Source organism: Paenibacillus sp. 1_12, from assembly GCF_900114475.1.
Taxonomy (GTDB): domain Bacteria; phylum Bacillota; class Bacilli; order Paenibacillales; family NBRC-103111; genus Paenibacillus_S.
The window spans coordinates 1-57671 of record NZ_FOTE01000005.1; the positions used below are offsets into that span (position 1 = coordinate 1).

Genomic DNA, 57671 nt, shown 5'->3' on the forward strand with positions numbered 1-57671 from the left:
CCAAATAAAAATGCACATATTGAATCTTTCCACGCTATTTTGGAGGCCGAATGCTATGGGAGGCATGAATTCGAAACATATCCACAGACCTATGAGATCGTCACGCAATTCATTCAAGACTACAATCAGCAGCGGATTCACGGGAGCATTTACGACTTGTCGCCCTATGAATATATCGATGCTTTAAAGAAAAACGAGGTAAAACCTAAATCTATTCAGGTATAAGACACAAAAGACTAAGCAAAACATAGCAATTTCAAGCAATTCTATGAGACCCGCTGATTAAGAGGTATAGTGTCCAGCATTAGGGTGTTGAACCGTTTCTGCATTCATCTTTCCCTTTGGGGTAAGACCCCTCGTTCTTTCATTTCCTTCAGTATATGGGGACTCAGCATGCCTAACCATATAAATGATAGTCTTCATATAGCCCTCCTTGAATTGCTTTCCTTATAGTGTTACTCTGATTTGTTATTTTTCAATAACGGCAATAGCATCGACCTGTACCATAAAGCCCATTTGATAGGCTGGTCCTATAGTTCTAGCTGGATACGGTTCAGAGAAATAATCTTTATAAATCCTATTAAACTCATCAAATCCTGCCCGTCTCCAAGAAGGACCGTCACTTTGACAACTTCCTTCAATGTAGCTCCAGCTTCTTCTAGAATTGCTTTTACGTTATCTAATGTCCTTCTCGCTTGATCTTCTAGTGTATTGCCTACCAAACTACCTGTTGCGGGATCAAATGGCCCTTGTCCAGCAACATAAACCGTATTACCAACTTTGATTGCTTGAGAATATGGCATTCCCTCTGGTTTTTGTGCTTTCTCCGTAAAAATAACTTTTTTCATGAGAATACCTCCCTAAAGTAATTCTTCATTCAAATATTTATTCTTCATTAGGATGGTCCTAACATTCGAAATGGTATTATGACGTTTCGGAAGATTCGCTATTCTATTTAGTAGAATCCATCGAAGACAAGCAATAGCCTCGAATATTTCTAGCTCATCCCGCGTGTAATGATTCTTTGTTAAATATACAGAACGGTAAGCCGAGCAATACCTTTCACTTGCATAAATCCAAATAAAGATAAATGACCATGCAGCATCGTATCTGGGGTCACCAAGTTGAGCGTTAGTCCAATCAATAACAGTATAGTTTCCATCTGAATCAAGAATATTTCCCAGGTGATAATCACCATGAATAAGACAATTTTGTTCCATCTTCGAACTTACGACGAGTTGGATTACTAATTCTTTTATATCTAAATGCCCGTCAATTCCAGGAAAAAAATAATTCACAAAATCGTATATGGGCACTGTAAGGCTGTCCAGTTCTTCGATGGGGAATTTATGGATTTCCGTTAATATATTGGCAAGTTCAGTAAGTATAGATTCATTCACTTTATTGACGGGAGTACCATCGAAACTGGTTAATAAAACTTGATTCTTATTTTCATCAAACCCCCAGCCAAATGGTTTTGAAACTGCTATTCCACTATTATACAAACCCTCTAATAGCTTGTATTGAAATGATATATTTGGCTTTGAATTCCGATTCCATACTTTTAATACAAACTTTGATTCCATCATACTGATTTTAAACACATCTGCTTCCAGTCCGGACTCCATTGGAGTCATGTTATTCGGGACATCTTGTGGTAGCAATGATCGAAAATCCCTACTGTTTTCCATCCAGATGATATTACGGAAAAGATCATTCATGTTCTCCCTGCCTTTCGCGGCTATTGGTTATACCGTTTGAGTTTGTCTATCCACGGTCACTCACTTCCACAAAGAAGCGTAGCTACGGCGGTTAGGCTGTGGAGTTTATTCTGGTTTCCTTAATTCAGTTATATAATTATAGGCATTATCTATCACTTTAAGCTCGAATAGGCTGATTAACTTATCGATAATAAAATTAATTTCATCTTCACTCTCCATAATTGCTTCAAGGTAATTCTCCTCGTAGTCATTTATAAAATCATTCTCGATTTGATACCAATCAAATCTTTCAAGTATGTACAGTTCTTTAAGATTAATAAACAGAGAGAGTAAATCTTTTATATTCCTTGCTACTATCTTATTAGGCTTCTCCGAATCCATGGGTTGAGTAAATAGAATAGATGCTTCTTCTAGATTTTCAATAGTTCCGTTAATTGTGTTAAATGAAAAATGATCACCATCCATACCTGTTGTTGCAAAAACTATTGCATCAGAAGGGGTACAATGATATCTATAGTCATCTTCCTCATCACGGTCTATTAATTTAAATCCCAAGTAATCATCAAGATTACTTTGATATTGTTCTTGTAAATTATTATCCAGAGCCTTTAATTTTTTTAGTGTCGGGGGTATCTGATAATGATTAATGATCATTCAACTATTCCTTCGTGCTTGCTTGTATTTCAAAACGATAGGTACCCATTTTCTTAGCCCCATAGGGTTAAGAATCCGTCTGCAAAGGCGAACACTTCGTTTCTCCAGAAGGGTCCGCTTTCTCCGCTCGGGCTGTGTGTTTCTTTTAATTGGTTTTTGATATCGCCGTTAACATTTCTTTAAACTTCAATACTAAATATAATTTTATCTTTGCTTAAATTCCCTAAAGCGATTTGCTTATCTAATTCCTCTTTGTCGAGAACTTGATAACCCTCATTGCTAAAAACATCGTTAAAGATTTCAGATGAACGAATTACAAAGTATGATTTATTATTTTCTCTCGATAGCAGCTTTGAACGATCAATTGCAAGTTCTCTACTCATGAAAGAACACCCTCTCCTATTTTTACTTACTCCTGTTTCATCTAGAATTTCCATTGATCTATAACAGCTCAACTTGATTTACTTAAAATTTCTACATATTCATATAAATCCCTGCAATTGTAATAAAAAGAAGCGGAATTTCTCCCGCTCCGCGTATTCATTATCGGTCTCTTAGACACTGCTCAATGATGGCCATCCGCATGTACAATCCATTTTGTGCTTGACGGAAGTAAGCAGCGCGAGGATCTGAGTCGACTTCGGCATGAATTTCTCCTGCCCTTGGCAATGGATGAAGAATGAGTGCATTATCCTTCATATGATTAAGAAGTTGGCGATCGATGATATATTTGCCTGCCGCCTTTTCGTATTCTTCCAGTGAAGGAAACCGTTCCTTTTGGATTCGTGTTTGATAAAAGACATCGACCGTCTCGGCTGCTTTCATGAGATCCGCCGTTTCTTCATAGCTGATTTCTTTTTCATCGAGAAATTGCTTAACAGACGAAGGAATAACCGCATTATCTGGAGCAATAAAAGTAATCTTCACATCTTTATAATTCGAGAGCAAGTAAGTTAGGGAGTGAACCGTACGTCCATACGTCAAATCCCCAATCATCGCAATATGTATGCCATCGATCCGTCCAAGCTCCTTTTGAATAGTGAATAAATCCAACAGCGCCTGTGTCGGATGTTCGCCAGAGCCGTCCCCTGCATTGACAATCGGCACCATCGATACCGCTGCTGCTCGTTGTGCCGCACCAACTTCTGTATGTCTCATAACTATTAAATCACAATAGCCACTTACAACACGAATGGTATCTTCCAGCGTTTCCCCTTTTATTGCTGAAGAAAATTGAGCCGCATTCTCAGTACCAATCACGCTCCCACCCAACCGGTGCATCGCGGATTCAAAGGAAAACCGGGTACGCGTACTCGCTTCAAAAAAGAGTGAACACATAATTTTACCAGCAAGAAGATTGGAGCCGCCCTGCAAAGTAATCTGCTCCATCTCTTTGGCTGAAGCAAAAAGCTCTCCTAGAGCTATTTGATCAAATTGCTTGGATCCGATGATATGAGCTAAGTTTAATATAGAAATCAATCCCTTTCCCGATAAGTGAAGTCTGCTGTGAATACATATCTGCTTACGCCTTTACCAACATTAGAATTATATCGCAATTTTCGACTGGGTGAAATGGCAGCGCTCACTAGCCTGCTGTGAGATAAATCACAGATCAATAATGCTGCAAACGTTACACTATTATAGGAAGAACTACAGCTCCATGCGAAATGAGGAATTATTATGAAAATCGGTATAGTTAAAAAAATGGTCATAGGTATTACTGCGGTCTCCATGATGACCTACGGAACAAGCGCGATATGTATATTTGTTTTAAAAGACTGGATTGCTCCGCAAATGGCAGATTGGTTATATATGTCCATTATTATGTCGATGGGCGTATTCTGGACAGGCTTTCTCGGATGGTTGGCCGCACGCTGGCTGGTCAGTCCTTTGCTTCGCCTCACTGCGGCTGTAGATGAAGCGGCAAGCGGCAATCTCAAGATTACGATTCCGATCCACCGCGGCAATGATGAGTTGAGCACGCTAAGCCTGTCTTTTAACCAAATGATTGAAAACCTGAGACAAATTATTACAGATATATCCAGCATTGCTTCATTTACGAACCTGAACGCCTCCACGTTGAGCAGTGCGCTCCAGCAGGCTGCGCTGCAGATCGAAGCGACGGCTATTACGGTCGATAGTATTTCCAAAGGAGCCGATCAGCAGGCACTGTCTGCCCACAGCACATTTACAGCTGTCGAAACGATTACCCAAGCCGCTGATCATGCTAGCAGCAAGGCTAGTGAAGCTCTGCATCTATCCCGCAGCATGGTAAAGTCCACACAGGAAAGCAGTCTTGCCATTCATTCACTTGTTCAGCAATTAACGGAGCTGAGCCATTCTAACGTAGGAACCCTGGAACGCATACATAAGCTTGACGAGAACGCTCAGGAAATTAGTCACATTTCCAAGGTAGTTGGAGAAATTGCGGATCAAACCAATTTACTTGCGCTGAATGCTTCCATTGAATCTGCGCGTGCGGGTGAGCATGGAGCCGGATTTGCAATCGTAGCAGTGGAAATCCGCAAGCTAGCGGAAAAAAGCACAGAAGCGGTACACAGCATTAACCAACGAATTGAGGAGGTCCAGTCGCAGGTCAATGAAGTCGTCTCGGATATTACCAAACAAGTGAGTACTGTCGATAAGGAAGCTGCTAAAGGGGAAGCCATTATAGGTACACTTGCTGAGATGACAGCCGCAACCGAAGTAACGGCTGAATCTGTAGAAGGTATAACTGGTGTAATCGCAGAACAGATTCGTCAAATCGGCCAAACCTTGAACCGCACACGAGAAATTGATGACATTGCCGGACTCATCTCTCAAGGAGCTAAGCAAGTAGCCGCATCTACACAAGACCAAACAGCCGTTATGCAGGAAATTGCTGCATCCTCGGAGGTATTAAGAGACCATGCAGATCAGCAGAAATTAAAAATCAGTATATTTCGGATCTAATTGTTGGCATTTCAGCTATAAATAGCTATGTAAATCCATCATATGTTCAATCCTGGCCAACACAGGTACCCCTCGCTCACGCATGATTTCCAAATCGGTCTGATAGCAGATAAATCGGATACCCGATTCGGTCGAAGCTTTACCATCAATCCATGAATCGCCCACAGATAACCATTCGTCAGGAGAAATCTGTGGAAACTGATTCAGCACATAGTGAAAGCCAGAATGCGACGGCTTGAGAGCAGTCATCTGCTCTCTCCCCACGATAAGGTCGAAGTATTCATGAATTTTTGTTTCATGAAGAGCTTCCAGCGCTGCATGGATCGAATTGTTAGTAACGACTGCCAGTGTATAGTTCTGATGAAGCCGCTTTAACAAAGATTCTACCCCAGACTCGAGTCCCGCACTCTCCATCCCCAGCAGTTCATGCTTTGCGGCAATCTCCCAAACCTTCTTTTCCTGCTCATTGGCTAGACCGGTTTGCTTGCCATACTCAATCAGCGTAGCACACGTATGCGTTGACAGCGGTAAATCAACAGGAACAATCCCTGATGTATGTAAATAATTAAAAATATCGGTTTTCATCGCACCAAAATCAATTCGGGACTGCAGCAGGGTATTATCCATATCAAAAATAATCCCTTGGACCTGTCTTTTTGGCTTGGATGCTTGTTTAGCTTTTTGAATTACGCTTTGGATATAAGGTGCTTTTGCTTTGGTATAGGAAACCCGATCCTGCGAGTATTGCTCCTGTAAAGTTCTTTTTAACTCCCCATAAACTGCCGCTTCCTCCGGATGGTCAATTAAATAATCGCGAAATAACAAATTAGCTGTCCATTGCTCGCCTCGATATAGATAGATATGTAGATGATGTGTGCCAGCACGCCACAACCCTTTTCGAAAAAAACGTCTTTCGGGAAACTCCGGATGATCTACGAACTCATACCCGATTGCAGCCAAACGTTCCCTATGAACCGGCAAAATAGTTGATAACTCCTCCACACCCACCATCATATCAATTAATGGCTTAGCCGCTAATCCAGGTACAGAGGTACTTCCAATATGCTCGATCTGGATCGCAATATCCTGAATGGCATTGAAAATCCGCTCTTTTTCAAGTCTGAACTCAAGGGTCCATTCGGGATTGTAATCGTTTATTATCACTTGCTCCATGAGAGATCGCCCCTTTTACTACGGATAGTCAATCTTTTATTACTAAAATTAGTTTGATAACTATTTAGTTTGATTACTAGATATTTTTGTGCTCAAATGTTACAATCTGATCTTAGCGCTTTTTTCTGTTCCACATTAGATATAACAATCGGAAAACGGAGGACCATTATGAACACGGAAAGTATACAGCAAGTCAAGTTTTGGCCTATTATGTTTGCCATCTTCTTTGGGTCTTTTATTACGGTTTTGAGCTCAAGTACAGTTACAATTGCCATTCCCAAGCTTGAAGAGCACTTTGCTACAAGCTTACATCTCGTCCAATGGACAATGACCGGCTTCATGCTTGCCATGGGGACGATTGCTCCAGTTGCCGGATTTCTCGGTGAGAAGTTCAGTTACAAAAGGCTTTATGTATTCGCATTAATAGGATTCACGCTGGCTTCTCTGCTGTGCGCAATGTCCTGGAACATCGAATCTTTGATTGCCTTCCGAATTTTGCAGGGTTTATTCAGCGGACTTATTATGCCGGCTACCATGACCATCATCTATCAAATCATCCCTCGCGAGAAACAAGCCATGGCGATTAGCCTCTGGGGTCTTTCGGCGATGCTTGCACCAGCAATAGGACCAACCTTGGCAGGCTTGCTGATGGTTGTCGGCGGCTGGCAGTGGCTGTTCCTGATGAATATCCCAATTGGATTGATTGCCATCGTTATGGTAGTTTGGCTCATTCCTTTTTATCGTCTAAGCGTTCCCAAAACCTTTGATTTACCCGGTCTGCTTACCGTTATGATCAGCAGCATCTCGCTGCTCGTGGCATTCAGCCAAAGCGGTGCTTGGGGATGGACAGATTGGAAAACCATGACCCTGTTTATTACAGGTGCTATCGTCCTCATTTTGTTCATTTGGAGAGAGCTTACCGTGAAGGAGCCTCTACTTAATATCCGGGTATTTGCTAATGGCAGATATACGCTCACCTTGATCATATCCAGTATCATTACAATCAGCTTATATTCGGGAACGTTTCTGACCCCGATTTTTCTGCAAAACATTCAGCATGTCACCCCGCTCGATACGGGCTTAATCCTGCTTCCCGCCTCTCTTGCTATGGCATTGGTTATGCCAATCATTGGTAGAGTTTATAGCAGCTTCGGACCACGAAACCTTATGGGAATTGGTATTGTATTAATCATTATCGGCACGTACGCTTTAAGCAAATTGACCATCGACATTCCGTATATGTACATTCTGATTTGGATGATGGTCCGTAATGTAGGAATCGCCCTAGCAGTCATGCCTGCGAGCAATGCGGGAATGGAACAAATCTCGCCTGTGCTTAGTGGACATGCCTCTTCCATCAGTAACTGGGTACGCAATTTGTTTGGGTCATTTTCGATCGCCATTTTCACATCTTTATTGGGGACCTTCGGTCTGAGTGAGTCAGAAGCAATCTTGAAGTCCGGTGTTCAGGACGCGGTACAAATTAAGCTGCTGTCCTTCACGGCGAGCGTTAACGATGTCTATCTCGTTGCCACTCTCATCGCAGTCGCAGCACTGCCGCTCGTCATGTTTATTCGTAAGCTGCAGCTGCAATCTCAATCCTCTTAATATTTTCATATGTAAAAAGATAACACAAATAAGTCCCGATGCCACTTTCTGTGGTTATCGGGACTTTTAGCACCATAGAGCCACTACAAATGACTCCACTATCGAATATTGAATTATACGACCGTATATCCTACTTCTTCAATCGCTTCTTTAATAGCTTTCACGGAAGTCTTGGCTTCGTCATACTCAATAGCAACAGCTTTACTATCCAGATTCACTTTGGCTGAAGCTCCAAGTGTCTTCACAGCCCCTTCTACCGAGTTGACACAATGTCCACAGGACATGCCTTCGACGTTTAAAGTGACATTTTGCATACGATTACCTCCATTCAAATGTCTTTCAATTATTTGTCATGCTTTATTTAAAATAACATACCCCTATAGGGTATGTAAAGTTGGTTTGAAATATGTATTATCAACTCTTTTCCAAACGACAATAAGCAAGGGGATTCCAAGTCCAGAGCCCACCCATGTGGAATCTAGCATTTGGTCCCCTTGCTTCATAAATAGTAGATTCAAGTCCCACTATACAGCTCCAGAACTGAATGAGGTCCATATACCCTTGAAGAAAGACTACAATATGATTTCAATACGCTTCTTGTACTGCATTAGCTTGGATAACGCTTTTCACTGGTAGATGTATTTTTCGTTTTTTCCTTATTCTTTTCATCCTCATGTTGAATTTTTAATTCCTCGATCGGAACGGGATCTACGGTCTGCTCGCTTTCATAAAGATCAAGCAGGCTTTCTTTTTCAGTTGGAGACCCTTCCGGGTTATCGCGTAAATTTGTTTTCTCGAGTGCCTGTGACCTTTTTTGTATGTCGGCCATTATCTCCACCTCCTGTGAGGTCCAGCTAGTAATCTTTTACAAAAAAACTGCTCCCACCAACATCGTGTCGACATTGGCAGGATACAGTACTTATCTAAACAATATGAAGTCTTGTTTCAATAGACTAATCGACACGTTCCACATGACCGCGGTTACGGCGAACCAAATTGCGGATCTCTTCATAGTCTTCCTCCAGCACCTTAGCCGATAAAGCATAGTGCAGATCGCGGTGTCCGTCCAAATCGAGGTCATCATCATCTGCATCACCAATCACAGCTGCTGGAGCAATGCCTCCTGCTCCGACGACCCCTGTTCCGTTAGCTTGCGCACCGGCCCCGGTATCTGCAATCGGTATAATAATTCTTCTGTTGCCAGCATAACCGTCATCCAGCTTGCCTACCTCCAATGCTTCCGTATCGTAGGTTTGCAATAGGGTTCTTACGTGCTCGGCTTCATTTTCCGTTTGAAAATAGGCTTGAATGTGTTTGGACATTGTAATCACTCCTTATATTGGGTATGTATGTGTTCACTTCTTAAGTATTGTTTACCCTATATAGCTATGAATTACGCAGATTGTTCAAAAAAAGCTTTTCTGATTACAGCTTAAACCGATAGCCGGCTCCCCATACGGTCTCAATATATTGAGGATTGGACGGGTCCAGCTCCACCTTCTCCCTCACCTTGCGGATATGTACCGTGACGGTAGCGATGTCTCCCATGGAATCCATTCCCCACAGCTGCTCAAAGAGCTGGTCTTTACTGAACACCCGATTCGGATTAGCGGCGAGATAAGTCAACAAGTCAAATTCCTTGGTTGTAAATACAACCTCCTGATCATTCACTGTCACACGGCGCGATGATTTATCGATGACCAGTCCACGAATCCTGATTTCCTGATTACTCGTTTCCCTACGGCCCATCAGCCGTTCATAACGATTTAAATGTGCCTTTACCCGGGCAACCAGCTCGCTCGGACTAAAGGGCTTGATGATGTAGTCATCAGCACCAAGTCCAAGTCCGCGAATTTTATCGATATCCTCTTTTTTCGCGGATACCATCAGAATGGGGGTGTCCTGAACACTTCGGATTTTGCGACAAATTTCAAAGCCGTCAATCTTGGGCAGCATGATATCAAGAATAATCAGATCATAAGACTCTTCCAGAGCCCGCTGCAGGCCCGTATCACCGCGGTTTTCCATGTCTACTTTAAACCCGTCGATCTCCAGATAGTCACGCTCCAGCTCAGCAATGCTCAGCTCATCTTCAATAATCAGTATCTTTTTCATCCGTTTCCCTCCGTACCTTTAGAAATGCTATTGTCTTTGTCAGCTTGGGCAATGTAACAATAATTCGTGTTCCCACGCCTTCCTCGCTCTCGGCTCTAATTGTTCCGCCATGCTCCCATATGATTTGCTTGGCGATGGCTAGACCAAGTCCACTGCCCCCTGCAGCCGTACTGCGCGAAAGGTCCGCTCTGTAAAACCGTTCAAAGACAAACGGCAGTGCCTCAGATGAAATGCCCTGTCCGTTATCGGCAATCTCCAGTACGATATCCTCCTTTTGTTCAACGAGATGTACCTCAATTCTCGTCTGTTCCTTATCACCATACTTAACAGCGTTATCCCATATATTCGTAAGCACACGCTTAAGCTTTTCGCGATCCGCCTTCACTTTACCAATATGATCGGCATGAACAACGTTCAGCATCAGCGAGACTCCCTTTTTTTCCATATCAAATTGAGCTTCACCGATCAGATCCTCCAGATAAGGAACCAGCTCGACCTCTTCAAAGTCAAACGGCAGCTTACCCAAATCAAGCTTTGAGAATAAAAACAGCTCATCAATCATCCGGTCCATATCTACCGTTTTGGTATAAATCGTTTGTAAATACTTTTCAAGCTTATCCGCGCCTGCGACACCATCCAGTATCCCTTCAACATAACCTTTAATCGAGGTGACAGGTGTTTTCAAATCATGAGATATATTTGAGAGCAGCTCTTTCCGGTTATCCTCGTACTGCAGCTGCAGTTCTACCGCATCCTTCAATCTGCGTCTCATTTGCTCGAAGGCATCACTCAGCTCGCCAATTTCATCACGCGAATGGGCATGAACCACATCATCAAGATTTCCTTCACCAATCTGCTCGGCAGCAAGCTTCAAAGAACGAAGCGGACGAATGATGCTGCGAGATACGAAATAAGTCAGAAGTCCGTTCGTTAGTACAAGGATCAAAAACAGCGCCAATAAAAGTGCAAAGGCATAACGGATCGCATATTTTTCAAAAAAATTAATATCCGTAATTATAAAAGCGCTGCCCTGACTTTGGTCCTTGAATGTAAAATCCAACTGCTTGTAAAAAAACAAACGATCGCGCGCGTTCAACATATTTTCGCGATTTTCATTCAGATCGTGATTTCCGTAGGCAGGCAGTATCTGAAGCGCCGGAGAATCATTCAATCGGGGGGAAACTACGGCAAGCTGTTTATCCTTTCGGATCACCAGCCCCATATTAAAACGTGTCAACTGCGCCTCCAGCTCATTAATCACATTTTGATCAAGCAATGACTCCGGGTCTCTTGAGGAACGCAATTGAATGTCGCTATAAACCGCAGCCTGCTGCTCCATGATCTGCTTGAATGGATTGTGACGCTTCATATCAATCTGATAAACCGATTTGAAATCACCTATAAACATCAAACCGATAATCAATGCAGCTAAAGCGAATAGAACCACAGGCACAACCAGCATCGCAATATATGAAAGCAGCAGACGAACCTTAATCGACATCTTGCATATCCCCTATAATTGTCTTTTGTCGAACATAACAAATGCAGCCGTAAAACACAAGATGCAGCAAGCTAGTAAATACGTTGACGCGTTGACCAGCTTACCTGCTGATACCCCATTGTTAATCCAAAGCTGGTGCCAATCTGTATAAAAGGTCGGTGAATAGGCAGCAAGCTGCGGATACAAAATCCCTAACCCTTTAAGTGCGACATACAGTACTACACAAATGGCCAAAGCACCGCTAGCACTACGGAAAAACTGCGCCAATAAAGCTGCCGCTATCGCCAGAGCTGTCATTGGGAACCAGGCAGCCATATAAGACACAATGGCTTGCATAACCGACTCCCCCATGCCAGAACGAGCCTGCAGCACAAGTCCTGCCAACAGAGAAACGATCAGAGCGGCTGCCAATATGATCAGTGCAAACAACGCCAGCACCGTAATTTTCGAGCTAAATACTTGAAACCTTGAAATCGGACGCATTAATGTTATTTTCAGTGTACGGTCCTGAACCTCTCCTGCGAACATATCGGCAGCGGCCATGAATATCAAGAGCGGAAGAAGAAAATTCGTATATACGCCCAGCATGAGCTGAGGAAAGTCTCCTGACGAGATCGCGGCAATACCTATACCGGATTGCAGCTGTGACAGCAGAATACTGGCAGCAATCGGCAGCAGCAGCAGCAATGCTGGAAGCAGGATCATCTTCTTTCTTGCAGCCAGCTTGCTGATTTCGTTTTGTACACCTGCCCAATAGCTATGCATGCACTGCTTTCCCCCTTTCCTCCCGAACCGACGATATAAACAGCTGCTCAAGTGAAGTTATCTGGACTCCGTCGACAAGCTCTGACAGCTGCCCTTCACGCACCAACCTGCCCTCAACCAAAATACCGATGCGGCTGCACATCAGCTCCATCTCCTGAATCATGTGACTGGAAAGGAAAAAGGTCATCCCATGCTCACGAGCTAGACTAACCATCAGCTCGCGCATCTCAACCATTCCCTCAATATCCAGTCCGTTAGTCGGTTCATCCAGGATCAGCAGCTCTGGCTTCGACAACAGGGCAGCCGCGATGCCAAGTCTCTGCTTCATACCGAGCGAATAATCGGCTACTTTCTCATTTTTATATTTCTGCAAACCAACGAGCTCCAGCACCTCATCAATCCGACTCTTCGCAAGCTCAGGGTAAAAACGCGAGGCTAGAACCAGGTTTGCGTAGCCAGTCATGTATTCGAAAGCTTCCGCTGTTTCAATTAATGCGCCGGTCTTTTGCATCGCTTGTGCAAAATGGGTGGACACATCGTACCCGAACAATCGCGCGCTGCCGCGGTCTGCCCGACTGAGCCCAACCAATATTTTCATCACCGTGGTCTTGCCCGCGCCATTAGGTCCAAAGAAACCATACACATCGCCTTTATTGACTTCAAGTGTAATATTCTCTACACCCCGACCGTTCTTAAACGTTTTACTGATTCCATTCAATTGCATAATCGGCTCTAACATCCGGGTCCCCCCTTTCTGAGAGTTTATATCTTACTGTATATGCTGCACAAACCAGGATACGGACGCAGCTACAATCGTCCGTATCCCATAGAACCAAACTGTAATCTTTATTTACAGCAGTTATTTTTGATACTGAAGCTTAGCGATTATGCTTCATTTCGCCCCATTGTTTTGCATCTATCGTTTCCACCTGCTTGCCAGTCAAATCGACCGAATCCGGGGTAGTTGCATTTACGCCAGACAAGCCCAGATCGATACTAATCACTAAGATATGTGCAGTACCGCTCGCATCCTTGCCTTCTATCGTCAGGTTCGCTTTTTGATTCGTGATATAGCTGTTCCCGTCGACAGAGGCCTGCAAATCAACCTTCGTAATCGCAACATCCTGGGACAGCTGCGGAAGTGATTGCTTCAAAGCGCTAAAATCCGTGCCGAAAGGTGTTTTGAAAGACTTGTCAGCTGTAAACTGACTGCTATCATGCGAGGCTTGTTTAACCAAAAACGATCCAATTGCATTTACAGCTGTTGGGATCTGATTGCCCGCCAGTGATAAACGAATCTCTTTCGCGCCATTGGCCGCGGGGTTCTCGGTCACATACTGCTGCAGATTCCCAACAAGCGCATCAATTAAATTTTCTGCTTCTTTATTGAAACGGTCTGCCTGTTCTTGACCACTGCTCTCCTTCTGTGATTTTCCTGCTTTATTTGGATGCTCCGTTCCCGATTTGCCTTCCATTACTTTATAAGTATCACTATTCCCCGTTTTCATAACGGTTTTGCCATCGGTGTTGTACACTTTAAGCGTCTGCTCTGTGCCTCCACCTTTGATCGTCATATCTGCGCTAACAGCATGACTGTCCTTGCTCTTTTTGACCGTTCCGTTGACGCCAATCAGGTTTTTTCCGTTATCCTGTACCGTAACCGTGATCGCTTGAGTCACGCTTTTGGCAGCAACGGTTGTTTTGATCGCGGTTTTATAAGAGTCATAACCCGATGAAGCGGCCATCCCTGCATAAGCAGATGTAAAAAGCAGGATCGATCCTACTGTGACGCCAGTTCCAATTAAAGCTAATTTCTTATTCATTCATAACTTCCTCTCCAAAATGGTTTTGTGTACAGCACTTACCTTACAATTTCATTGTAGCCTGCGAATCGTAACTGCCTCTAAACCACTCCTTAAGCCCAGCTAAAACAATCCTTAAAATTTTCTAAACAATCCCATCTGATACACAAAAAGCACCCCGATCCAAGGATCAAGGTGCTTTCCATATGAAGCATTTAGCATGTTCTTAACTATTTTTTGCCCAGATCAAATTCCATAAGGTCTCTTGCCATCGTAATTTTACCCGGATAAATCTCTCTAACACCCTTTATGTAAGCTTCTTCCGCCTCTTCGGTTTCCATGGGTGCAGGGATATGATGCGTCAGTACCAGATGCTTTACCCCAGCTTTACGAGCGATTTCCGCTGCTTCGAGTGTCGTTGTGTGGTATTTGGCAGGATTCGATAGTCCGACTGCTTGCTCAGGAAATTGGGTGATCAGTGCATCCAGCCATTCTTTGTTGTAAGATTCGTGGATTAACAGATCGATGCCTTCGCTATACTTAACCATATTATCGACAGGAATCGTATCACCGGAAATAACAAGTGATTGTCCGTTATATTCAAATTTGTAAGCAAGTGCCGGATATACGGGCTTATGATCAACTTCAAAGGCCGTAATCTTGATCCCTTCATTGTCATACACTACGCCTTCATTGCTAAGCACATACTCAATATTGGCACCCACATCTGTGGATTTGTTATAATTCACCCGTAAATTAACATCAAAATCGAACGATTCCCTCATTTTTCCGATAATTTCTTGGGTAGTCGTTGGACCATATACAGTCATAGGTACTTTACGTCCCTCAAATACTTGATCAGGAATCACATGTGTCCTCCAGCTGCTAATAAATACATCAAAAAAACCGGAATTATGATCGCTGTGATGATGCGTAAATAGAACATCTGATATACGCTGTGGCATTACCCCTGCCTTAATCATCTGATCAACAACACCGCCACCGCAATCAACCAAAAAGGTTTTGCTGCCCGCAAATACAACAGCTGCCGATTTTGACCTTCCGTAGAAGCTGCGCGGTGTGCCTGTACCTAATAATATCACCTTTAAATGCTCATGAAAATCTGGAACCAGCTTTCCCTGCGGCTGTATAAACATATCCAAATGCACCCCGATAATTAGAATTTTAAGCTCATGACTTGGTTCAAAGCTGCAAATACATTTCATACTCATTCAGTGTAAGGAGGATATGGCTGGTTTGTCAAACAAAAACCTTGTTAAGAAACGTATTTTACGCATCTGTACACGACCCACGGCAATAATCAAAGCCTTAAATGATCGTCTGCTTAGTCTTCTCCTGAAAATCATTTTTCACAAACCCATCAATCCATCATAAATCTCTTTTGGGCGCATATACTTATTTTATGCCAGTCAGCTGAGCAAGCTATATGTGAAAGGAATGGGATGTACAGATGTGGGAAAGCGTGTTAAAGAAACAGAAATGGGAGCTTCAAGTTAATTCGGAGCGTAAATCAATCGCATTTAATATTTCCAAAAACGAAGCCGATGAAAATGTCACGGTCCGTTTGGATCAATCCGAGCTCTTTGAGCTGATGCATACCTTTTTATCCATTAACCGATCCTTTAATCAGGAGTCGATGTATTTTGAAGAGATGGATCGTGAAGAATCCGCCTCATAATAAAAAGATTCATAACCAGACATAAGAAACCTATTTGACGAAATACATCCGTGTCTATGCCGTTGTATTCCTAGCAGATAGGAATATTCAGCACCACTGAAAACTTATCTTATACTTCTGATAATATCGTAAGAAACGGCTGAAGCTATCAGTCGTTTTTTGTGTTTATTGTGCCTTTTATCATTGGTGAAACTGTTTCTTTAAAGAAGGTATGGAGTATTTGAAAGAATATTCTGCAAACTCTTGACTACGAACAAATGTTTGGTATAATGGTGTTAAGAACATTCGTTCGTAATCCGAAAGGGGTGTCGAATATGCAAGCTACTAACGCCAGATTTATTGAACGTGATTATTACAAACAATTGATTGAAACCAATAGTGAGCAGTTGACAGACCATCAAATTGAGAAGATTCTCCATACAACAGATAACTATTGGCTTGATCTGACCTTCAAATTTTTTGAAGATGGGTCATTAGTTATTATCGATAATCATACTGAGCAAACTTTTCCGCTTAAAGAACTGAAAGGGGCTGCATTTGACTTTTACGTCAAGCAACGTATTATGATGATCCGAGCCAATTTGGAGGCCAAAGTTTTGCAGAGTGCCTGAGCCAACTATACACAACAAAGAGTAAGATCCCTTAATGAGATCTCACTCTTTGTTTGCTTGGCAGTGTGTGATTCATTACCGTTATTCCACTTGCTCGTATTGCTTTTGAGGAAGCTCGGTCATCTTCGCCAATAAATATTTGGCTACACCGTTTTCCGAATTTGCTTCAATAATCTCATCAGCTATCGCCTGCAGCTCAAGCTTGGCATTACTTACCGCGAGCTTCTTCCCTGCTGCTTCCAGCAAGCTAATATCATTCAAATTATCCCCAATAGCAATAACTTGCTCCGTCTGACATCCGACACTTTTGGCCCACATACGCAAACCGTTTCCTTTATTCGCATCCACATGACTGAATTCCAGAAAATAATGATCAATAATGTAAGTATCCGCCATAAAGTGTACTTGTATCACTTCACTATAAGCCTCACGTACCGCTTCCATCAAGGGCACCAGCTCATCATACTTACCAATATAGGTAAGCAGCAAGGTTTGTATATGATCCGGGCAGCGCAGCTCTGGAATTTCTCTGAACCTCGCATCATTAGGCCTGCTTGAGACGAATTGCTTGTAGCCAACCCCTGCTAATGATTCATGCAGTACGCGCTCAGAGCCATCCTCATCCAACCCGAATAATAGCGGACATTGTCCATGGACTTTACCGAACTGAATCAATTCATTCGTTAAATTCACATTCATAAAGACGCCATCCAACACCTTGTCTTCAACAGGATCGAACAGTAATGCCCCGTTATACAAAACCATTGGGTACTTCCAGGGAATCTTACCTACAACTGCTTGTGAACTTGTGTAGCTTCTAGCGGTTGCGTAACTGATGATATGTCCTTGATCCAAGGCTTCCGTTAATACTTCTAAGGTATAGGAAGAAAGGCTCGCATCTGGCTGCAGCAGCGTTCCATCCAAATCCGTTAATGCATATATCGGCTTCATCCGAGGTCCAGTCCCCTTTCGTGTACAAAAACCAACGCTCTGGGCGTTGGTTTTTAAGGTTATTTCACTAGTTGGTTATAAAGGGAAGCGTACTGCTGTGCGGATTTACGCCAGCTGAAATCTTTCTTTTTAATATTCGCCAAAATTTTATTCCATTCCTGGGTATCGCTATAAAGAGATACAGCTCTATTCACCGTATACAGCAGGTCATGTGCATTATAATGCGTGAAGCTAAATCCAGTGCCTGTACCCGTCACCTCATCATAAGGGGTTACAGTATCCTTTAACCCGCCAGTTTCGCGAACAATGGGTACAGAACGGTAACGCATTGCGATCAATTGACCAATACCGCAAGGTTCAAATTGCGAAGGCATCAGGAACAGATCCGAGCTCGCATAAATTTGCCGCGCCGTTGGTTCGTTAAACGTAATATGCGTAGATAGCTTGTCGGGATATCGGTCAGCAGCCCAACGAAATAATTGCTCGTAGCGGTGCTCACCCGTACCCAGTACGACCCACTGTGCATTAAGAGCCATCAATTGTTCGATCACATGCTCGACAAGCGATAGACCTTTTTGTTCGACTAGACGAGTTACGATCCCGATCAGCGGAATATCTTTATTTACAGGAAGACCGAGCTTTTCTTGCAGCTTCATCTTGTTTTGTTGCTTTTTCACAAGCGAATCCCGATAATTCACTTCCAGATGTGGGTCTGTCATCGGGTCCATTTCTTCATAATCGATCCCGTTCACAATTCCGTACAACCGATGACTTTGGCTGCGTAAGAGTCCATCCAAATATTCTCCGAAATATGGAGTTTGAATTTCCTCTGCATACGTAGGGCTTACCGTAGTAATCATATCCGAATACAGCAGGCCACCTTTCAAGAAGCTGGCTCCACCATGCAATTCGAGTGCAAATCCGCCAAAGTGCTCTGGACCCAAGGTAAAGTAATCCATAAACTGCTCCTTACCAAACACCCCCTGATATTTCAGGTTATGCACCGTAAGGATTGTTTTGATATGGGCATAAGCCGGTTGGTAGCTGAAATGGGCTCGATACAGCACCGGAATCATCCCGGTCTGCCAATCATGACAATGAATCACATCCGGCATGAAATCAAGATGCTGTAAGGAATCCATCACAGCTCGGCAAAAGTAAGCAAACCGCTCTGCATCATCATTATACCCGTAACAACCGCTTCTCAAAAAATAATTTTCATGATCGACAAAATAAAAAGTGATGCCTTCATGCTCAAGCTTCAAAATACCACAGTAGAGCTCTCTCCAACCCATCCGTAGTGTAAAGGTGGCGACGGTTTCCATTTTTTGCGTAAATTGTGCCGGTATGTCTCCATACTTAGGCAGCATCACTCTGACATCCAGTCCCTGCTTGACCAATTCCTTCGGTAACGAACCGATGACATCAGCCAAACCACCTGTCTTGGCAAAAGGTACAGCTTCCGATGCGGCAAATAACACTTTCATGGACAAACTACCACTCCTTTATATGTATCCGATCTCTATTTAATTTTTCTCTATATAACTTCTTAAATAACCTTCGTTTTTGAAGCGATAAATGGCGCTTGCTTATCACCAGTAAGGACACGACCTCTGCTAATAAATACGTCCTTATCCAATATCGCATTTTCAATGATCACATTTTCCTCGATCTCGCAATTTTGCAGGATAATGCTATTTTTTACATAAGCGCCCTTGCGAATCTTGACACCGCGGAACAGAATACTATTTTCCACCTTGCCCTCAATAATGCAGCCATTCGCAATTAACGCATTGCGGGCCAGAGAATGCTCGGCGTACTTAGCTGGAGGTTCATCCTTAACCTTGGTGTAAATCAGATTCTTTTGAAAGAACAGCTCACGCCATACTTTAGGGTTCAGCAGCTGCATGCTGTGCTTATAGTAGCTTTGGATCGTATTTACGATACCCGCATGACCTTCATGTAGATAACCATAAACGCCCAGTTTATCGATGTTTTTCATAATTCCGTCACGTACCAAATGATCATAACCTTGTGCCAGGCACGATTCGACCATATCCAGCAGCAATTCCTTGCTCATGATATAGATTTCCATAGATATGTTATCGGTACGCAGGCGGCCGTTCTGATCTTCCATGACCGTGACTTGGCCGTCTTCTTTCACTGCCATGCGGCGGAACTTGGCGAATTCTTCGTCATCCGCATGCTTGTAAACTACGGTAATATCAGCATTTTTCTCCAAGTGATAGTCGAGTACTTCATTCAAATCAATATTGCATACGATATGACTGCGGGAAATAACTACATATTCTTCGCGTGCCCGATAAAAGTAATCGCGGTGGCTGTAAAATTGGAATAAATCACCACGAGACATCCCCGTCGTTTCCTGCAAGATTGCGGGTAGTATGAACAAGCCTCCGCGTTTGCGATCCAAATCCCATTCTTTTCCAGATCCAAGGTGATCCATTAGGGAGCGGTACTTATGCTGGGTAAAAACGGCAACATTTTCCAATCCGGAATTGATCATATTCGATAATGTAAAATCAATCAGCCGATACCTGGAGCCAAACGGCACCGAGGCTACGTTACGAGAGTAGGTAAGTTCTTCCAGACCATCCGGTTCATTGACCAGATTGATGACGCCCATCATTCGCTTCATATTAACTCACCCTTTCACGTTGATCTTGGATGGTAAACTGATCACTTCATTGCCGCCAATCAAAGTAATATCCTGATGATCCCCAGGCTCACCTATGGTGCAACCATCTTCAACAACTGTGCCGTCCCCGATGATCGCTTTATATATTTTTACATTATTACCGATACGTACATTTGGCATAATGACAGAGTCTTTAATTAAGCTGTTTTCGCCTACCTCAACGCCGTAAAATAAAACAGAATGATCAATTTCACCAAATACGGCGCAGCCTTCATTTACAAGTGAACGGCGAATTTGCGCAGTTGGCGCCAAATATTGACCAGGCTGGCATGGATTAACGGAATAAATTCGCCACTCTTTATCATTCAAATTAAATTCAGGTACAGTTTCCAACAAATCCATATTGGCTTCCCACAAGCTATCGATGGTACCGACATCTTTCCAGTAGCCTTCAAACGGATAAGCCATCAGTTTTTTCTGCTCGCTAAGCATCAAAGGAATAATATCCTTGCCAAAATCCTTGCTGGATTCCGAATTCTCTTCATCCTTGTACAAAAATTCCTTCAACACTTTCCAATTGAAAATATAAATTCCCATCGAAGCCAGATTGCTCTTAGGCTCTTTGGGTTTTTCAGCAAATTCCGTAATCCGGTTCTCGTCGTCCGTACTCATGAGACCAAAACGGCTCGCTTCCTCCCATTTGACTTCGATAACAGCGATGGTTGCATCGGCTTCCGTTTTTTTATGGAAATCCAACATCACATCATAATCCATCTTGTAAATATGGTCACCTGAAATCACAAGCACATATTCCGGATCATACTGATCAATGTAGGACACATTGCGGAATATTGCATCAGCCGTTCCTTTGTACCAATCTCCACCTTTTTGCTCCATAAACGGCTGCAGTACGGTTACACCGCCATGCTTACGGTCCAAGTCCCAAGGAGTTCCGATCCCGATATACGTATTTAAAACCAAAGGCTGATACTGTGTGAGCACGCCTACTGTATCAATTCCAGAATTGGTGCAATTACTGAGCGTGAAATCAATAATACGATACTTTCCACCAAAATGAACAGCTGGTTTAGCAAGCTTGCTGGTCAAAACACCCAGCCTCTTCCCTTCGCCACCTGCGAGCAGCATGGCCACACATTCCTTTTTACGCATCGGCACGAACCCCTTTCTTTTTTCCAGAAATAGCTTTGCGATGGATCTTGACAGGCTTCAGAATAACGACCGCAAGTGGCGGAACGGTTAACTGTAAACTGTAGGGTTGGTGATGCCAAGATACGGATTCTGTCTTGATCTTAGTATTCAATCGCCCGGAACCGCCATATGCAGGCAGATCACTATTGAAAAACTCTATATAATCAGCTAAAAGCGGAACCCCAATACGATATTTTTCATGAACAACAGGAGTGAAATTACAAATGATGATCAAAAAGTTATCCGGGTCGCTTGATTTTCTCATGAACGTGGTAATGCTTTGCTTGCTGTCATGAGGATCAATCCAGGAAAAGCCCTCGGACTGGTGGTCCAGTTCCCATAACGATTGTTCCTTGAGATACAGGTGGTTTAAATCATGTACATAATGCTTCATCGAACGGTGGCTATCGTAATCGAGCATCTCCCAGTCAAGATCCTCCAGGTCCTTCCATTCATCAAACTGCCCGAATTCACTACCCATGAACAGCAGCTTTTTGCCGGGATGCACCATCATATAACCGAGCAGCAGGCGCAGGTTAGCGAACTTTTGCCAATAATCGCCCGGCATTTTGTTCAATAGCGACTTTTTGCCGTGAACGACCTCGTCATGTGACAAAGGAAGCACGTAATTTTCGTTGTACGTATACATGAAAGAAAAGGTTAGCTGGTTATGGCTGCCACGGCGGAAATAAGGATCTATTTCCATATATTTCAGCATATCATTCATCCAGCCCATATTCCATTTGTAATTGAAGCCTAAGCCTCCATCATGTACAGGCGAAGTAACCTTCGGCCAATTACTGGAGTCCTCCGCCATCATTAAGGAGTGCGGATAATGAGCGAAAACCGTCGTATTCAGCTTCTTTAGAAACTGTACAGCCTCGGAGTTCTCGTCCCCACCTCGCTCATTTGTGATCCGCTGCTCAGGCGGCCTCCCCAGATTCAGAGACAACAGGCTAGCAACCGCATCAACCCGCAGCCCGTCGATATGGTATTTATCCATCCAGAACAGTGCATTGGAGATCAGAAAGCTGATTACCTCCGGCTTCGTAAAATCAAACATCAGTGTGCCCCATTGCGGCTTTTCGGCTTTCTTGGGATCATTGTATTCATAGAGCGGCTGACCATCAAACTGCCTTAGACCATGTTCATCCTTGACAAAGTGTCCCGGGACCCAATCCATAATGACCCCAATCCCTTTGCTGTGGCAGCGATCAACGAAATACATGAAATCCTTTGGAGTTCCGAACCGGCTTGTCACCGAATAATATCCTGTTGCCTGATAACCCCACGAACGATCATAAGGATGCTCCGCAAGCGGTAGTAATTCAAGATGGGTATAACCCATTTCAGCCACATAGTCGACCATTTCATCAGCAAGCTCACGATAGGTGTAATATTCACCTCCAGGCTTCTTTTTCCAGGTGCCCATATGAACTTCATAAATGTTGATCGGTTGGTTATAAACAGATTCATGTTGTTTTCGCTTTTGCCAAGCTTCATCCTGCCATTCATAACCATCCAGTGCATAGACACGAGATGCGGTTCCTGGCTTTAATTCGGAATAAAACGCATAAGGATCAGCTTTGAGGAGCGTTACCCCCTGTTCAGTGACGATCTCGTACTTGTAATATTCACCCTCCTGTACATCCGGAACAAATAAGTTCCATATACCCCAGGTACTGACTTTACGCATGTTGTGCTCGGCGCCATTCCAATTGTTAAAATCTCCAATTACCCTGATTTCCTTAGCATGCGGTGCCCAAACTGCAAAACGGACGCCTGCGACTCCCTCATTCTTGATCAAGTGTGCTCCCAGCATCCTATAGCTTTGATACAGGCTGCCCTCATGGAACAAAAATAGGTCGTCAGGACCGGGGATTAAGCTCGTCATTAGTCATCCATCCCCTTTTTTCATTAATTCCGTCCATATATAGACAAATACTACATCCGAGTCCAAATTCCTCTCTCCACATTCCAAATTCTTAGTAAAATGTGAAATTGTCATCTCGTTTATAGCTTCACTTCCTTTTACCCAAAAAAGCAGGATTTTGACGATTAAAGTGGAATATATTCTAGCTACACTTAGAAAGGTGGAAAATAAGAATGAATGATAAGGTTAAAGGGCTTGTACTCGGCTTATCGCTCGGCGTTATGCTGACAGGATCGATCGCCTACGCCAGCGGGACACAAATAGAAGTATATTTTAAAAACATCAAATATATGTTTGATGGACATGGGAAATCCCCAACAGCCGAGCAGGGTGAAAGTTTTATTTATAATGGGACCACCTATGTGCCGCTGCGTTTTGTCAGTGAAGCATTAGGTAAAGAAGTACAATATGACGGTGACACCGAAACGATTTGGGTTGGCAAAAAAGTCGATTTGAACGCCATTGTCGCAACCTATCAAGGGGGAGAAGTTACTTCGGGCGCACTTGAAACCTATTTAACCTTCCAACGTTTACTTAACCCTGAAAATGCTAAGTATGATAAAGATGAGGGCTACAGAACCTACAATCTTAAGAGATTGATCGGTCAACAAATTTTGCTGAGCCGTGCAAGTGAAGAGAGCAAGAAAGCGATAGCAGAAACCGTGGATGCGCAAGTGATTGAGCTCAACGAATTTCTTCGTTCCACTGGTCAAGACCTGTCCAAAAACAGTTTGACTGCAGCCGATGTGCGCAGCTACGTAGAACTGATCATTGGTTCCCATTCCGCGTTGGAATCTCAAGCTACCGAAGAGCGCGTTAAAGGTTTGTATGATCAACAGGTGAGCAGCAACAATGAAAGTCTGTTAAAAGCATCGGTACGTCACATTTTGATTAGCAATACGGATGCGAAAGGCAATTCTCGCAGCAAGGAAGTCATCGATCAGAAAGTCAAGGAAGTTCAGGATAAACTGAACAGTGGTGAAGATTTTGCGACACTCGCCAAACAGTACTCAGAAGATCCTGGATCTAAAGATAACGGCGGGCTATATGCTGATGCAGCGGTTTCTAATTGGGTTGATGGTTTTAAGCAAGCTGTCATTTCACTGGACCTAAATAAGAATAGTGAACCGATTGAGACTGAATTCGGCTACCATTTTGTACGGGTTGAATCCCGCAGTACTATCTCCTACGAGGAAGCAAAGGAGCAGTTTAAACAGCAGCTTCTTACGGACCTCAATAAAAAATTCAACGAAACGGAATTACCAAGCTTAATTAAGTCCATCTCATTACCGAAATCATAATCACCGAAGGAAGGTACATCCATGTTTGCAACACATGATTGGAAAGACTACGAATTAATCGATACAGGCGACGGTGAAAAGCTCGAACGTTGGGGAAGCATCATTTTACGCCGTCCCGATCCACAAATTATTTGGCCGCTCGGCAAAGAAACAGCTCCCTGGAAAACAGCGGATGCTCATTACCATCGCAGTACAAGCGGTGGCGGCCAATGGGAGCAGCGTACTCAATTACCTGAGCGCTGGACAATCGCATACGACAAATTACAATTTCATATCAAACCGACCAGCTTTAAACATACAGGACTGTTTCCTGAGCAGGCCGCCAATTGGAAATGGATGATTGACAAGATACAGGGTGCCGGACGGAAGATCAAGGTATTAAACCTGTTTGCCTACACAGGCGGAGCCTCGGTAGCTTGTGCTTATGCAGGTGCGGAAGTATGTCACGTCGATGCCTCTAAAGGTGTTGTCCAATGGGCCAAGGAGAACGTACAGCTCTCTGGACTTAGTGATCGCCCTGTCCGTTTCATCACCGATGACGTATTTAAATTCGTGCAGCGCGAGCAGCGGCGCGGCAGTCAATATGATGCCATCATCATGGACCCGCCATCCTATGGACGCGGACCGAACGGCGAGACCTGGAAGCTGGAAACGGATCTGTTTCCTTTTGTTGAGTCTTGTATGGGCATTATGTCCAACAGACCTCTATTTATGCTGATCAATTCCTACACAACCGGAATTTCAGCTACGGTGCTTAAAAATATTCTCGCTTTATCCATGGGAAAAGCACACGGCGGAACGATCACATGTGGTGAAATCGGACTTCCGATTACAGCGTCCAAGCTTATGCTGCCATGCGGTATATTGGGACGTTGGGAGGCATAGCCTTTGTCTAGCAAAGCTCTATCATCGATTCCCGTTTTATACGAGGATAATCATGTTATTGTCGTAATCAAGCCTGTTAATGTACCAACTCAAGAGGATGATTCCCATGATCCGGATTTGTTAACCCTCATCAAGCAGGATCTGAAACACCGTCATCAGAAACCAGGGAATGTCTACCTTGGTCTGGTGCATCGGTTGGATCGCCCAGTAGGCGGCGTTATGGTATTTGCCAAAACGTCCAAAGCTGCCTCAAGACTGTCAGATGCGGTAAGGACAAGAGCCATCCGCAAACGGTATATAGCTGTTATTCACGGCAAACCCAAGCAGGAGCAAGCAACATTGCGTAACTATTTATTAAAAAACACCAAAACCAACATGGTTTCAGTTGTATCCTCCAGTGTGGCAGGAGCTAAAGAAGCGATTCTCGATTATCAGGTTATAGGTCATCGGGAAGGTCATACACTAGTCAGTGTGGAGCTGCATACGGGTAGGCCGCATCAAATCCGTGTCCAGTTTGCAGCCATTGGCTGCCCGCTTATCGGTGATCAGCGCTATGGGGCTCATCTGACAAAGCCTGGGCAGCAAATCGCGCTGTGGTCGACGGAGCTTGGATTTGAGCACCCGACGACCAAAGAAGCCTTGAGCTTTAGCTCAAAACCTCCACAAGCTGCTTTTCCGTGGTCTTTGTTCGAATTATAGGTAAGAGTCAAATACATCTAAATACATCCAACATTACCGTACTATCACTTTAGCCTTCGTGCATAAGAGATAACTATGTAATTTAAAACCCCTTCAGTAACTCTCAATGAGTAAGGCTGGAGGGGTTTTGAATTTTATCGTATTGTAAAAAACACGAAAAACTTGCCGGTTCTTGTGATAGGGTTCACCTCGCTGTCTGAAACGGCAAGATTTTTCTTTTTAATATAAGCACGAAAAATTCAGCAGTTATTTATACTGCCCAATAGACATGTTGATTTTATAATGGCCATAGACAAGGATCTCATCCAAGAGTTTGTTAAGTTGGTTATGATCAGCCACTTGGACTTTTAAAATAAAGCACGGCTCTCCGCTAACACGGTGGGCCTCCTTGATTTCATCGCGTTCCTGAATAAATTCTTGGAACTTCTTATGCCTAAAGTCCTTCATCATAACGATTATAAAAATACAGTAGATGTTCCCCAGCAATTTTTCGTTTAACCGGACTGTATACCCCTCTATAACTCCTATTTCCTCTAAACGTTGAATTCGATTAGCTACAGCCACCCCAGACATGTGGACTACTTCCCCAATTTGTTTCCATTGAATTCTTGAGTTATTTTGTAAACACCTTATTATTTCCATATCGATGTGATCAATCAATCTAGAGCACCCTTTCATCGCTAAAGTAATATGGAGAGAACTCTTTCATGGATGTATGTAAGAACAAGGGTGTATAGGTTAGAATCATTTTAAGGGATCCCTGATATACAATTATTACCTATACATGGAGGTTATACAAGTGAAAACAAGATACCTGATTTTATTTTCTATAATGTTCATTGCTCTGGTTGGTTGTGGAAACAATTCAACGAGTCCGATCAATCAAACGTCCACAGCGACAAATGCCTCTGCACATGAACCGCACACCGCACAGCCGGAAAAAGTTGCTCCAGCCAGTCCCATCCCCAATAAAGAAACCAAATATTCGCTTAATGCTTCCACCTATAAAGAAAACGACAACTATTACCTGAAAGTTAATACAAATTTGAAGCTTTCTAGCGAACATTATGAAGGGGCTCCGGTAGATGGAGAAGGACATATCCACTTTTTTCTAAATGGTAAGTTGGTAGGCCCCATAAAGGATACATCTCCTTATCCTCTTCAAAATTTGAAGGAAGGTACGAACACAATAAAGCTCGTATTAGCTGAAAACAACCATTCTGAAAGATTTGGTGTTTCGAAAGAACTAAGTGTTGAGAAGGCTAAATAACCTATAGGACGGGTCACTGAAATTCACTTACAAAGTGTAAAAAAGACTATTGAGATCAATCAATAGTCTTTTCTTTCACAGCCCCAAATACTTAGTAATTGTTCTGCTGCATTAAAACCGCATTTATACCTAACAAGGTGAAATTAAGGCAGAAGAGGCGGGAAAAGAGATTGTTTCGCAATTTGGTTTTCTTGAAAAAAGAAGGATATCCCGTTTAGTAAAGCTATATCGTAATCTGATGGGTATGCGGGAGCATCACAAATTCACACTAGTTAAGCTTGTGTATGTATACAAACGCAACTATTCTCGAAGAATCGTATCCTTGTCGGAAAAGGTATATTACGGCGTGAAGAGGATGTATTCTATTTTACGCTGGAGGAACTTAGCGCATTGTTGGAGAACCGTTATTCAGCCCGTGAATACGGAATTACAGCTGTTGTTGGAATTGAAAAAGCTACGGAAATTATTAAAGACGGCGCTTATATCCGGGGGGAGGCAACCAATGGACTCTTGCAAATACGAGACGGTGATTCATGTGAGTCACACAGCTCCTTTTGGGGCTTTCTTCTTGCTATTGCTACCAACACGTTGATGCAAAACCTTGGTCGCCACCCTATTACCCCAGATTGTTGGCAATCTGGGGGGGAGTGCTTTTGAAATAACATCTGTATCACGGCGTTGATCGCGTCGCTTCCATTTCATTTCCACTTATTTTCCAAGCTTTTTCGCCCCGATCATGATCCCTGTATCTCCGGGGTCTTTCAAACCAATATCCGAAATGGCGCAGTAATTAGACGATTCCCGTTTTATCTTTTCAACAATAACAGAGGCACTCCCGGCTCCAATTGTTTCATTCGTCACCACCAGCGGATAATCAAATGAAACTTGGACTTTATCCGGTGACACTTCCTTGGTATGCAATTGTTCGACTTTTCCCATATGAGGGCTGGAGCCACCAGTTACCCAGAAATTGTCTTCGAATTTCTGCTTGGTCTCTTGGCGGAGATCGGGCGATAAGACAGCGTACTGCATGGCACCGCTTCTCTTTTGCACACCTCGGATCCATGTCTGAACCGCTTCTTCCGGAAACTCAGCTTCCAGTGCATTCTCCAGACTGTTCACTTGCATAGACAAATTGGACGATTCGGGCATAGTCACATAGATAATGTTGTCCTTATAAGTCACTTTTCCACGGAACTGTTCTACTATGGACCTCAAGGATACCATCGCTGTCCCTTCGTCCATATTCAGCTTAAAGGCGCTATCGGCAAATTCTACATTATTGATAAAAATCCGTGGACCAGTTGCTGCAGCTAAAACAGATCCCGATAAAATCACCAACCCGGCACATGCAGTAATCAAAACCTTCCAGTTCTTTTTCATCGAAGGCCACCTCCCAATCTTTTCATCATACCCATACATGGTTGCTTACCATGTATGGATAATAAAAAACAATTATGTTTAATGTATCGTTTACCCCTCGTGAATTTCGTATCGTATTATCAATTCTAAACCAAAAAGGAGCTAAAAATCGTTAGATTCAGCTCAGGTGTAGGTTCTTCAGTTGTTGACAGCAAAAATTTAGCCGTCATTTATGATACGGTTAACCGTATCACCCTAGCGGCGAAAGGGTATTACAAATAATGCCTCATTTTTATTTGAGAGTGCATTGTTTCCTTATCAAAGTGAGTATTAATTCAAGTAATCCAAAAGTCTTTTCAATTCGGGTCAAGCTTCAAAACATTCATAATAACCGTTGATGCCTCCGCACAAATGAATAGTTCCATTTTACAGAAAAACAGGATACCTTTTCACCAAATAAAAGTTAGGTATCCTGGTTCTAATCAAATTAAGTTAAGTTTATTTAAGTTCCTGTAGGAGACTCTGTCCATATTGTGGAATTGTTACATTAAAGTTATCTGCAACCGTTGCTCCAATATCCGAAAATGTCTTACTTACGGGTAGCTCACTTTGTCCAGTGAAACTCTTACTGTAGATGAGTAAAGGAACATATTCACGGGTATGATCTGTACCAGCATGAATGGGATCATTACCATGGTCTGCCGTAATCATGAGAAGATCATCTTCACTCAGCTCCGCAAGAACTTCATTTAATCGATTATCAAATTCTTCTAGCGCCTTCCCATACCCGATCGGATCTCTACGATGTCCATAAAGTGCATCAAAATCAACAAGATTCAAGAAACTAAGTCCTGTAAAATCAGTATGAATTGTCTCCATGAGTTTATCCATGCCATCCATGTTAGACACTGTGCGCAAAGACTTGGTAACACCCTCGCCATCATATATATCTGAGATCTTGCCAATCGCTAGTACATCAAACCCAGCATCCTCCAGCTCATTCATCACGGTTCTTCCATAAGGCTTCAAGGCATAATCATGACGGTTCGATGTTCTCTCGAAATTTCCAGACTGTCCGAGAAATGGTCTCGCAATCACTCTTCCTAGCATATATTCGTCACGTAAAGTAATTTCTCTAGCAATTTCACAGATTTGATACAGCTCTTTCAAAGGAACAACCTCTTCATGAGCCGCAATCTGAATCACTGAATCTGCTGAAGTATAGACAATGAGTGCACCAGTGTTCATATGCTCTTGTCCAAGTTCATCAAGAATAGCTGTACCACTAGCTGGCTTATTCCCAATAACCTTTCGACCCGTTCTTTGCTCTAATTCGTTAATTAACTCATATGGAAATCCATCAGGGAACACTTTGAAAGGAACATCGATTCGTAGGCCCATAATCTCCCAGTGCCCGGTCATCGTATCCTTCCCATTCGAAGCCTCTTGCATTTTGGTGAAATAAGCTAAATGTTGCTCTACTCTGGGTACCCCTGGTATTTGATCAATATGGCTTAACCCTAGCTTAGACAAAACAGGAACATGCAGCCCGTTCATTCTTTCCGCAATATGCCGTAATGTATGTGATCCTGCATCACCAAACTTTTTCGCATCTGGAGCTTCGCCAATGCCTACAGAATCCATAACGATAATAAAAATCCGCTTAAATCGAGGATTTTGTTTCATGTTGATACTCCTTCTATGCTAGTTGTACTCAAAAGAGAAGTGGTTCAACTAAAATATGATACCGATAATTATGGAAGATAATACGCTTACAAGTGTGGCGCCAAATAACAGCTTTAATCCAAAGCGAGCAACAATATTCCCTTGTTTTTCATTCAATCCTTTTACTGCACCCACGATTGTACCAATGGACCCAAAGTTAGCAAATGAGATTAGAAAAACAGAGACAATAGCTGTAGTACGCCCACTTAAACCGCCTTGAATTTTAACAAAGTCAAGCATAGCAACAAATTCATTCGCAACAAGCTTTGTCGCCATAATACTGCCCGCAGTAACAGCTTCATTCCATGGTACACCGATAATAAAGGCAATTGGTGCAAAAACAAACCCTAAAACTCCTTGAAACGAGATACCGAATATGCCGCTGAAGACCCCGTTAATTAAAGCAATTATCCCAACAAACCCAACTAACATTACCCCAACTACTATGGCTACTTTAAAGCCATCCATAATATATTCGCCCAGCATTTCAAAAAACGTTTGTTTTTCCTCTTCCTGAACATCAATAATATCTTCTTCTGTTGTAACTTCATACGGATTAATGATGGATGCAACGATAAATCCGCCAAATAAGTTTAATATTAATGCAGCCACTACATACCTAGGTTCTAGCATCGTCATATATGAACCAACAATTGACATGGATACCGTCGACATTGCAGACGCACATAATGTAAACAGGCGATGCTTTGGCAATAATCCAAGTTGGTTTTTCACAGAAATAAATACTTCATTTTGTCCTACAATTGCGGCTGCAACTGCATTATAAGATTCCAATTTCCCCATGCCATTTACTTTACTTAGTACCAGACCAATATACTTTATAATGAACGGCAATATTTTGTAATGTTGCAAAATCCCTATCAATGCTGACATAAAAACTATTGGCATTAAAACATAAAGGAAAAAGCTATGGGCTCCTTCATTTGCAATCCCACCAAAAACAAAGTTAGTACCTTCATTGGCATATTGAAGTAATTTCGAAAAACTATTGGCAAAACCTTTAATTAAAAATTCGCCTATGCTCGTTTTTAGTATTAGCAAGCCTAAAACAATCTGAATAGCAATCATTACAATGATTGGACGATATTTGATCTTCTTCTTGTTGTTACTCGCAAGCCATGCAAGTAATAGAACAATAATAAGACCGGCAACAGAAATTAAATAATGCATCAATATCCCTCCAAATTATCGGTTCATTTTCTTGAAATCCTCATATCGAAATCCATCTTTCCACATTAATCCTTGTTCCAAAATAATAGCCAACAGACTTCCGCAAATTAACCCATTATTTATAATGGCTATCACGATCGGAGATAAATTTATCGTGGATGATGAAGGGATAAACATTAGGCCCACACCAACTAAAAGGGAAACTCCACTAACGATATAAGTTCGCTCTTCATGAATAACCCTCTTCAATTCCTTCAGAGATAATCCAACCATCTTCACAAAAATGACGAATGTAACGGCATAGCCTATAGGAGCTGGAATACCTGATATTACGTTCATCATTGGCGGAAACAAAGAAATAGAGATCACTAAGCTGCATCCAATTAAAAACGATTTGCGTTCCCTCATCCCTGTTTGTTCCACATATCCCGCCGCTCCTGAAATAGGCACTGCGCCAATCCCCCCTAAACAGCCACTAATTAAATGCGTAAGCCCAGAAATAAACCCAGCACGCAAATAACGGTTATTATCCATTTGCTTTTGTTTCATAACGGTCTCCATCAGCCGAATGGATGCAAGCGCATTGGTTATTAATAACAGTGTTAGTAAAAAAGCAGTAGTGATTGTCCCACCGTCAAAGCTTGGCCTTCCAAAAGGGAATAATTCCGGCAGCTTAAATAGAGTATCCGCCTGTGAAATCACCGGCATATTGCCGCAAATGATAAATAATAAATAACCTATCCATATACTAATTATTACTGAAAATTGGCGCAGTAAAACAAAGCGGCTGCTCCCTAACCAAAAGGTAATGCAAATCACAATCACGCTGAGCAAGAACACTTTAACATCTAACAAAGTGTGGCTTGATGTAATCCCCATCATCCCTTTCATAAAAGTACCGCTTAATTGAAAGATCAATAAGAGCAAATATATAAAAGTGACAGTTGGTGTAAATAGACGGGCGATTTTATCCATTAGCTTAAATGTTGAAATGAGGATAAATAAAACACCACTAATGATCATTCCTCCACTTAAAGCCTGTAGAGCAGCACTGTGAGAAGAATATAATACCCCCACTAAACTTGCGTATATGGTAAAAATGCTCCACCATAACCCTGCCGGACCTTCATGAATAGGGAATTTATGACCGATCAAGCCTTGTAAAAATCCAGCTATCCCTAAAGTAATCATTGTGCTCTGGATGAGTCCAGAAGTCTCAATGGGTGTTAAGTTGTATAAATCTGCGATAGCAATTGGCGTAGCAATTGCACCTGCGATCATAAAAATCATCCACTGCAATCCGGACAGTATTACCTTCATTTCTTTTCCTCTCTCTTTTCTTACACCAGTACTCTTAGTAATAAATTAGCCATCAATGACTGTGTTAAGAGCTATTTCGACCATTTCATAAAAAGATTGTTCACTTTCTTGATGAGTTAAATGTTCCTGTCTTAACAATTGACTGCCCACTGTCAAAATCGATAGTGCTTTCACACCATATTTAGCGGCTAAAGTATATAGGGCTGTGCTTTCCATTTCTACCGCTAATACTCCAAAATCCATAAACTTGTGAAGCCGATCTAAGGTTTCGCGGTAGAATTCATCAGAATTATAGATGTTGCCAACAAAGACATTTGCATTTCCACCTTGTGCTTGTTGATACGCTTTCATTAACATTGAAAAATCTGCCGTAGGTGCATAATTACAGCCATGGAAGATCTTCTCCGTCATATTACTATCTGAAGATACGGCTTGGGCTAATATAATATCACGGATATTAATTTCTTCCTGCATTGCGCCGCATGTACCTATGCGAATCAATTTCTTAACGTTATAATCGACGATCAATTCCGTCGCATAGATACTCATCGATGGGTTTCCCATCCCTGTCCCCTGAACCGACACCGGCATGCCCTTGTATAATCCAGTGTACCCATACATGCCTCTTACTTCGTTATAACAAATAGCCTTATCTAAAAAGTATTCTGCTACAAATTTTGCACGCAAAGGATCTCCTGGAAGCAAAACGCGGTCCGCTATTTCTCCTTTTTTTGCGCCTAAATGCCTACTCATATTTCTTCCTCCAACCTTTAATCTTAAACTCAGGCTTACCTAAATCGCTTCCACTTGCCGTAAAGAAAATCAGTTCCGGAACTACCTTGAGCATAAGATTTTTCATTGTAAAAAACTAGACCAAAATCTTACGCAGGGTACGGAAAATAATTGGTCAAATTACAAAAGCAATTCTTTACGAATGTTGTCTAAATCCCTTTTTGATGGGATCGTAGAGATAATAACAACAGGCACTGTCTTTAATGCAACCGGGATATTACTAATGACAAAATCAATATGATGTTGCTGCATCATTTCGTCAGTTAGCCCTTTCATTATGGAAGTATTAAGGATCAACTGATCCCCAATTTCCTTCTTTATCAAATCCGCTATGTAATGACGAATTGAAAATTCTTCCCCAATCACTAAGAAAGCCCGCTTCCATTTATAACGTAAACTTGAACGAACCATTAAGGTTAGCTTTGTTAAATGAAAGTCATTATACAAGACGGAAGGGTAAGCTTTATTCCACGTTTGCATGCAGGTTTGCAATTCTTGATAAATCTGCTGGCATTCCTGTTGAACATATGTCGTTAAATTACTTTTGGAAATCATCATCCATTCAGGAATTGCATTATCGATTAATAACTTGTCAAAGAATCCGTATACCTCCAATATAAGTCGTTTTTCCATATCCAAGTTGGGGTATACCTGTGCCAATAATGTTAGCAGCAGATTACCCATTTGATATTCTTCTTTATCTTTATGTAATTCGACTTCTTTAATTGGCGTTATTTCTGAGCCTTCATAATAATGATATTGGCTGAGACTAACCAGGGATTGCATAAAGAATAGTTCACTTTCGGGAAATGCAAGGGAGAGCTTTTCTTCAAGACTTTTCGCAAGGGTTTTCACTGGCAAATTAAACATCCCCTTTTCCCAGAGGTAACTATTTCCGTCGATTTTCACGCATTTCCCTTTAGCTACTCTTTCTATAACAATGGCCAACAAAAAGGATAATTTCCTTTTGGAATTGATAAAATAAACAATGTTCTTCTCATTCTCTATAGTTGTGATTAAATGATTTATATAAGCAAAATCGACTTTCTCAAAGGGCCATCCTGTAAACTCATACGCATCACAATATAACTTCCAATAAAAATATCGAATGTTCATTTCGTTCCCTTTGATCATAGGTGTCGAATGCGTAATGCCTAGCTTATATGCTTTTAGATCATTATTATTTAATTGCACAATCAGTTTCTTCAAAGATGAGGTACTCATAAACATGGCTGCGGCAAGCTCCTCCACGGATAGTCGGCCAACATTCGTAAACAATATATTCATCAGCCGATAAAAGATGGTCTGTCTGAACATAGAAGAAATCACTTCACTAATCGTCTCACTTCGCCCATCACGTCGAAGAACGATTCCCTTCCCTCTAGAAACTTCAATAGTTACAGTAGGGGGTAATTGCTTGCTGATTTCCTCAACCATCTTGCGGATTGTTTTATCTGAGATACCTAAACTTTTTTCAACTTCGGCTAAGATAAACCATCTTTGTTCTGCATCAAGCAGCGTTAATAGTTGGCTAGTTAATTTAAATCCCTTATCCATTTCCCCACCCTATTTCAATTTAATTTTGATGTTTATAGTATGTTCAATTTACCGTGATTCGAACAAGCCTCGAACGCAACCTGCTTTTAGTCCAGACAGGAAAAAGGCTTGCAGCCCGTTACATAAACTGCAAACCTTCTTGTATTCATTAACGCATATTATTGTTCTGCTCCCAATCCAACACCCTTGCCTTTCGTAGTCGTCGAATTCGTTCGCCTACCTTCAACAAACATCTTCTGACTCAAGCCCATAGCTCTAACTAAGGCTACTCCCTTCACTCAAAGCATTTCAGCAGCGCCAAGGCCTCTTCATGCTCAGGTTCCAGAACCAGCGCCGCGCGTAGGTATTCCAATGCTGCCTCTTCATGCCCAAGCTCGTAGTTGCATATAGCCAGACAGTATAAGACAGTCGATACAGGCTCTTCATCGTCTGTATATACAGATGTTTCCAGGAATAACTTCGCGTCCTCGTACATGTCCATCTCGAACAGCAGCAACCCAGCGTCCAGTGCTAAATCGTAGTGCTGCTCCATCGCATAGTACGATGACCACATGATGTGTATGCCTCTTTGGATATCCAGAATTTCTTCATCGCTTGCCTCCGGCAGCAGGATCGAAATGTATTTCGTACCCTGGATGAAAAATTCCGCATCATACCCGCCCAAACGCCAAAAGGCCAAAATTTGCTGCAGTCCCATCGTGTCGAATTGCAGATCTACCCATTCCTTCATACTAAAGAATTCATCCGGTCCAAATCGTTCGATAAACCGCCGATAGGCCAGCCGGGTGTTGGCATAGTTCATCGGCGTTTCCAACATGAATATACAGCCGACATTTATATTTTTATAATGATGTGTAGTGGTGAAGAGCGGGAGTGCACCTCTTTGCTCAAACACATGTTGAATCGCATGATAATTTGCCGTTAAAGAGAAGCTTCCGTGATGAATTAACTGTGGCGGCTCCGCAATCTTCCAGTTCTCCAGCCGGTGGTCGCCTTTATCCGCTGTGATCAGCAGGAAGCCTGCCTGTGACAACTGACTAAGCCGCTCCAAGCATGTCAATCCGACCACTGGAAACAGAATATGTGAATCCTCAAGCTCCTGCAGATAAAGCGTGATCACATCGCGATACAGGTATGTTGCTTCTTCGTATTCAGGCGCTCGCCGATGCTCGTAATTCAACGTCATTTTTCCTAGTGCTTCTGACGGCTTAAGTAAATTGAAATTCTCCGGAAACTCGATGAGTACATCGCATTCAAAAATCTTACCATCACCCACATAGATCAGCTCTTGCGGAATACTATCAAAAAAATAATTAGCGACGATCAGCAGCGGTTGCTTCAGATCACCCGGCCGGATGGTTGTATGAGATACAACCAAATTTAGCTCCGTGTCATGCACGGCATCAAACCCAGCAAAATCCAGCAGTCCCTGCCGAATGAATGATTGCAGATCAGGATGATTTTTCCAAGCGAGGACATTTTTCAACGCCAAGTCTGTCATAACATAGCGAAAAGGGGGCAGCACAATGCTTACATAATCTCTCAGTTCGCATAGTTTTTGCAATACATGAAATGCGAGACGCCCCGCTCCCGCTCCAAGCTCAAGGATCGTAACAGGTTCATGAATATTACCCATACCAGATCGGTCTTGAAGAAATCCGAAAATCATTTCCGCATAGGCAGTGGCAATCATAGGGTTGCTCGTTATATATTGCGGAACCTGGTCATTATTCCAAGCCTTCATTCCTTCTTCTTCATAATAAGCCCGCTGCAAATCCCAGATAGGTGCTTCGCTGAAACGGAATCTCTGTTGTCTATTCTCTGCCATTCACTAAAAACCTGCTTTCTTTATATCACTAGGACCCTTATTAACATGCTACGGAGTACGCTTCAAATGCCAGCCAATGAATGTTTATTGAATCGTACCATATAAGTGGCAAGTACCCAATGTCATTCCATATCTGTACGGAGAGATTAATCGATCAATTGCGCTTTTGCTTACTTTAATATTCTCCTTTAATCACAAAAAACGAACCCCTAATGGTTCCCGCTAGTTTAGACTACTGCCGGGCAGACTTAAGCTTCTCTTCTAATTCCTGTGGGATCTCCATCCCCTCAGAAAGCTTAGATCCAACGGCCCGCTTCTTCGGGTCGGCGCCCGTATTCGTGACCTGAGAAAAGAAAGAGGATTAAAACAAGAGTCTCTTGGAGAAAGATCCTCAACAGATTGCTATGGCCAAAAATGTGTTGAGAAAGATTTTTAATAATAAGTGAACCACTGACCACGGCAAGAGCTATCAAGAAATCAATGCAGTAAAAAGACACTGAGATTCTATCCATCAGTGTCTTTGTTATTGATACTTTTCCACCAACATCATGTTTCATCGTTGAACTCGGACTAATTCACTTTAGCAATATTCGCTGTAACTGACTTCACTTTATAGTTGGATGGTCCCGGAGTAGCCGTAATTCCCAGTACAATAAATTGATTCTTGTAATCATTTCATCAAGAGGGTTGTAATTTAAAGCAACTTAATCAGCTTTTCTAGCTCATCAACCAAAACTTTTGCAAGTTCAAAATCAGTATCTTTTAATGCCAATTCTATTTTCATTTCAACTGATTTTTTATTTTGTTCAGTTTCTAAATAGTCTCTATCAAAATGACTAGCATAAATCATCTGTCTAAATTTTCGCATACTCATTTTTCTAATCGTCTTATCGTCAATGATTAATACATAATCCATACCATTGACAACAGAATAGAAATCATGAGAAATCATGAGAATCGCACCTTTATAGTCTTCAATGGCTTTCTCCAGTGCTATTTGTGTATAAGTGTCTAAATGGCTTGTCGGTTCATCAAGAAGCAATACGTTTGCTTTACTGGCAGAAACTTTAGCCAATTGAAGCACATTTTTTTCTCCACCAGATAAAGATTCTATCTTTTGATTAACGATTTCTCCTTCAAAGCCATAGTTTGAAATATACGCTTTAATCTCATCATAAGTTTTAAACCCAGCATCGATGAATTCTTCTAGTATTGTATTAGAATCCTTTAGCATTTCGCCTTGAATCTGAGATAAATATGCCATTTTAACATCAGCATTTATTTCAATTGAATCATGATTATTTTTAAAGATATCTCGGAGTAAAGTCGTTTTCCCGGTACCATTTGAACCAATAATGGCTACTTTATCAGTAGATTTTATCTCAAAGTTAACATTGTCTAAAAGCAACTCATCAAAGGCAACACTATAATTATTAACATTTACAACAATGGTGTCTTCAATTTCATTATCAATACCAAAGTTAATATTCGGTTGCTTAATATCAACAAATGGCGCTTTAATTCTACGCGCTTCCAATCTTTCTTGAAACTTAACTCTAGCTTTTAATGCTTTCCCTCTAGATGCTTCTGAATTATAAGTTGCGATAGCTCTAAGATTAGTGATTATGTTCTCATTTCTCTCAATTTCTTCATCATCAGCGATTGTGAGTTCTTGTAACTCAATTTTAGTCTGAAGTAATGAGAAGTTATAATCAATATATCGCCCATCAAACTCTTGGATCTCCGTGTTTTCAAGGTGTATAATTTTGTTGAAACAATGATTCAATAGATATCGGTTGTGCGTAACAACTAGCAGTATTCCTTTGTGAGAATTAATAAGATTTTTAAGCGCATTTAGGTTTTCAAAGTCTAAAAATACATCTGGTTCGTCCATAATCATTAAGTCTGGACTACTAAGCATTTCCTTCATCACTTGAATAAGTTTGAATTCCCCACCACTCAGGTCAGATACCCTAAGATTTTTTAGCTTCATGAGGTTTGCTAGATTTAGTTTCTTATTAATGTTGCTTTCAAAATCAGCCCCACCGATTGAATCAAATGTGTCTAAAGCTAATTGATACTTTTCTAATAACACATCCATATCCGATGATGTTTCCATTTCAGTACAAATAGATGTTATTTCATTTTGTATCTTAATAAATTCTTCCCCTATATATTCAAAAACTGTTGTTTCTTTAGTTTTGTCTAGTTGTGAGAATTGACTTACATGCCCAATTTTGCAAGTCGGGTCTATTTCTAACATGCCCTCGAACATATATCTTTCTGGATCCATCAGTATATCTATCAATGTACTTTTCCCACTGCCACTTGTTCCTATAAAAGCGCAATGTTGTGCCTCTTCAAACGTAAATGAAATGTTTTTATATAGTTCTTTTTGCGGAAATGAGAAGGATAATTTATCAATTTTTATCATAGTATTACCTTTCTTTATAACTAAAATAGTAACTATTATTAGATGTATTGCAAAACATAGATTTTGAGTTTACCGTTGTTAGAGTAACACTGTTTACAACCAACTTCAATCCCTTTGTATCCCATCCCTTGGGGGGGTCAAAGTTCCATGCTACCTCCTCAACTGTCCTCATAAAAGCGCCGGAATGAACTCGACTTTGATCTCTGCCGGTTGTAAATGTACCTTATTCATCTTATCTCGCTCCTTGATCAAATAATGATAAGGCGAGAATACCTCCTGACGAATAGCCAACGGAATAGGTCGGGGAGCTTTTTGGTAGGCTGCAGGGGTGAGCTGAAAAGCCTTGTTGAATGCTCGTGTAAACGCCTCTTGTGTGATGAGAATCCATACTTTACGGCAACATCCAGAACCCGCTGATCCGTGTCGCAGAGCTCGAAGGCGGCACGGCTGATCCTTCGAGTCCAGATGTAATCCCGCAATGTCATCCCTCTTAATTGATTGAACTGTCTGGAACAATAATAGGGTGAATAGCCTATTTGTTCCATTTAATTCTATTTGTACACAGAAGTCCCCCTCCTTACCTTTTGATCATCTCACCGGCGATTTTTGCATACTTGATTCGAGTTGTACAATAAAACTTGCCGTTACTTGTGATAGGGTTCTCCGCACTGCTCGTAACGGCAAGTTTTAAGGCCATCCTCGCAGGATGGCCTTTCTTTTAGATGTAAAATCTTAATGTATTGAAATATCCGTTCCATAAAGGTGAAGACGGAGTCGTTTTGCAATGGACAGCGAAGAATAATTATCCCATGATGTACTATACAAAGGGATCCTCTGAGACCGTCGTATCGCTTGGGCCCATAAGGACGTTACGCGCATCGCAAAACCTTTTCCTCGATAATCTTTCAATGTCTTGACTCCGGCTTCTGCAGCCTTATTGCTACTTCTTGCGCTAAAACAGACAGATACAGCCATTTTGTTTTCCGTCACCATAAAACAAGGTTCTCGAAACTTCAGTTCCGATAATAGAGTAGGAAACCCTGGTTCCAAGTAGTATTTATTATCTTCAGTAACCAAGGTGGCGCCTGTGTAATCCTTTACGGTTTCATGAAATGTAAAAGCCGGGCCCATCCATAAGCCTCTAATTTCTCTGTCCTTCTCCAACGTACGAATAACATTAGCAAGTTGCTCGGTTGAATCACCCTGATCCATGAATTGCAGAATGTCATGGACTAAACGATTTGGTACGTCGCTGCGGAATCTTACAATACGGCCAGCAACGGTTTGTCCCCAAAAAAATCGAGGAGCAGGCTGGTTCGTTGGCTCATTAATCGTTGTGATACGTCCAGCATGATCATGAATATAGAGAACTCCTGCTTGAATGCTCATTAGTTCTAAATGGTTGTACAAAGGTTTACCTCCTCTATTGTTTAACACTCACCCTTTCCCTGTACAACTTAATTATCATCAAAAATCACTCGCTCTCACCATAATCTGTATCCAAGATACCATCTTTCCCAAGCAGTTTAAATGGTCTTCTTTACGTTTCAACAAAAAAACTTACCGTTATTTGTGATAGGGTTCAGAGGTACTTCGCTTAATTCTACCGTTTGTCTATGGACCGAAGCTTCTCGTCTTCAGTGAACCAAAGCTTGTAGCTAAGCAGACCCAGCATCATACTGGATAAGGCGGCAGAGGCTGCCAAAATAAACACAATCAGAATCTGATACCGAACGGCTTCAACAGGATCGGCTCCGGCAACAATCATCCCTGTCATCATACCCGGAAGCTGTACGAGCCCGATTGTCTTCATCCCATCAATTGTCGGTATCATGCTTGATTTGACTGATCGCTTCAGTGATACCTGGATCGCCTGTCTCACAGTTGCTCCAAGCGATAATAGAGCCTCAATCTCTCCTTTGGATGCTTGTACATTCATCTGCATTTGATTTAAAAACAATCCGGAAACTACCATCGAACTGCCAATAATCATGCCGCTGAGAGGTATTATATACTGTGCACTCGGTTCGATAATACGCAGCGTCAGCAGTAAACCCATGGTAACGGCCTCTGTTGCGCCAATGGACATAGCTACGCGCCAGAACACACCTGTCAGGCCTTTTCCCCGTTTGGCTGAATTGGCAGCAGCAACTATAATCATAATCGCTATAATCAGCACTAGAAGCGCTGGATGATTCGTATTAAACACGAACTGCAGCACATACCCGACCACTAGCAGCTGTACAGCCGAACGAATTGTACCAATCCATATCTCTTTTTCCAAACCCAGCTTCTGACGCATCGAAATGAATATTGTAATAAATATGAATGCTAGTGTAAAGCCTAACGCAGTTGTACTCATCGACGCTCCTCAATTCCTTCAGATACCTGAGATACCTGCACAAACTTACGTGCAGACTCCGTCTCTGGACGTTCGAAAAAAGCGCTTGTCGGACTATTTTCACACAATCTGTTTTCAGCCATAAACCAAACTTGGCTGCTGGTGTGGCGCGCCTGATCTAGATCATGAGTAACCCATATGAAGGTAGACCCATCACGACGGTGCCAATCCAATAGAAGCTCTTCAACCGCTTGCTTACTTCTTACGTCAAGTGAAGCCGTAATCTCATCTACCAAAAATATTTCCGGACGCAGCAGCATCGAACGAACCAAAGCCAACCTCTGCTTCTCCCCACCAGATAAATCCTCTGCACGTTTGCTCCAGTCCAAATTGTCTAGTTGTACCGCTTCCAGCAGCCTCAAGGCCAAAATTCGATCAAAGGATTGCTTCTGCAGCCTGCTAACCGTTCGCAAATTTTCTTCTACACTCCCAGGCAGCATAACGGCCTGCTGTGCGACATAACTCACCTTATTTCGCCACATATTCGGCTGCCATTCATTCGACAACTTGCCTCGATAGCAAACGGTACCTTTATCTGCAGTATCCAGCATGCCAATGATCCGCAGTAACGTGCTTTTTCCTTGACCCGAAGCTCCCAGCACCGATATGATCGCAGGCTCGTCGATCTGAGCAGTGAAGTCGTCAAATAGGACTCGCTGTTCTTTTTGTTGGATGTGTTTTCTTAATTGATAAATTTGGAGTATTGACATATTTACCATCCTTTTTTTACCCTCCCAAACCCTCCCTATAGGGAGGGCCCCAAAGGGCGCTGCCCTCTGGACTCCCTTGCTGTAGGCGTAACTTTGGTGTTCTCGGGGCGCTTATCGTCCCTGCGGGACACGCTTGGTTTCAGTGCTGCTGTTTCGTTTGCGGACTACTGGGTTCTCGGGCCGCTTATCGTCCCTGCGGGACACGCTCGACTTTGAGTGTTCGTGCTGATATGATGCAGAGTTCACTGTTCTCGGGGCGCTTTGGCCCCTGCGGGACAAGCTCGACTTTGGGTGCTGATCCGGACTTTAGTACTCTTGCTGACATGGCGCAGACTGCACTGTTCTCGGGGCGCTTTGGCCCTTGCGGGACAAGCTTGACTTTGGGTGCTGATCCGGGCTTTAGTACTGGTGCTGATATGGCGCAGACTGCACTGTTCTCGGGTCGCTTTGGCCCCTGCGGGACAAGCTTGACTTTTGGTGCTGGTATGGACTTTAATAATGGTGCTGATGTTGGATTGATAGTGTACTGTCCTCAGACATACAAATTATTGGAATAAAAAGCTGAATCTACGGTGTGCTTAAGCAGCATCGATATCGTCACTGGGCCAACCCCGGCTGGAACAGGGGTGATTGCACTGACCTGCGGGAAGCAGGCTTCATAATCAACGTCGCCTATATTGCCGGGATTGTAGCCGGCATCCAAGATGATAGCGCCAGGTTTGATCCAACCGCCTTGAATAAATTTGGGTTTGCCAACGGCGGCCACAACAATATCGGCTAAACGAACGATCTCGGGAAGATCGCGTGTTTTGGAATGGCAAATCGTTACGGTCGCGTTACGGTTTAACAGCATTTGGGAAACAGGCTTGCCCAGAATCGGGCTGCGACCTATAACGACTGCGTGTTTGCCTTCAAGTGGTAAATGGTATGCATCCAGAATAGCAAGGATTGCGGCAGGTGTGCAAGAAGGAAATCGGCCGTAATCAAAGGCAGTCTGAGCGAATCCGATTGCTGTCACACCGTCGACATCTTTATCGATACTGATCGCTTCGAAGGCTGCGCGTTCATCGATGTGGAATGGCACAGGGTGCTGCAATAAAATACCATGGACTCCAGGGTCGTTATTTAGTGCAATAATCGTTTCAATCAAGCTGTCCGTAGTTGTCGATTCGTCGAGATAAATACGACGTGAATCAATCCCCAGCTTTTTACATGCACTGCCTTTCATTCGCACATATGTTTCCGACGCAGGATCACTGCCTACCAGAATCGTTGCCAGACAAGGTACAATGGACCTCACTGCCAAATACTCGACCCGTTCCTTTAATTGCTCCTTAATGGTCATGGATACCTGATTGCCATCCAAAATAAGTGTCTTCTCCTGCATATTCCTTCATCCTTTCGCTGATGCATTGTATTAACGCAAAAAGGCAAGGAGAATGAACTCCTTACCTTTGCCCAGGCGTACGGCGAATTGCTCTATGTGCTTCCCCATGGTTGCCCATGCTCCGCCAGTCACACATAGCTTGGTGAAGACGACTATACCGCTATTAATCAGAAAAATCAACTATTATTTGCAGCCGCACTACTTAACTCTGTCTCCCGTGCACGCAGCCGCAATGCATCTTGCTCAATCTGTTCTTTAGTCAGAGGTGTTACAAAGGATAAGGTTTTAGTTGCGGCCAGATTGATTTGCTCAATAGCCTCATTAGTTTTTCCAAGCTGCCTTAAGGTTTGAGCATAGTAATAATAAGGCTCGGCATATTTAGGTGCCTTCAGCATCAATTTCTGATAAGTTTCCTCTGCCAGTACCCACTGTCCCAATTCATAATAATTCAGGGCGATATTGTCCTGAATCGTAAGATCATCCGCATTGTACGTGCTAGCTTCGAGATTAAACGTCAAAGCCTCCTCCAGATCACCGTGAAGAATTTTAAAATAACCAAGGTTGCCATAAACGAGCGTATTTTTATATTCTTTCAGCACGTCTGTGAGCAATGCTATTGCTTCATCCCGCTTGCCCTGAAGCCAATAAGCTGTAGCCAAATTGCTCTGGGCCTGTACGAGTGTATCCCGGCTCTTAGTTGCTTTCAGGAGCGGCTTAAAAACCTGTTCAGCTTGCTTTGGATCTCCCGAACGCATGAGCAGATACCCATAGCCAATTCGATGCTTATCTGGACATGGCTTACTGTTAGATGCTTTTTTATACCAATCAAGCGCTTGTGGGGTTTCCCCTTTGGCAAATGCCCTGCTGCCGCGCAGCGCATAAAGATTTGCACGGGACGTGTAAACAGTAAATACGAAAATAGCAGCAATAAGGCCAAATCCGATCCAAATACTGATATTAAATGCAATGATCACAATAATAATTATACCCACGATTACAAGAAGCGGTTTGATGAGAGCTTTCATGAGGTTCCTCCACAGCCATTAAAGTTCAATATTCATGCAGCCAGTTACTCACAGACCATCCACTTCGTATATGACTCCACACAGCTAAGCATTAACCACCTAACATCTTACTCTAAGTTAAGCGTTTGCCACTTTGCCAAGCAAATAAACAAGCAGCTGCTGATTATGAGAGGAAATACGGCTCAAGTACTGCTGTAGAAAGCGCTCTCGTATTTCTGTGCCCCTCAAGCATTCTGCCCTGCCTTTATCTGTTACTTCCACCCAAACGATACGACGGTCCTTCTCGTCACGGGAACGAGTAAGCAGCTCAGCTTTTTCCATTCTATCAAGTAAAGTAGTTATCGCAGCAGGTGTGGTTGCTAGAAATTCGATAAAATCCGAGGGCTTCATCCGATCACGACCAATGAGCAGCTCGAGTACGGTCAACTGGCCCTCCGTTAAGGTTGGAGATAATTGAAGTTCCATATGTGTGCGCAAATCCTTAGACAGTTTCCACCACAGCTTAGCAAACTCCTGAGTTACCACTTTGCCTCATCACTCCTGTTTACCCATACTTTTCCTTTAGTATATCATCCGCCCGTTCTCTTTAAAAGATTAACGACATAAATACTTTGAGACATTAATCGATAAAAAAAAGGAACATTAGACGCCTTTCAACATATAGTGCAGCATAGGCATTCGACTATCGGCAGAGCTTGTCAAATCATAAGAAGGAGTGATCAGGTTATGGAATCTTGGAAGCAGCGCATCGGTCAGCTCGCAATTCAAAGAGGCATATTGAACGACCCACAGTGGCTCGAACGTCTGGATGATTCGATGCCGGTGTGGGCCGTATTGGAGCTGATGCTGCAACTTTCGGAAAAACTGGAACCAGAAACCAATAGCTATGATTAATCTGTTTTTAACATATCTGTAATTAAATCTGTTTTGGTTACGCCAATGACTTGACGGCCTGTAGACTTGCGCTGTTCAATCGGTGTTTTCTCCGAAGAAAAGGAGAGACGACTTCCGCTCTGCAAAATTGCGGTCAGTAATAGTTCTTCTTTTACGACGAATGCTTTAACAAGACTTGCTCCATTCGGCTTGATTCTGGGGCCTTCCCTGAACTCGAATGTAAATATTCCCTTGCCTCCACGTCCTTGAATCGGATAATCGAGAATGAGTGAGCGTTTGGCAAATCCCAGATCAGTAACAACGAGCAGCTCGCCTTCCTCACCTTTGATCCACTCTGCACTCACAACTTCATCGTCATCCTTCATCTGGATACCACGAACTCCGCCAGCTGCCCGACCCATTGCGTTGACTTCATCTTCTTTGAAGCGTATCGCCATTCCCTGCTTTGTGACGAGCATAATATCCTCATCATTCCGGCTCAGTCTCACACTGATAATCGCGTCCTGCTCGGCAACCTTACAGGCCACGATACCAATAGAACGGCTTGTCGCGTATTCTTTTAGCTCTGTACGTTTGACTTGGCCCCGCCGCGTGACGAATACGAATGACTTACCTGGCTCGTTAAAATCCTTAACCGGAATTACGCTGATAATACGGTCATCCTTCGGAACAGGAATAATATTGACAATTGCGGTTCCATTCTCTTTCCATTTGTACTCGGGAACTTGGTGAACCGGCAGCAGATAATACTGCCCCTTTTGAGTGAAAATGAGCAGGTTCTGAAGGGTGTTGACCTCCAGTAAATAGCGAAGGTAATCACCTTCTTTAAGTCCTGTCTTTTCAATTTCCCCTCCGGAACGGGTGAAGGAAAGCTTGCTTGTCCGTTTGATATATCCCTCATTGGATAAGCTTACATAAACGTCCTCAGCGGTAACCATGACCTCCAGATTAACCTTAAGTTCTTCCACTTCATCTTGAATATCCGAACGGCGATCAATTCCGTATTTGGTACGAATTTCAGTCATTTCCGTCTTAATAACAGCGAGCAGCTTCTTCTCGCTGCCTAGAATGGAGCGTAAATTAGCTATCGATTTCTGTAATTCCTTCAATTCTTTCTCGATGGAATTAATTTCCAAATTGGTCAATCGATACAGCTGCAAGATCAAAATCGCATCTGCCTGCCGCTCGGTAAAGCCGAATTGTGACACGAGGTTATTTTGAGCATCCTGACGATTTTTGGAAGCTTTAATCGTTGCGATGACCTCATCCAAAATGTTAAGCGCCTTGGCAAGCCCTTCCAGCACATGTGCGCGATCCTCAGCCTTTTCCAAGTCAAAACGGGTACGGAACGTAACGACTTCCTTTTGATGCTCAATATAAGCCTTCAAAATTTCGATGACGCTCAGCTGCTTCGGTGTCTTATTGACAATGGCAACCATATTGAAATTATAGACGACCTGCAGATCGGTTTTTTTCAATAAATAAGCAAGAATCCCTTGAGCATCGGCTTCTTTTTTCAATTCAACGACGATACGCATCCCGTTACGTCCACTTTCGTCACGAACAATTGAGATTCCCTCAATTTTTTTCTCCAGCCGGATGTTCTCCATAGCTGTGACCAAACGCGACTTCACGACCTGATACGGTATTTCTGTGATCACAATTTGCTGAAGTCCGCCGCGCAGCTGCTCAATTTCAGTGCGCGAACGCACATAAATACGTCCTTTGCCAGTCCGGAAAGCATCACGAATTCCGTCTGAGCCCATAATGATGCCACCAGTCGGAAAATCAGGGCCTTTCATAATCTTCATCAATGCTTCCAGCTCGATAGTTGGATCATCAATTAGGGCTATACAGGCATCCACTACCTCGCGTAGATTGTGGGGTGGAATTTCCGTAGCAAATCCGGATGAAATTCCGCTGACACCATTCACCAATAAATTTGGATAACGGGACGGCAAAACCACCGGTTCTTTGGTTGTATTATCAAAATTATCTTTAAACAGCACTGTGCGTTTCTCGATATCCCGCAGCAGCTCCATCGCGATTTCCGATAGTCGGGCTTCCGTATAACGCATAGCCGCGGGTGGATCATCATCCACAGACCCCCAGTTGCCATGACCGTCAATCAGCATATGCCCCATCTTCCATGGCTGTGCCATCCGCACCATTCCGTCATAAATCGAGGAATCACCATGCGGGTGATAATTACCCATCACGTCGCCAACGGTTTTAGCTGATTTGCGGTACATTTTGTCTGGTGAGTTGCCAGCATCGTACATGGCGTACAGAATACGCCGCTGTACAGGCTTCAATCCGTCCCGAACATCGGGAATCGCGCGGTCTTGAATAATATATTTGGAGTAACGACCAAACCGGTCGCCCACCACTTCCTCTAAAAATGCCGGTAAAAAATTTTCAGGTATCGTCACTATTTATCTACTCCTCGAACTCGGTAAAGTCGACATTCTCGATAATCCAACGCTTACGCGGGTCTACTTTATCTCCCATCAGCGTAGATACACGCCTTTCGGCTTTGGCCGCATCCTCTATCTGTACCTGCAAAAGAATTCTTGTTGCCGGGTCCATCGTGGTTTCCCACAGCTGATTCGGATTCATCTCGCCTAAGCCTTTGTAACGCTGAAGCTCTATTCCTTTTCCCAGCGTTTTGTTAAGCTTGCTCAACTGGTCGTCTGTCCATGCATAGTGAACCGTACTGTTTTTGCCTGATTTTTTGGTCACCTTATATAAGGGCGGTTGAGCGATGTATACTCTGCCGGTGTCAATTAAAGGCTTCATATACCGATAAAAGAAGGTAAGCAAGAGTACCTGAATATGTGCTCCGTCTGTATCCGCATCCGTCATTATAATGATTTTGCCGTAATTGCTTTCGCTAGCATCGAATTCGGGACCAACCCCCGCACCAATGGCAGCAATCACTGCCTTGTACTCATCGTTCTTCATAATATCGGGCAGCTTGGCTTTCTCAGGATTCATCGGCTTGCCCTTCAGTGGCAGAATGGCCTGGTGCTTGGAATCCCGGCCTTGCTTGGCCGAACCTCCCGCGGAATCTCCTTCCACGATAAACAATTCGTTACGGGCATAATCCTTTGATTGCGCAGGAGTCAGCTTACCGCCGAGATTCGAGCTCTCACTCTTGCCCTTCTTGCCGCTGCGTATTTCCTCACGTGCCTTACGTGCAGCTTCGCGCGCCTTGGCCGATTGCACAGCCTTTTTCATGATCATCTGTGCCGACTGAGGATTTTCCTCCAGGAACACAGCCATTTTGTCGGAAACGATAGAATCGACTACGCCGCGAGCAGATGCACTGCCCAATTGATCCTTGGTTTGCCCGACGAATTCAACCTCGCCCATCTTGATGTTAATGACAGCCATCATGCCTTCACGCAAATCCTGGCCGTCCAGATTCTTATCTTTTTCCCTCAAAATCCCTGTTTTACGAGCATAGTCGTTCATGACACGGGTATAAGCGGTCTTAAACCCTGTTTCGTGAGTACCGCCGCCGCGTGTTGGAATAGAGTTAACAAAGGATACCAAAGTCTCTGTGTATCCATCGTTATACTGAAGAGCGATCTCCGCCTCGATATCTTCTTTTTCCCCGGTAAAATGGATCACGTCGTGCAGTACCGTCTTCTCCTCGTTCAAAAAAACGACAAACTGACTGGCACCACCTTCATACTGAAAGGTTTCCTGCTTATCGGTGCGCTCATCCTTGATCGTCACTTGAAGTCCCGAGTTTAGAAAAGCAATCTCCTGCAGCCGCTCGTACAACGTATCATACGTAACCGCAATTCCGCTCTGGAACACTCTTTTATCCGGTTTGAAGGTAACCTTTGTACCGGTTTGTCTCGTATTGCCCAGCACTTCCAGACCACCTACGGGCTCACCTACATGTTCAATACCCGAGTCATCGACCCAATATTCGAACCGCTGCTTATGAGTTTTACCATCACGGTAAATCGTGACCTCCAGCCATTCGGACAGCGCATTGGTTACCGAAGCACCAACTCCGTGCAGCCCTCCTGACTTCTTATATCCAGATCCGCCAAACTTTCCGCCGGCATGCAGAATCGTAAATACGACCTGCGGGGTCGGAATCCCTGTTTTGTGCATACCTGTCGGTATTCCCCGTCCATTATCCTGAACGGTAATCGATTGGTCTTTGTGAATAGTCACATCAATCTTCGAACAATATTTGGCCAAATGCTCATCAACGGCATTATCGACAATCTCCCATACCAAATGATGCAGTCCGGAAGAGCTTGTGCTTCCTATATACATACCCGGCCTTTTACGGACCGCTACAAGTCCTTCCAACACCTGTATATCATCAGCGTCGTATTCCGCCCGCGTGGTTGTTGTATTGGCTAACAAATCCAGTTGCTCCGCCATCGCAGTCTCTCCTTATCCCTAAAGCCCCAGTTTTATCGCAGGTTTGGAAAAAATTATGTTTTGCTCCTGTGACGTCTGGTTTCTATTGTGCATTATATCATCTTGCGTTGTTAGTTCAATACATCTTTTTTCGTGAAGACAATAAAGGAGGCAATTACCGAGGCAAGGCCCCAAACCGTCAGCACGGCTAATGAGAAGGGTAAATCCATCCCTTTAATAGGCGGCATACTGCCGGTCAAATAATCCGTCAGACGCAGATTCACCATAAACAAATATTTCGCTGTTTCCCAGGAAGATACCATATTGGTCAAAATCGTACCCGAAATCAGTACTGCCAGCATCAAGCCCATGCCTGCCGCTGTGCTGCGGATCAGGACTGAAACCATCAATGACATAACCGCTACAATGAGTGCTGCGTACCAGACCAAACCAAATTCCATGATCAGGTAAAGCCATTGATCGACGGGACGGACAAAGGTAGTATCGACCTCAGAGCCGATAATCGTAAATCCGAAAAATACAGGCATGTCCCAGCCGCCATAACCAAACACTACCCCTGAAATCAGATAACAGAGCAGCCCCGTACTTATAACGACGAGCGACGTAAACAAAATCAGACTGAGCAGCTTGCTCATTAATATTTTCCAGCGCTGCACAGGTCTTGTCAGCAGCAGCTTGATGGTTCCTGTCGAATGCTCCGATGATACTAGATCCGATGCGATGACCATGATCATTAAGGGAATAAATAAGCCTACTGCATTTTTGATGAATTCTCTTGTAAAGGTTACCCCGTTCGGCTCCGCGGGATTCACATCTTTATCCAAGTAGTACTGAGCCAGCTTGACTTCAACGCGGCGGAACTGCTTCCATTCCTCAGGAACACGAGCGCTTCCGATGCTGCGGGTAAAATCAACGATTTTTTGCCGCTGCTCTGCCCGCCAGTCATTTGTGCCGAATTGCTTTAGATTATTCTCTGCTACCTTCATCTGCGCATACGTAAACATTGGAATAAGGGCAGCAAGAATGAGTAGAACGACCAGCAAGCGGCGTTTTTTAATGATCTTGATGCATTCGTTTTTTATGAGTGGATATAAGCTAACCAATACGCTCACCCTCCGTCAGACTTAAGAATAAATCTTCCAGCGTAGGGCTTTTCGTCTCCACACCGTACAGCAAAACGCCAGATTCCGCAAGTTTTCGAGTCAATAACGGTATAGCTTCAGGCCGAAGCTGAGTAATAATACTGGCTGCCAGAGGGCTCTGGTCCTTATGATCTTGAACAGCTTCATGATATTCAATAATCAATACCTCCTGCTCTGCCTCCAGTAGATCCAAAGCCTGTTTAAGTGGGGTAACTCTCCAAATCACTCGGCTTGCGGATTCATCAATTAAGGAATCGACCTCGCCGACCTTAATGACCTCGCCATGACTAATAATGGCTACACGATCACACATTTGTTGAATTTCACTGAGCAAATGGCTCGATACGAATAGGCTTAAGCCTGTTTTTGCCAGCTGTTGAATAAATTCACGCATCTCTTTAATACCTTGTGGGTCCAGACCATTCGTAGGCTCATCCAAAATCAACAGCTTGGGACTATTCAACAGAGCTTGCGCAATGCCGAGCCGCTGCCGCATACCGAGTGAATAAGTACGAACCTTATCGCGGATACGCACGTCCATCCCGACGATATCCACGACTTCCTGGATACGCTTTTCACCGACATCAGGCAGCATGCGGGCAAAATTCTCTAAATTCTCCCATCCGCTTAAATATGAATACAGCTCCGGATTTTCGACGATACAGCCTACATATTGCAGCGCCTTATTATGCTCTTTATGAACATCATATCCGCAAATTGTAATAGAGCCTTCCGATGGTTTAATCAAATCCACAAGCATCCGAATGGTTGTCGTTTTTCCGGAGCCGTTCGGCCCAAGAAATCCGAATATTTCACCAGCATATACCTCGAAGGATATCCCTTTAATAATTTCTTTGCGTTTGATGGATTTCTTCACATTTTTGACGGACAGCACAACTTCCCGTTGATTCACCATAGTTTCACCTCTCTCTTGTGAGACGCTATTTAACAATTTGCACAATACGTTCCGCTATACGTTCATAACCATCCTGATTCGGATGAAAATGGTCCGTATATAAATACTTGCCTAAATTAAGCTCAAATAAATCAGATGTTGGAACAACGACAATATTCGGGTAGCGATGAGCAATTTCAAAAGCGGCAGTATTCCATTTCTGCACGGTAAGGATACCTTCCCGTTTCGGGTCCATATCCAGAAAAGGATGATACAAACCCACATAAGCAATTATAGCTGTCGGATTCTGCTTGGCGACCCGATCCAGAATTTGCTCCAACCTTTGTAAAGCTTCCGGCATCCGTTCTTCCGCACCCTTGGGATTAAAGCCTTCGTCCCCTGTTGTACTCAATACTCCTTGTCCACCCTCGAACAAATCATTACCGCCAATGGTCAGCAGGATCAGATCCGCTTGTGAAAGCGAGGCTCCGATATCTTTTTTGGCATCCATATCCTTCAGCACATCATAAGTCCGAAAACCAGGAATCGCAAAGTTATTTAATATGTATACAGGCTTACCGAGCTGTTGTTCCAGCTTTTCCTTCGTTTGTCCAACATATCCACGCCCCGATAAATCACCAGTTCCCGCGGTCAATGAATCTCCAAGAGCCACGATTTGAATCTTATCCTTGGACGCAAACGGCGATTCTTTGGGCTTCACAACTTCTCCTGGGATCGTAAGATTGTTATTGGCAGCGAGCTTCGGATACATAATCTGATTAATGGCATATACGAATCCAAACACACAAATAAGCGTTGACAAGAACGCTGCCAACCCAACCGTACGCCATAAAAAACGTGTAGAAAACAAACGACCTCTCCCCCTCCCGATATTCGACAACCATATAAAGACTCCATTTTAGAGTAGCGGTTCACGAGACAATTTGCAAATCCATGTCAAATAGACCGGAACCCTGGGTCTTCGGCCTGCTTCCAATGTGAAATTTCAACTTGCGTGTGGTTTCATTTATTTAGCTCGCTTTTCCCAAATATTTCATTGGGTTTTCCTGAACCTCACCCTTGCGGATTTCAAAATGCAAATGAACGCCTGTCGCATTCCCAGTGCTGCCCATAATCCCGATCTTATCCCCTTTTTCTATGCGATCATCCACAGCTACGGAAATTTTGCTCAAATGCCCGTAAAGCGTGCTATAGCCGTTGTGATGGTCAATGATGATGCAGTTGCCGTAACCTGTTTTCCAGCCTGCGAAAATAACTACTCCATGATCGGAAGCGACGATGCCTGATTGCTCCGACACCATATCCATTCCTGGATGAAAGCTTCCCCAGCGGCTCCCGTAATCGCTTGTCAGCTTAGCCCTATAGACGGGCCACGCGAACTGCCCTGTACCCATACCTGCGACAATCATGGTACCTTTTTTCACTATTGCCTTTGTAGCCGAACGAATTAACTTTTGTTCAACTTCCGTTTCCTCTATAAATTCACCGTCAATTCGGGTTGTGTTCATTGCGACCTGCAGCAAGCCTGGGATTCCAGCCGATAAGATTTCTTGAATACCTGCCTTTAGTGAGTTATCTTCGATATATTCCGTAGTGAATGGCACCTCTACTTCGTTGATCCGCTGCTCAACCGTTTTGAGCGTCAGCATGGGCTGTGAGACAGACAAATCCAACTTTTCCCCGATACGAATTAAATCGTTGCGAATTTGGGGATTGTTGTTATAGATGACTTGTTTATCGATTTTGAATTTATAGGCAAGACATGAAATACAATCACCACGTACAACGGTATAAATGAAAGGCTTAACGCCTCCCGTTGCGATTTTATCCAATAATACCTCATTATCCTCAATATCCTCTGGTTCAATATCTACCTTTACAAGCTCAATGTGCTGTACAAATTCGGCATACTGAATGAACCCCGGCTGCTCCGTGGTCTGATCCTTGCCAATGGATGCCGTTAAAATACGAACCTTCGATTTACTGGACGCTGAGCCCGAATTAGTTACATCAGAATTGGGAGCGCTCACAGGCGCAAGCCGGATCTGTTTATATTGATCTAACAGAGCGGAAGCCGCTTCCTCGTCTTTCACAATACCGAGCAGACTGCCATCAATCTTAATTTGCACGCCTCGTTTACTTGCAGCCAATTGCCGTTCCTGCTCGTAAATCTCGAGCTGCTCAGCCTCAGCATTAATAAAATCGTCTATGGAATGCTGATCCATGCTGTACAACTCCTCGTTGCGAGGTACGGACCCTTGCCTGTTAGGGTGTGGATGCAGTAAGCATCCGGCAAGCAATATGACCATGCCAATCACTGCACAACCTACCAATAGCCACCTGCATTTACTAAACTTTGTTGTGTAATCCACTTGTACCTCCCGTTAATTCGGTGTAATGGTGGAGAGTAAACAACCTGTTCTAGTCTATTCAGCTAGCAATCTAGTTAGCACAACAAAAAAGACGCCCATTGCTGAGCGCCTTCTTTAATTTCGTTGAACATCCTTTATTAATGCTCTGCCCAGCTGTCCAGGTACAGTTTTTGCTCGTCAGTTAATGTATCTATCGTAACATTCATCGATGCCAGTTTATAACGCGCTACCTGTTCATCCAGCTCATAAGGCACGTTGACAACCTTTTTGCCAATGGAATTGTAGTTGTCATTTACATATTTTAAAGACATCGCCTGCAGTGCAAACGTCATATCCATAATTTCTGCAGGATGACCGTCTCCTGCCGCTAAATTGACCAAACGTCCTTCTGCGATCAAATAGAATTTACGTCCGTCTTTCAACTTGTATTCTTCAATGTTGCGTCGAACCGTACGTTTGGACTCGGACAATTCGTCCAGCTCAGGCTTGTTGACTTCAATGTCAAAATGGCCTGCATTAGAAAGAATAGCACCGTCCTTCATTACCTTGTAGTGCTCGCCGCGGATAACATCACGATTACCTGTAACAGTGACGAAGAAATCGCCGACTTTGGCTGCTTCAACCATCGACATGACAGCAAAACCGTCCATGTAGGCTTCAACCGCACGAATGCCATCAATTTCAGTGACAACCACATTAGCGCCCAATCCTTTGGCACGCATAGCAACGCCTTTACCGCACCAGCCGTAGCCGACAACGACAACCGTTTTACCGGCAACAACCAGATTGGTTGTACGATTAATGCCATCCCATACCGATTGACCTGTTCCATAACGGTTATCAAACAAATATTTGCAATAAGCATCATTAACCGCAATCATCGGGAATTGCAGCTTATCTTCTTTTTCCATTGCTTTCAAACGCAAAATACCGGTAGTGGTTTCCTCCGCTCCACCACGTACGTTTTTCAGCAGATCTTTACGCTCTGAATGCAGCATCGATACCAGATCTCCACCATCATCGATAATGAGGTCTGGTTCGGTTTCCAACGTCTTGATCAACAACTCTCTGTATTCCTTAGGATCTGGATTGTACTTGGCAAATACCGTAATACCGTCCTCAACCAAAGCTGCGCATACATCATCTTGTGTGGATAACGGATTACTTCCGCAAATTGCAACTTCAGCTCCGCCTGCCTTAACGACCTTGGCCAAATAAGCAGTTTTAGCTTCTAAATGCAAGGAAATGGCTACTTTAAGACCTTTAAACGGCTGTTCCTTCTCAAATTGCTCTCTGATCCGGTTCAAAACCGGCATATGAGCATTAACCCACTCGATTTTTAAATGTCCTTCCGGCGCTAAAGCCAGGTCTTTAATAATACTGCGTTCCTTCGTATTCATTGATGTTCCTCCTTCAAATTATGGGGGTTAAAAGTACTTTTACATATAAAGAATCTTGTGCTTGCCATCAGGCTTTAAATCACTGTCTACAAGTTCGTACAGCCAAGAGTCACCGTATTTATTAAGATACGAAAAAATATTATACACCCGCTCCTGTGGTTTTCCCATCGGGACGACTGACAAACCGATTCGCTGGAAGTGTCGTAGCGAAGCATCGAACTGTGCACGGGCTCCATCACTCGCTTTTTGCTCCAAAAAGTGGATTTGTTCGATAATTTTGCCCATGTTGGTTTCTCCCAGCTTACCAATCCCTGGGTTAATCCCTGCAATCAATTCAACCAGAGGTTGGTAACCCTCAACAAATTGGGCTCGCACCTCTGCAAAACGCTCCTCAAGCTTGAGCGTATCCTGAGAACGCAGCCACTCCTCCTGCTTATCCTCCAGACGGTATAACACATCTTCCAGTGAAAGACCAAATTTGTGCATATTCTTCTGCACGGTTCCTTCGAGAATGGTGAATTCCAACCTTGGAATGACAATCGGCATTTGGTATCCGATCTGATGAAATGCCTTACGCGTAATCGCCCAATAGGCTATTTCACCTGGACCCAATACTGTACCCAGAACAGGGAACAAATATTCCTGCATCAGCGGTCTGGTCATGACATTGTTGCTGAATCGCTCTGGTGTCGATTCCGCCCAATCCAGCAGCTGCTCACGGGTATACATGCGTTCCTTCTTACGATCGGTATAAGGACCATCGGGTCCAGCCGCATATAATAAGATCCGCTCATCATCATCCAACACGAATAAGTTGGCACTGCGTTCATTCAATTCTACCTGGGATGAATAACTAAGCGCCTGTACCTGATCTCGACCCGCCAGTACGGCAGCATTCACGGCTTCATGCTCACGAATCAGCTTGGCAAACATAGGTGATTCCAGCCGTCTAAGCTTGGGATCATCGGAGTTAACCAATACTAAACCTTGTGCACCAAACAGCTTGGCGATAATTCGTCCAAAAAAATCAACTAGGGTATGGGACTCAGCCGCTGCGGCACGAAGCAAATCCATCCACCCCGGTTTAAACTCGGTCGGTATCAGGGATGCATCCAATAGCTCCAGCGCTGTGACCCACTGCTCCTGTGAAATCGTCAGGCTGCTAACTGTACTACGCTTACCGCTCGGATGCTCAATCTTAATCTTGCTGACCTGCATATCCTGAGATAAGTAATACATATGGTTCACTTCGTCAAAATCATGATCCTCGCCCGCAATCCAAAAAACAGGAATA

General features: G+C 43.3%; 54 protein-coding genes, 3 pseudogenes and 1 riboswitch (1 of these 58 running past the window's edge). Of the genes and pseudogenes, 11 read left to right on the plus strand and 46 right to left on the minus strand.

Annotated elements, in window-relative coordinates:
- The coding region (locus BM210_RS12580; protein ID WP_143101044.1) for an integrase core domain-containing protein at positions 1 to 225 on the plus strand (225 nt) is incomplete at its 5' end.
- Positions 226 to 315: 90 nt separating this feature from the next.
- Here the strand turns inward: BM210_RS12580 and BM210_RS35655 are convergent.
- The 6 genes and pseudogenes from BM210_RS35655 to pyrB form a co-directional block, all read right to left on the minus strand.
- Positions 316 to 423: pseudogene (locus BM210_RS35655) on the minus strand (histidine phosphatase family protein); the annotation flags it as partial.
- Positions 424 to 530: 107 nt separating this feature from the next.
- Positions 531 to 848 carry a Rid family hydrolase gene (locus BM210_RS12585; protein WP_218184926.1) on the minus strand — a complete coding sequence of 106 codons (318 nt, stop codon included), beginning with the start codon at positions 846 to 848 and terminating at the stop codon, positions 531 to 533.
- A 12-nt stretch (positions 849 to 860) separates the two neighbouring features.
- Entirely contained in the window at positions 861 to 1721 is an 861-nt protein-coding gene (locus BM210_RS12590) for an aminoglycoside phosphotransferase family protein (RefSeq protein WP_091168523.1), read from the minus strand.
- Between the two features lie 105 nt (positions 1722 to 1826).
- A complete protein-coding gene (locus BM210_RS12595; protein WP_091168525.1) occupies positions 1827 to 2375 on the minus strand; it encodes a hypothetical protein in 549 nt (182 codons plus the stop codon).
- 179 nt (positions 2376 to 2554) lie between these two features.
- Complete coding sequence (locus BM210_RS12600; protein ID WP_091168527.1) at positions 2555 to 2758, minus strand: hypothetical protein; 204 nt, start codon at positions 2756 to 2758, stop codon at positions 2555 to 2557.
- 160 nt (positions 2759 to 2918) lie between these two features.
- Entirely contained in the window at positions 2919 to 3854 is a 936-nt protein-coding gene (gene pyrB / locus BM210_RS12605) for an aspartate carbamoyltransferase (RefSeq protein ID WP_256223558.1), read from the minus strand.
- Between the two features lie 201 nt (positions 3855 to 4055).
- Between pyrB and BM210_RS12610 the strand changes: the two genes are divergently transcribed.
- Positions 4056 to 5327 carry a methyl-accepting chemotaxis protein gene (locus BM210_RS12610; RefSeq protein WP_091168530.1) on the plus strand — a complete coding sequence of 424 codons (1272 nt, stop codon included), beginning with the start codon at positions 4056 to 4058 and terminating at the stop codon, positions 5325 to 5327.
- 15 nt (positions 5328 to 5342) lie between these two features.
- On the opposite strand, the gene BM210_RS36220 is transcribed toward BM210_RS12610, so the two are convergent.
- Positions 5343 to 6500, minus strand: a complete 1158-nt coding sequence (locus tag BM210_RS36220) for an HAD-IA family hydrolase (protein ID WP_091168533.1) — start codon at positions 6498 to 6500, stop codon at positions 5343 to 5345.
- A 168-nt stretch (positions 6501 to 6668) separates the two neighbouring features.
- On the opposite strand from BM210_RS36220, the gene BM210_RS12620 reads away from it, so the two are divergent.
- A complete protein-coding gene (locus tag BM210_RS12620; RefSeq protein WP_091168536.1) occupies positions 6669 to 8108 on the plus strand; it encodes a DHA2 family efflux MFS transporter permease subunit in 1440 nt (479 codons plus the stop codon).
- 113 nt (positions 8109 to 8221) lie between these two features.
- Here BM210_RS12620 and BM210_RS12625 read toward each other — a convergent pair whose 3' ends face one another.
- The 9 genes from BM210_RS12625 to BM210_RS12665 form a co-directional block, all read right to left on the minus strand.
- Positions 8222 to 8422, minus strand: a complete 201-nt coding sequence (locus BM210_RS12625; RefSeq protein ID WP_091168538.1) for a copper ion binding protein — start codon at positions 8420 to 8422, stop codon at positions 8222 to 8224.
- Positions 8423 to 8715: 293 nt separating this feature from the next.
- Complete coding sequence (locus BM210_RS12630; RefSeq protein ID WP_091168541.1) at positions 8716 to 8937, minus strand: hypothetical protein; 222 nt, start codon at positions 8935 to 8937, stop codon at positions 8716 to 8718.
- Between the two features lie 124 nt (positions 8938 to 9061).
- Positions 9062 to 9430: a hypothetical protein gene (locus BM210_RS12635; RefSeq protein ID WP_091168543.1), complete on the minus strand. Its 369-nt coding sequence runs from the start codon at positions 9428 to 9430 to the stop codon at positions 9062 to 9064.
- 103 nt (positions 9431 to 9533) lie between these two features.
- The gene (locus BM210_RS12640; protein ID WP_091168546.1) at positions 9534 to 10223 is read right to left on the minus strand and encodes a response regulator transcription factor; all 690 of its coding nucleotides are present in this window, start codon (positions 10221 to 10223) and stop codon (positions 9534 to 9536) included.
- Positions 10201 to 11724, minus strand: a complete 1524-nt coding sequence (locus tag BM210_RS12645; protein ID WP_091168548.1) for a sensor histidine kinase — start codon at positions 11722 to 11724, stop codon at positions 10201 to 10203. Before BM210_RS12645 ends, BM210_RS12640 begins: the two co-directional genes overlap by 23 nt.
- A gap of 12 nt (positions 11725 to 11736) precedes the next feature.
- The gene (locus BM210_RS12650) at positions 11737 to 12489 is read right to left on the minus strand and encodes an ABC transporter permease (protein WP_091168550.1); all 753 of its coding nucleotides are present in this window, start codon (positions 12487 to 12489) and stop codon (positions 11737 to 11739) included.
- Positions 12482 to 13228: an ABC transporter ATP-binding protein gene (locus BM210_RS12655; RefSeq protein ID WP_091168553.1), complete on the minus strand. Its 747-nt coding sequence runs from the start codon at positions 13226 to 13228 to the stop codon at positions 12482 to 12484. The genes BM210_RS12650 and BM210_RS12655 overlap by 8 nt, the downstream gene beginning before the upstream one ends.
- Positions 13229 to 13367: 139 nt before the next feature.
- Positions 13368 to 14312, minus strand: coding sequence for a hypothetical protein (locus tag BM210_RS12660; RefSeq protein WP_091168555.1), 945 nt, complete (start codon positions 14310 to 14312; stop codon positions 13368 to 13370).
- Between the two features lie 209 nt (positions 14313 to 14521).
- Positions 14522 to 15448 (minus strand): MBL fold metallo-hydrolase, encoded by a 927-nt coding sequence (locus tag BM210_RS12665; RefSeq protein ID WP_091168557.1) that lies wholly within the window; start codon positions 15446 to 15448, stop codon positions 14522 to 14524.
- Positions 15449 to 15762: 314 nt separating this feature from the next.
- Here BM210_RS12665 and BM210_RS12670 point away from each other — a divergent pair, with 314 nt between their 5' ends.
- Both BM210_RS12670 and BM210_RS12675 read left to right on the plus strand, forming a co-directional pair.
- Positions 15763 to 15990, plus strand: a complete 228-nt coding sequence (locus BM210_RS12670) for a hypothetical protein (protein ID WP_091168559.1) — start codon at positions 15763 to 15765, stop codon at positions 15988 to 15990.
- Between the two features lie 314 nt (positions 15991 to 16304).
- Positions 16305 to 16601: a hypothetical protein gene (locus BM210_RS12675; protein ID WP_091168561.1), complete on the plus strand. Its 297-nt coding sequence runs from the start codon at positions 16305 to 16307 to the stop codon at positions 16599 to 16601.
- 81 nt (positions 16602 to 16682) lie between these two features.
- On the opposite strand, the gene BM210_RS12680 is transcribed toward BM210_RS12675, so the two are convergent.
- From BM210_RS12680 to glgB, 5 genes are all read right to left on the minus strand, one after another.
- Positions 16683 to 17552 carry an HAD hydrolase family protein gene (locus tag BM210_RS12680; RefSeq protein ID WP_091168563.1) on the minus strand — a complete coding sequence of 290 codons (870 nt, stop codon included), beginning with the start codon at positions 17550 to 17552 and terminating at the stop codon, positions 16683 to 16685.
- 59 nt (positions 17553 to 17611) lie between these two features.
- Entirely contained in the window at positions 17612 to 19039 is a 1428-nt protein-coding gene (gene glgA, locus BM210_RS12685) for a glycogen synthase GlgA (RefSeq protein ID WP_091168566.1), read from the minus strand.
- 62 nt (positions 19040 to 19101) lie between these two features.
- A complete protein-coding gene (glgD, locus tag BM210_RS12690; protein ID WP_091169355.1) occupies positions 19102 to 20202 on the minus strand; it encodes a glucose-1-phosphate adenylyltransferase subunit GlgD in 1101 nt (366 codons plus the stop codon).
- A gap of 15 nt (positions 20203 to 20217) precedes the next feature.
- Complete coding sequence (locus BM210_RS12695; protein ID WP_091168569.1) at positions 20218 to 21381, minus strand: glucose-1-phosphate adenylyltransferase; 1164 nt, start codon at positions 21379 to 21381, stop codon at positions 20218 to 20220.
- Positions 21374 to 23314 carry a 1,4-alpha-glucan branching protein GlgB gene (gene glgB / locus BM210_RS12700; protein ID WP_091168572.1) on the minus strand — a complete coding sequence of 647 codons (1941 nt, stop codon included), beginning with the start codon at positions 23312 to 23314 and terminating at the stop codon, positions 21374 to 21376. The genes BM210_RS12695 and glgB overlap by 8 nt, the downstream gene beginning before the upstream one ends.
- 212 nt (positions 23315 to 23526) lie before the next feature.
- Here glgB and BM210_RS12705 point away from each other — a divergent pair, with 212 nt between their 5' ends.
- The 3 genes from BM210_RS12705 to BM210_RS12715 are packed head-to-tail and all read left to right on the plus strand — an operon-like array spanning position 23527 to position 26238.
- Positions 23527 to 24654, plus strand: coding sequence for a peptidylprolyl isomerase (locus tag BM210_RS12705; RefSeq protein ID WP_091168575.1), 1128 nt, complete (start codon positions 23527 to 23529; stop codon positions 24652 to 24654).
- Positions 24655 to 24675: 21 nt separating this feature from the next.
- A complete protein-coding gene (locus BM210_RS12710; RefSeq protein ID WP_091168576.1) occupies positions 24676 to 25539 on the plus strand; it encodes a class I SAM-dependent methyltransferase in 864 nt (287 codons plus the stop codon).
- Between the two features lie 3 nt (positions 25540 to 25542).
- Entirely contained in the window at positions 25543 to 26238 is a 696-nt protein-coding gene (locus BM210_RS12715) for an RluA family pseudouridine synthase (RefSeq protein WP_091168577.1), read from the plus strand.
- Positions 26239 to 26484: 246 nt separating this feature from the next.
- Here the strand turns inward: BM210_RS12715 and BM210_RS12720 are convergent, their stop codons facing one another.
- Positions 26485 to 26916 (minus strand): Lrp/AsnC family transcriptional regulator, encoded by a 432-nt coding sequence (locus BM210_RS12720; RefSeq protein WP_256223559.1) that lies wholly within the window; start codon positions 26914 to 26916, stop codon positions 26485 to 26487.
- Between the two features lie 121 nt (positions 26917 to 27037).
- Here BM210_RS12720 and BM210_RS12725 point away from each other — a divergent pair, with 121 nt between their 5' ends.
- A complete protein-coding gene (locus tag BM210_RS12725) occupies positions 27038 to 27508 on the plus strand; it encodes a hypothetical protein (RefSeq protein WP_091168581.1) in 471 nt (156 codons plus the stop codon).
- Between the two features lie 390 nt (positions 27509 to 27898).
- Positions 27899 to 28165 carry a hypothetical protein gene (locus BM210_RS35660; protein WP_256223562.1) on the plus strand — a complete coding sequence of 89 codons (267 nt, stop codon included), beginning with the start codon at positions 27899 to 27901 and terminating at the stop codon, positions 28163 to 28165.
- A 51-nt stretch (positions 28166 to 28216) separates the two neighbouring features.
- Here the strand turns inward: BM210_RS35660 and BM210_RS12735 are convergent, their stop codons facing one another.
- The 16 genes and pseudogenes from BM210_RS12735 to BM210_RS12815 form a co-directional block, all read right to left on the minus strand.
- Positions 28217 to 28891, minus strand: coding sequence for a hypothetical protein (locus BM210_RS12735; RefSeq protein WP_091168583.1), 675 nt, complete (start codon positions 28889 to 28891; stop codon positions 28217 to 28219).
- A gap of 477 nt (positions 28892 to 29368) precedes the next feature.
- Positions 29369 to 30556: a phosphopentomutase gene (gene deoB / locus BM210_RS12740; protein ID WP_091168585.1), complete on the minus strand. Its 1188-nt coding sequence runs from the start codon at positions 30554 to 30556 to the stop codon at positions 29369 to 29371.
- A 48-nt stretch (positions 30557 to 30604) separates the two neighbouring features.
- Positions 30605 to 31786 carry a NupC/NupG family nucleoside CNT transporter gene (locus BM210_RS12745; RefSeq protein ID WP_091168588.1) on the minus strand — a complete coding sequence of 394 codons (1182 nt, stop codon included), beginning with the start codon at positions 31784 to 31786 and terminating at the stop codon, positions 30605 to 30607.
- Positions 31787 to 31801: 15 nt separating this feature from the next.
- Complete coding sequence (locus tag BM210_RS12750) at positions 31802 to 33106, minus strand: purine/pyrimidine permease (RefSeq protein WP_091168591.1); 1305 nt, start codon at positions 33104 to 33106, stop codon at positions 31802 to 31804.
- 45 nt (positions 33107 to 33151) lie between these two features.
- Positions 33152 to 33859, minus strand: a complete 708-nt coding sequence (gene deoD / locus BM210_RS12755; protein ID WP_091168593.1) for a purine-nucleoside phosphorylase — start codon at positions 33857 to 33859, stop codon at positions 33152 to 33154.
- A gap of 159 nt (positions 33860 to 34018) precedes the next feature.
- On the minus strand, positions 34019 to 35455 hold the full coding sequence (locus BM210_RS12760; protein WP_091168596.1) for an AcpB/EbpR/MafR family transcriptional regulator: 1437 nt from the start codon (positions 35453 to 35455) through the stop codon (positions 34019 to 34021).
- A 274-nt stretch (positions 35456 to 35729) separates the two neighbouring features.
- On the minus strand, positions 35730 to 37283 hold the full coding sequence (locus tag BM210_RS12765; protein WP_091168597.1) for an SAM-dependent methyltransferase: 1554 nt from the start codon (positions 37281 to 37283) through the stop codon (positions 35730 to 35732).
- Positions 37284 to 37515: 232 nt separating this feature from the next.
- Positions 37516 to 37608: pseudogene (locus BM210_RS36225) on the minus strand (phage tail protein); the annotation flags it as partial.
- Between the two features lie 369 nt (positions 37609 to 37977).
- Complete coding sequence (locus BM210_RS12775; RefSeq protein ID WP_091168600.1) at positions 37978 to 39717, minus strand: ABC-F family ATP-binding cassette domain-containing protein; 1740 nt, start codon at positions 39715 to 39717, stop codon at positions 37978 to 37980.
- A 177-nt stretch (positions 39718 to 39894) separates the two neighbouring features.
- Positions 39895 to 40259: pseudogene (locus BM210_RS36230) on the minus strand (helix-turn-helix transcriptional regulator); the annotation flags it as partial.
- A 190-nt stretch (positions 40260 to 40449) separates the two neighbouring features.
- Entirely contained in the window at positions 40450 to 41127 is a 678-nt protein-coding gene (locus tag BM210_RS12785) for a GNAT family N-acetyltransferase (RefSeq protein ID WP_091168602.1), read from the minus strand.
- 193 nt (positions 41128 to 41320) lie between these two features.
- On the minus strand, positions 41321 to 42079 hold the full coding sequence (gene fetB / locus BM210_RS12790) for an ABC transporter permease (protein WP_091168604.1): 759 nt from the start codon (positions 42077 to 42079) through the stop codon (positions 41321 to 41323).
- Entirely contained in the window at positions 42076 to 42828 is a 753-nt protein-coding gene (locus BM210_RS12795; RefSeq protein WP_091169357.1) for an ABC transporter ATP-binding protein, read from the minus strand. Before BM210_RS12795 ends, fetB begins: the two co-directional genes overlap by 4 nt.
- A gap of 532 nt (positions 42829 to 43360) precedes the next feature.
- A complete protein-coding gene (locus tag BM210_RS12805; RefSeq protein ID WP_091168609.1) occupies positions 43361 to 44215 on the minus strand; it encodes a bifunctional 5,10-methylenetetrahydrofolate dehydrogenase/5,10-methenyltetrahydrofolate cyclohydrolase in 855 nt (284 codons plus the stop codon).
- A gap of 62 nt (positions 44216 to 44277) precedes the next feature.
- Positions 44278 to 44357: riboswitch (ZMP/ZTP riboswitch) on the minus strand.
- A gap of 34 nt (positions 44358 to 44391) precedes the next feature.
- Positions 44392 to 45240, minus strand: a complete 849-nt coding sequence (locus BM210_RS12810) for a tetratricopeptide repeat protein (protein ID WP_091168611.1) — start codon at positions 45238 to 45240, stop codon at positions 44392 to 44394.
- Positions 45241 to 45357: 117 nt separating this feature from the next.
- Complete coding sequence (locus BM210_RS12815) at positions 45358 to 45765, minus strand: MarR family winged helix-turn-helix transcriptional regulator (RefSeq protein WP_091168613.1); 408 nt, start codon at positions 45763 to 45765, stop codon at positions 45358 to 45360.
- A 201-nt stretch (positions 45766 to 45966) separates the two neighbouring features.
- Between BM210_RS12815 and BM210_RS34790 the strand changes: the two genes are divergently transcribed.
- On the plus strand, positions 45967 to 46134 hold the full coding sequence (locus tag BM210_RS34790; RefSeq protein WP_177237787.1) for a hypothetical protein: 168 nt from the start codon (positions 45967 to 45969) through the stop codon (positions 46132 to 46134).
- On the opposite strand, the gene gyrA is transcribed toward BM210_RS34790, so the two are convergent.
- From gyrA to bshC, 8 genes are all read right to left on the minus strand, one after another.
- Entirely contained in the window at positions 46131 to 48566 is a 2436-nt protein-coding gene (gyrA, locus tag BM210_RS12820; protein WP_091168615.1) for a DNA gyrase subunit A, read from the minus strand. The two genes, BM210_RS34790 and gyrA, sit on opposite strands and share 4 nt — an antisense overlap.
- Positions 48567 to 48573: 7 nt before the next feature.
- A complete protein-coding gene (parE, locus tag BM210_RS12825) occupies positions 48574 to 50547 on the minus strand; it encodes a DNA topoisomerase IV subunit B (protein WP_091168617.1) in 1974 nt (657 codons plus the stop codon).
- A gap of 110 nt (positions 50548 to 50657) precedes the next feature.
- Positions 50658 to 51650, minus strand: coding sequence for an ABC transporter permease (locus BM210_RS12830; RefSeq protein WP_091168620.1), 993 nt, complete (start codon positions 51648 to 51650; stop codon positions 50658 to 50660).
- Positions 51643 to 52605, minus strand: coding sequence for an ABC transporter ATP-binding protein (locus BM210_RS12835; RefSeq protein WP_091168622.1), 963 nt, complete (start codon positions 52603 to 52605; stop codon positions 51643 to 51645). Before BM210_RS12835 ends, BM210_RS12830 begins: the two co-directional genes overlap by 8 nt.
- A 25-nt stretch (positions 52606 to 52630) precedes the next feature.
- Positions 52631 to 53455 carry a GDSL-type esterase/lipase family protein gene (locus BM210_RS12840; protein WP_091168625.1) on the minus strand — a complete coding sequence of 275 codons (825 nt, stop codon included), beginning with the start codon at positions 53453 to 53455 and terminating at the stop codon, positions 52631 to 52633.
- Positions 53456 to 53615: 160 nt separating this feature from the next.
- The gene (locus BM210_RS12845; protein WP_091168628.1) at positions 53616 to 54977 is read right to left on the minus strand and encodes a M23 family metallopeptidase; all 1362 of its coding nucleotides are present in this window, start codon (positions 54975 to 54977) and stop codon (positions 53616 to 53618) included.
- 137 nt (positions 54978 to 55114) lie between these two features.
- Positions 55115 to 56377, minus strand: a complete 1263-nt coding sequence (locus tag BM210_RS12850) for an adenosylhomocysteinase (protein ID WP_091168630.1) — start codon at positions 56375 to 56377, stop codon at positions 55115 to 55117.
- Between the two features lie 39 nt (positions 56378 to 56416).
- On the minus strand, positions 56417 to 57671 hold the 3' portion of the coding sequence (bshC, locus tag BM210_RS12855; RefSeq protein WP_256223608.1) for a bacillithiol biosynthesis cysteine-adding enzyme BshC. It continues 377 nt past the right edge of the window; the window shows 1255 of its 1632 coding nt (coding positions 378–1632); the start codon falls outside the window, past its right edge; the stop codon is at positions 56417 to 56419.

Excerpts from the sequence above, each read along its gene's own strand:
- BM210_RS12585 (WP_218184926.1), bottom strand. The coding sequence starts at position 848 with ATGAAAAAAGTTATTTTTACGGAGAAAGCACAAAAACCAGAGGGAATG.
- BM210_RS12590 (WP_091168523.1), bottom strand. The coding sequence starts at position 1,721 with ATGAATGATCTTTTCCGTAATATCATCTGGATGGAAAACAGTAGGGAT.
- BM210_RS12595 (WP_091168525.1), bottom strand. The coding sequence starts at position 2,375 with ATGATCATTAATCATTATCAGATACCCCCGACACTAAAAAAATTAAAG.
- BM210_RS12600 (WP_091168527.1), bottom strand. The coding sequence starts at position 2,758 with ATGAGTAGAGAACTTGCAATTGATCGTTCAAAGCTGCTATCGAGAGAA.
- BM210_RS12610 (WP_091168530.1), top strand. The coding sequence starts at position 4,056 with ATGAAAATCGGTATAGTTAAAAAAATGGTCATAGGTATTACTGCGGTC.
- BM210_RS36220 (WP_091168533.1), bottom strand. The coding sequence starts at position 6,500 with ATGGAGCAAGTGATAATAAACGATTACAATCCCGAATGGACCCTTGAG.
- BM210_RS12620 (WP_091168536.1), top strand. The coding sequence starts at position 6,669 with ATGAACACGGAAAGTATACAGCAAGTCAAGTTTTGGCCTATTATGTTT.
- BM210_RS12625 (WP_091168538.1), bottom strand. The coding sequence starts at position 8,422 with ATGCAAAATGTCACTTTAAACGTCGAAGGCATGTCCTGTGGACATTGT.
- BM210_RS12630 (WP_091168541.1), bottom strand. The coding sequence starts at position 8,937 with ATGGCCGACATACAAAAAAGGTCACAGGCACTCGAGAAAACAAATTTA.
- BM210_RS12635 (WP_091168543.1), bottom strand. The coding sequence starts at position 9,430 with ATGTCCAAACACATTCAAGCCTATTTTCAAACGGAAAATGAAGCCGAG.
- BM210_RS12640 (WP_091168546.1), bottom strand. The coding sequence starts at position 10,223 with ATGAAAAAGATACTGATTATTGAAGATGAGCTGAGCATTGCTGAGCTG.
- BM210_RS12645 (WP_091168548.1), bottom strand. The coding sequence starts at position 11,724 with ATGTCGATTAAGGTTCGTCTGCTGCTTTCATATATTGCGATGCTGGTT.
- BM210_RS12650 (WP_091168550.1), bottom strand. The coding sequence starts at position 12,489 with ATGCATAGCTATTGGGCAGGTGTACAAAACGAAATCAGCAAGCTGGCT.
- BM210_RS12655 (WP_091168553.1), bottom strand. The coding sequence starts at position 13,228 with ATGTTAGAGCCGATTATGCAATTGAATGGAATCAGTAAAACGTTTAAG.
- BM210_RS12660 (WP_091168555.1), bottom strand. The coding sequence starts at position 14,312 with ATGAATAAGAAATTAGCTTTAATTGGAACTGGCGTCACAGTAGGATCG.
- BM210_RS12665 (WP_091168557.1), bottom strand. The coding sequence starts at position 15,448 with ATGTTTATACAGCCGCAGGGAAAGCTGGTTCCAGATTTTCATGAGCAT.
- BM210_RS12670 (WP_091168559.1), top strand. The coding sequence starts at position 15,763 with ATGTGGGAAAGCGTGTTAAAGAAACAGAAATGGGAGCTTCAAGTTAAT.
- BM210_RS12675 (WP_091168561.1), top strand. The coding sequence starts at position 16,305 with ATGCAAGCTACTAACGCCAGATTTATTGAACGTGATTATTACAAACAA.
- BM210_RS12680 (WP_091168563.1), bottom strand. The coding sequence starts at position 17,552 with ATGAAGCCGATATATGCATTAACGGATTTGGATGGAACGCTGCTGCAG.
- glgA (WP_091168566.1), bottom strand. The coding sequence starts at position 19,039 with ATGAAAGTGTTATTTGCCGCATCGGAAGCTGTACCTTTTGCCAAGACA.
- glgD (WP_091169355.1), bottom strand. The coding sequence starts at position 20,202 with ATGATGGGCGTCATCAATCTGGTCAATGAACCGGATGGTCTGGAAGAA.
- BM210_RS12695 (WP_091168569.1), bottom strand. The coding sequence starts at position 21,381 with ATGCGTAAAAAGGAATGTGTGGCCATGCTGCTCGCAGGTGGCGAAGGG.
- glgB (WP_091168572.1), bottom strand. The coding sequence starts at position 23,314 with ATGACGAGCTTAATCCCCGGTCCTGACGACCTATTTTTGTTCCATGAG.
- BM210_RS12705 (WP_091168575.1), top strand. The coding sequence starts at position 23,527 with ATGAATGATAAGGTTAAAGGGCTTGTACTCGGCTTATCGCTCGGCGTT.
- BM210_RS12710 (WP_091168576.1), top strand. The coding sequence starts at position 24,676 with ATGTTTGCAACACATGATTGGAAAGACTACGAATTAATCGATACAGGC.
- BM210_RS12720 (WP_256223559.1), bottom strand. The coding sequence starts at position 26,916 with ATGAAAGGGTGCTCTAGATTGATTGATCACATCGATATGGAAATAATA.
- BM210_RS12735 (WP_091168583.1), bottom strand. The coding sequence starts at position 28,891 with ATGAAAAAGAACTGGAAGGTTTTGATTACTGCATGTGCCGGGTTGGTG.
- deoB (WP_091168585.1), bottom strand. The coding sequence starts at position 30,556 with ATGAAACAAAATCCTCGATTTAAGCGGATTTTTATTATCGTTATGGAT.
- BM210_RS12745 (WP_091168588.1), bottom strand. The coding sequence starts at position 31,786 with ATGCATTATTTAATTTCTGTTGCCGGTCTTATTATTGTTCTATTACTT.
- BM210_RS12750 (WP_091168591.1), bottom strand. The coding sequence starts at position 33,106 with ATGAAGGTAATACTGTCCGGATTGCAGTGGATGATTTTTATGATCGCA.
- deoD (WP_091168593.1), bottom strand. The coding sequence starts at position 33,859 with ATGAGTAGGCATTTAGGCGCAAAAAAAGGAGAAATAGCGGACCGCGTT.
- BM210_RS12760 (WP_091168596.1), bottom strand. The coding sequence starts at position 35,455 with ATGGATAAGGGATTTAAATTAACTAGCCAACTATTAACGCTGCTTGAT.
- BM210_RS12765 (WP_091168597.1), bottom strand. The coding sequence starts at position 37,283 with ATGGCAGAGAATAGACAACAGAGATTCCGTTTCAGCGAAGCACCTATC.
- BM210_RS12775 (WP_091168600.1), bottom strand. The coding sequence starts at position 39,717 with ATGATAAAAATTGATAAATTATCCTTCTCATTTCCGCAAAAAGAACTA.
- fetB (WP_091168604.1), bottom strand. The coding sequence starts at position 42,079 with ATGAGTACAACTGCGTTAGGCTTTACACTAGCATTCATATTTATTACA.
- BM210_RS12795 (WP_091169357.1), bottom strand. The coding sequence starts at position 42,828 with ATGTCAATACTCCAAATTTATCAATTAAGAAAACACATCCAACAAAAA.
- BM210_RS12805 (WP_091168609.1), bottom strand. The coding sequence starts at position 44,215 with ATGCAGGAGAAGACACTTATTTTGGATGGCAATCAGGTATCCATGACC.
- BM210_RS12810 (WP_091168611.1), bottom strand. The coding sequence starts at position 45,240 with ATGAAAGCTCTCATCAAACCGCTTCTTGTAATCGTGGGTATAATTATT.
- BM210_RS34790 (WP_177237787.1), top strand. The coding sequence starts at position 45,967 with ATGGAATCTTGGAAGCAGCGCATCGGTCAGCTCGCAATTCAAAGAGGC.
- parE (WP_091168617.1), bottom strand. The coding sequence starts at position 50,547 with ATGGCGGAGCAACTGGATTTGTTAGCCAATACAACAACCACGCGGGCG.
- BM210_RS12835 (WP_091168622.1), bottom strand. The coding sequence starts at position 52,605 with ATGGTGAATCAACGGGAAGTTGTGCTGTCCGTCAAAAATGTGAAGAAA.
- BM210_RS12850 (WP_091168630.1), bottom strand. The coding sequence starts at position 56,377 with ATGAATACGAAGGAACGCAGTATTATTAAAGACCTGGCTTTAGCGCCG.